Source organism: Campylobacter showae (assembly GCF_900573985.1).
Classification (GTDB): Bacteria; Campylobacterota; Campylobacteria; order Campylobacterales; family Campylobacteraceae; genus Campylobacter_A; species Campylobacter_A showae_E.
This window is the reverse complement of the sequence record NZ_UWOK01000001.1, coordinates 511,826-569,496: the sequence shown is the minus strand read 5'-3', so window position 1 is coordinate 569,496 and position 57,671 is coordinate 511,826. Positions and strand designations below refer to the sequence as shown.

Sequence of the window (57,671 nt, the reverse complement as noted above, 5' to 3'; positions counted from 1 at the left end):
TTTTTATCAAATTTACTTAAATTATCTGCCTTTTTCATAAGGCAATTATATATCTTGCTAGTTTAAAACGTTAGAAATTTAAAAGCGTTTGCGGGGAAATTTTAAAATTTAGAGTGCGGTAAATTTGGCGGCGAAAGCCGCGGGTAAATTTAAACCTTATCAAATTTGACGGCAAAGCCTCAACTCAAATTTACCCGCATTCGCGAAACGACGCAAGCTCCGCGCAAATTTAACTTAGTACCCGTCAAAATGCTTGGTCTTTGGCAATACCAAATTTAGCGTGATGCCGATAATCGCGCCAAGCCCCACGCCGCTAAAGCTCATCGCACCGAAGTCAAGCACCATGCCGCCGATCGCGCAGACGAAGATGAGCGCGACGATGATCATATTGCGCGGCTCGGCTAGATCCACGCTGTTTTTTATGAGCGTTTCCATGCCCACGCTAGCGATGATACCGAAAAGCAGCAGCATGATGCCGCCGATGACGGGGGCGGGGATCGTGGAGAGCGCGGCGCCGAGCTTGCCTACGAAGGCGAGCAGTATCGCCGCAAGCGCGGCAAAGGTCATGATGGCGGGGTTGTAGGCTTTCGTGATGCTAACCGCGCCCGTGACTTCGGAGTAGGTGGTGTTTGGCGGCCCACCGAAGCATCCTGCTAGCGACGTCGCGAGTCCGTCGCCAAGCAGCGTGCTTTTAAGCCCCGGATTTTTGAGGAAATTTTCCTTCGTGACGTTGCTGATCGCGAGCATATCGCCGATGTGCTCGATCGCGGGCGCGATAGCGATAGGCACCATGTAGATCACGGCTTCGAGCTTAAAAACCGGTGCGGTGAAATTTGGCAGCGCAAACCACGGCGCGTTTAGAATCGGCGTAAAATCCACTATCCCTACAAACAGCGACGCGCAGTATCCAGCCGCGATGCCGCAAAGTATCGGCACTAGGCGCAGCATACCGCGGCCAAACATCATAACGACGATAACCGCTGAGAGCGAGATGAGCGCGATAGTAAGCGACTGCCCCTGCGTATAGAGCGCCTCCTTGCCCTTGCCCATGACCATATTTACGGCTGCTGGCGAGAGGATGAGACCGATCGTCATGATGACGGGACCGACGACCACGGGCGGTAAAATTTTATGCAAAAATCCCTCGCCTTTGAGCCTAATGAGCAAGCTCAAAGCCACGTAAAATAGCCCCGCCGCGATCACTCCGCCCATCGTCGCGGCGATTCCCCACTCCTTCACGCCAAAGCTAAGCGGTGCGATAAACGCGAAACTAGATGCGAGAAAGATCGGCGGGACGTGTTTGCGCGTGATGAGCTGAAACAGCAGCGTGCCGATGCCCGCCGTAAACAGCGCCACGGACGTATCAAGCCCCGTCAAAATCGGCACCAGCACGAGCGCGCCAAACGCGACGAATAAAAACTGCACACCGACGAGAGCGTCTTTTGGTCTAAGATTATAGCCTTCGTATTTTTCCATTTTTTCCTCTTTTTATTTTACGGCTTATTTTTGTGACTCTTGAAATTTGCAGCGCTTGTCTTGTTTTGCAGCCAAATTTAAACACAAAGCGATTTAAAATTCGCAAAATTATAACATATTAGCAACGATTACGGCGACGAAAAAGTGTCGTTTTAAGCAAATTTTCGAGCTAATTTTAAATTTACTCGCCGAGACCCGAATCTTGAAAATGCTAAATTTGATTTGGTTGAATTTGGGATTGCGAGTTTGGCTTTCTTGCGTAAAAAACAACCGTTTGAGGTTGTTTTTTACTTTATTGTAAAGGGGGTGGGGGCTTGAATGGCGAAGTCGCTCCCCACCCCCTTTAATCCCCATCCCCCTACGACGCTTTTAATGTGGCGACACTGCTTTGCTCGCGCAAAGCGTCGCAAATATGATTCAAATTTGACGTTTTCAAGGTGCGGGTCTCGGTGGGTAAAATTTTGAAAATTTAACCAAATTTGACTTCAAATTTGAGCGTAAAGAGTCAAGGCGAAGTATTTTTGCTCTAGGCGAGGCGGATTTAAATTTATGGGCGGGAGCTACCTCGTCGGTAGTGACCGAGTAAAATTTAAATCCAACGAAGTATAGAGCAAAAAGACAAGCCGCTACTTCAGCGACTTTTCCGCCCACTTTCTCACTTCAGCATCTACTTCAAAGATCTTACCCTCGCTCTCTATCTTTTCGTTTTCAAACCTCTTTGCCGCAGCTAAAACCGTTCGCGAGATGTCCAAAAATCCGCATTCGCCGCGCAAAAATTTATACACGGCGACTTCGTTTGCGGCGTTGATAGCGACGCCAAGATCAGGGTTTTGCAAAGCCTGATCTTTTAGCGAAAAGATGGGATATTTTTTCAAATTTATCTCGCCGAATTTTATGTTTTTTAGAGTTTTTAGGTCTAAATTCGGCACGATTTGCACATCGGCGGCGCTTAAATTTAGCGCTCCGTTCTCGCCCAAAATCGCATGCGCGATGGCTAAAATCATATCGGTTTTAGATAGATGCGCCGTAGTCGAGCCGTCGGCAAACTCCACCAGCGCGTGCACCGTGGACGTGCGCTCGATGAGTGCCTCGATATCCCGCACGCCGTAGAGCCAAAAAGCCTCCAGTACCTCAAAAAGCTTGTTCGCCATCGTCGCGCTGTCGATCGTGATCTTTGCGCCCATGCTCCAGTTTGGATGCTTTAGCGCGTCCGCGGCGCGGGCGTCTTTTAGGGCTTTTAACGGGGTTTTGTAAAAGGCGCCGCCCGAGGCCGTGATGACGAGCCTAGCGACCGGGGTTTTGTTCGCGAGCAGAAATTTAAGCCCGAAATGCTCGCTATCTATCGGATTTATCGCGCTCGTGTTTAAAAATTTGCCGCCCGCGACGAGGCTTTCTTTATTGGCAAGCGCTAGCTTTTTGCCTAGCTTTTGTGCGCTTAGGCTAGGAGCCAGTCCCGCAAAGCCCACTAGAGAGTTTACGACGCGTTTGCTTTCGCACTCTTTTAGCATATCGCAGATACCCTGCGCGCCCGCAAAAACGCGTTTGTGTTTTACAAATTTAGCAAATTTTGACTCGGCGATGCAGACGAATTTAGGCTTAAATTCGGCGATTTGCTCGTTTAAAAGCTCGTAGTTTGACGCGCAGCTCAGCGCCTCGACGCTAAGGCCGAATTTACGGGCTAGATTTAGGGTATTTGTCCCGATCGAGCCCGTCGAGCCCAGCACTACCACGATAGCGTCCAGAGCATCGCCGCAACGCCGAAAAGATAGCCGTCGACGCGGTCAAGCATCCCGCCGTGGCCCGGCAGTAGCGTGCCACTATCCTTGACGCCCGCGCGGCGCTTTAAGTAGCTCTCGAAAAGATCGCCCCAAACGCCAAAAACCGCAACCAAAAACGCCGTGATGAGGCTATGCCAAAAGCTATCGGTTAGCACCCAGCCAAAGCCCGCGCCAAAGACCGTAGCCACGGCGATACCGCCAGCCACACCCTCCCAGGTTTTGTTCGGCGAAGTCTCGCTAAAGGCGTGCTTGCCGCAAAATTTGCCGACGAAAAACGCCCCGCTATCGCACGCCACGACCGTTAAAATCAGCCACGCCAAGTAGCCGACGCCGTAGAGCGAATAAAGCATCCAGATGAGAAAAATCGGCGTCATCGGATACAAAAACGGCAGCGCAGGCGTTAGATTTTCGCTTTTAAAATGCGCGAGAAAACTAACAACGAGCAAAACTGCTAAAATAGCGATAAACACGGGGTTTGAAAAGGGTGTAAGTAGGTAAAAAATAACCGCTATGAGAGCAAGAGAGCCGCCCTGCAGGCCGTAGAGCTTTTGCGCTTCGCCAAAGGCCGTATAAAGCACGAAGCCTAAAATGGCGAAATTTAACAGATAACTATCAACGAAAAAGATGACCAAAACCGCTGCAAATAGCGCGACGCCGGTGATTATACGCGTTTTCATGATTTTTCCTTTTTTGAGTAATAATTGTATAAAATTTTCGCTTAAAAGCGCTGAAATTTGAGGCGAATTTGCGTTTGCACGCTCGCTTTAGGCGGCGGTTAAATTTAAGGGTTTTGCGTTAAATTTTATTTTTGATTAAAACGTAGCAGTAAATTTGGCGGATTTGGGTTAAATTTTACCGAACGTGGCTTGTAATTTCAGCGCAAATTTGACGATCTGCGGTGAAATTTACTCTCGCTAAAAAAACAGTTGCTTAAATTTGGCGGATAAAAGCTCAAATTTGATCTAAATCGAGCCAAATTTGACCGCCGAGCAGCAAAATGTCCAGCCAAATTTGAGCGAGAAAGATTAAATTTTAAGATCAAGATGCTGAAATACGGGCGATGCCTGCGGGAAGTCGTTAGCCGCGACGCGCTCCTCGGCGCTTTCGTCGTCATCAGAGTTTTCGCCGTTTTGCTCCGAGGCGAGCTCGCCCTGCTCCTGCCTGCCTTTTTGCTTTTCGTGCTCGTTTTGGGGGTCGATTTTGTAGGTTTCCTCGGTCGGGCGCACTTCGGAGACCTCTTGTTTTTCGTCGCTTGCTAGCGATGCGGCGGCGAGATTTTGCAGATCGAATCTATTTTGGACGTCGGCGACCTTGTTTGAGACCATGTTTACGTTTTGATTGATAAAAATCGTATTGCCAAGGGGTGTTACAGCCATTTTCGCCTCCTGTTTTAGTCGTGCTTCGTTACTAACATCGTCTTAAAATTAATATAGTTTACATTTGCGCCGCTCGTAATTTTGACGTTGTTACGTTTGGTAAAATCGACCTCGTACGTCCCGCCGCCTTTGACGCTAAAATTTACGCAAATTTTTGCCGCAAATCTTAAAATTTCCTCACTGGGAGCGCTTTTTGCAGTTTTGATGATGACGTGCGCGGACGGCAGGTCTTTTAGATGCATCCAGACGTCGTCTTTTTTGGAGTTTTTTAGCAGCCAGACGTTGCCTTTTTCGTTGCGTCCGATGCTAATTTTATAGCCTTCGACGTAAAAATCCTCGACATTTTGATTTTGCTCTTTTTGCTTTACGGCGCGGGTTTTTTTAGGCGCTAGGATCTCTAACTCCTCGGCGCTTTTCGCTTCATTTACGAGAGTTTGTAAATTTGATAAAAACTCCAGCTTTTCGGTCAAATTTTGCCGCTCTATCGTTAGACCAGCCGCCTTTTGCTTTAGCCTTTTTGCTTTGGCAAACATCGCGTTTGCGGCGATTTTAGGGCTATCGTCCAGCACGAGCCTCACCTCGCCTCGCTCGAAATCATTTAGCGTTACCTCGCGCTCATAGTCTCTTAATGCGTGTAAATTTGATAAGATCAGCCCCGCGTTTTTGCTTAAAATTTCGCTCTGCGCATTTAGATCCGCTTCGTTTTCAAGCCCCGATAAAATCTCGCTTAAATTTTGCATTTTTCGCTCTATCGCGGCCGATTTTACGGCGCGCAGATTTTCTAGCTTTGCGTTATTTACGCGCTTAAATTCCTCGCTAAAATACCGCTCAAAGTCCGTTATCGGCGGCGTCTCTCGCTCTTTTATCGTAGCCGGCGGCAGCTCGAGTAGCTCGCGCCCCGGTTTTATCACGCGAAAATTATTATCTATATGGCGCAAAGCCTCGACGATGACGCCCTTTTCGTCCGTGATGATAGCGTTGGTAAAACGCCCCGTAAACTCCAAAAACAGGCTCGAGGCTAGACTCTTATACGAGCCTTGAAATTCGCACTCCAGCTTTAAAATTCTATTTCCCTCGGGCACGCTTAAATTTAAAATTTTAGCCCCCCAGAACCTCTTTTTAAGCGCGACGTCAAATGGCGCTTTGTACTCTTTGACGTTTAGAAAATCAGGATTTGCGTAGATCGCGGAGTCAGACTTGCTAAGATCAAAAAATAGCCCGAGCTCGCCGTCAAATTCGATAAATATCGCCATATCGCCCGCGCGTCTGATTGCGGTTATTTTTTTAAATTTGCCTAAAAAAGATTTAATTTGTTTTAAATTTGCGTATTTCATAGCCGAAATTATAGCCTAAAATACGACCAAATTTTAAGCGCAAGAATAATATAATGATAATGCATTTTAAAACGGAGAAAAAAATAAATGAACAAATTTAGCCTAAGTTTAGCGGCCTCGTCGCTGCTTTTAACTCAAATTTTCGCCGCCGACGTAGCATTGCAAGGCGTCGAGATTAGCGAGAGCGCGGACGACGGATACCGTGCCAAAACCAGCGAAGTAGGCAAAACGAATACGCCTATCTTAGAGATCCCGCAGACGGTAAACGTCGTAACCCAGCAGCAGCTAAAGGATAAAAAACCCGAGACTCTAGCCGAGAGCCTTCAAAACGTGAGCGGCGTTAGCTACGGAAATACTACGGGCGGTATCTTTGACTCGATCATAAAAAGGGGATTTGGCGGCGGACGCGACGGCTCGATCATGCGAAACGGAGTGCCGTCTAGCGTCATGCATAGCTTTAATAAAACCGTAGAAAGCGTCGAGGTGCTAAAAGGCCCGGCTAGCCTGCTCTACGGCGCGCAAGAGCCCGGCGGCATCATAAATATGGTCACTAAAAAGCCAAAATACGACTTCTCAAACGAAATTTGGGCCGGTATCGGCAACCGCAACTACTGGAACGCGGGCTTTGACGCCACGGGACCGATCGCTGATAGCGGCTTTGCGTATAGATTTATATTTGATATGATGCAAAAAGACTACTGGAGGGAGTTTGGCGAATATAAAAACGTCCTCTTTGCACCCTCTCTTTCTTATAAAGGCGATGATTACCGCATAAATTTAGCCTATACGCACACGCGCTCGGCCGATCCGATCGACCGCGGTATGTATCTAGTGCCAAGCACAGGCAAGCTACTGCCGATAGATAAGAAAAGGCGCCTTGACGAGCCGTTTAATAAACTAAAAACCAGACTCGACACCGTGGACGTAAATTTTGAAAAAAATATCGGCGAGGACTGGCTACTGCGCGGCGCTTATGCGTATTCGCGCTCCAAGCACGAGTACGGTCACATCAGGCTAATGAACGTAAATTTAAACACGGGCGTTGCGGCTAGACGAAACGAGGCGTATGACGGATTTATCCACCGCACGCACGCGGGGTCGTTAAATTTAAACGGTTACGTGCAAACGGGCGAGATAGAGCATAACTTACTCTTTGGTATCGACGCAAAGGAGTACTACCGCTATAGACCCGGCGCGCTAAACAGCTACAGCTCCGGCACGACGCACAGAAACTTCCCGATAAATATCTACAGTCCAGTCTACGGCACGGTCGCCTATCCGTCCGACCGAGCCTCCGGTATCCAGTATCAAAAGCTAAGAACGATCGGATTTTATGCGCAAGATAGTATAAATTTGACCGAAAATTTGATCTACTCTTTGGGCGTTAGATACGAATACTACAACCAAGTCGCTCGCGGCATGACTAGCGGACCAAACACCACCGATCAGCAAGACGGCAAATTTACGTGGCAGACGGGGCTTTTATATCTGCTAACGCCAGAGTGGTCCGTTTATACCAACTACGCGCAAAGCTTTAGCCCGCAAATGGCGATCAGCGGCGACGACATCGGCGACATAAAGCCCGAAGAAGGCAAAAGTATAGAGCTGGGAACTAAATTTCAAAACGATAGCATAACGGCTAGCGCGGCGGTCTTTAATATCGATAAGAAAAACATCATGCGCACCGTAAATAGCGTAAGTACGCCCGTGGGCGAGGCGCGCTCGAGAGGATTTGAGTTTGACTTTAATGGCCGCGTGACGCAAGGGCTTAGCCTAGGAGCCAGCTACGCATACACAAAGACTCAGGTGCGAAAAGATAGCGGCGCGTTTGCCGTGCTAGTGGGCAAACCGCTAGAAGCCACGCCAAAGCACCAAGCCAGCCTCTTTGCCAACTACGACTTTAGCCATCTAGGCGCAAAAGGCCTAAGGATCGGCGGTGCGGCGAGGTACTTTGGCTCATGGTACACCTACTACATGAGGACGAATTTACCGGCCGTGCCTGCGGGAACGGGCTTTAAAATGGACGACGCGGTCGTTTACGACGCCTTTATCAGCTACGATACCAAGATCGCGGGCTACGAGACGAATTTCTCATTTAACGTCAAAAACTTGACCGACAAGCTCTACTATACGTCCTCGTCGACGGGCACGCAGGCTAATATCATACCGATACAGCCGGGGTATGCGAGGCAGTTTATGCTGACCGCTAGCGTTAAATTTTAAAATTTAGCGGTTCGTCTTTTTGGTTTATACGTTCAAATTTGAAGTCAAATTTGGCTAAATTTGCAAATTTCGGCTTCAAATTTGACTCGCCGAGACCCGCATCTCGACGATGCTAAATTTGGCTTCAGAAAAATTTCACTCGCCTTTCTTTCGTTTTCGCCAGCAAACGGTAAAATTTTCCGTGTTTTGGTTAAAACCGAATTTTTCTAAAAACGACACTGCGCCTTTGTTTTTGCCGATCGGCGTGATAGCCCACGTCGTGGTATGAGCGAATTTTTTATTAAACGCCTCCATCAGGGCCGTGCCGATCCCTTTTTGTTGATAATCTTTGTGCACCATGACGGAGTAAAGATAAGTGGTCGCAAAGCCGTCTCTATCGCTAAATGCATCTAAAACGCCGACAGTTTTTTCGCCGATTTTGGCGATGGCGACATAGTCGAAATTTCGAAACATATCGTAGTGGCTCCAAAAGCGGCGCGGCATCGACGTATTTTTGCTCCGTCCAGCCTATGCTTAGCTGAATCTCGTCGATGTCTCGCGGGTCGAAATTCGCGCTATTTTCCAAAATAACCAAATTTTCCATCCATTCTCCTTTAAAAAATGTCTGCAAATTTTAGTCTAAAAACGCTTGGAGATATCTTACGTCTTGATAAGCGTTATCAATACTAGGCGCCATCGCTGCGACATAATGAAAAATTTTATAAATTTTCGCTAAAATCGCTAAATTTTAAAAACGCGCGACATCCGCAAAAAAGGAAATTTATGCAAAACTCAAAGCAGACCATCACCGAAAAGATTTTCAGCGAGCACGTAGGGCGCGAGGTTTTCGCGGGCGAGATCATCGAGAGCGACATCGACATGGTCATCGGCAACGACATCACGACTCCTATCTCCATCAAGCAGTTTGAGCGAAGCGGCGCGACAAGGCTAGCTAACCCAGACGGCTTTAGCGTCGTGATGGACCACTACATCCCGGCAAAAGACATCCTAAGCGCCAACCAAGCTAAAATCAGCCGCGATTTTGCGTATAAGCACGATTTGAAAAACTATTTCGACGAAAAGGACATGGGCATCGAGCACGCGCTACTTCCTGAAAAAGGCCTCGTGGTGCCTGGCGACGTCATCATCGGCGCCGATAGCCACACCTGTACGCACGGCGCGCTGGGAGCCTTTGCCACGGGCATGGGCAGCACGGACCTAGCCTACGCGATGATAACGGGCAAAAACTGGTTTAAAGTACCGCCGACTATCAAAGTGATCTTTCGCGGCAAGCTAGACCGCCACGTCTACGGCAAGGACCTCATCCTAGAAATCATCCGCCGTATCGGCGTGGACGGCGCGCTGTATAAGGCGCTGGAATTTACGGGTGAAACGATAGATAGCCTCGATATGGACGGGCGTTTTTCGATGTGTAACATGGCGATCGAGGCCGGCGGCAAAAGCGGCATCATCGCGGTCGATGAAACTACGAAAGAGTTTTTAAAAGGTAAAAATTTACGCGCCGAGCCGAAGCTGCACTACTCCGACGATGGCGCGAGCTACGAGCAAATTTTAGAAATCGACGTTAGCAAGCTCGATCCCGTGATCGCCTATCCATTTCTACCTAGCAACGGCAAGAGCGTGCGCGAGGCCGTCAGAGACAATATCGCTATCGATCAGGCCTTTATCGGTAGCTGCACGAACGGCAGGCTAAGCGACCTGCGCATCGCGGCTGAAATCCTAGAAGGCCGCAAAGTAGCTCGCAAAACCCGCCTCATCATCACGCCTGCGACGCAAAAGATCGCCCTGCAAGCGCAAAAAGAGGGGCTGATGGATATATTTGCCGAGGCTGGCGCGGTCGTCTCAAACCCGACCTGCGGCGCGTGCCTGGGCGGATATATGGGGATTTTGGGCGTTGGAGAACGCTGCGTGAGTACGACAAATAGAAACTTCGTCGGCCGCATGGGAGATCGCACGAGCGAGGTGTATCTGGCGAACTCGGCCGTAGCTGCGGCGAGTGCCGTCGCAGGCAAGATCGCCGATCCTCGCGATCTTTAAAATTTGGCGGCTTGTCTCACGAGCGTCTTTAAAGGAGCTAGTAAAAATTTAGCTCGATAGACTACGTGTCTTATCTTCGCTAAATTTTTACGTCGCAACCCTTAAATCCATCTCGCGATACTTCGCCTTGTCGTTTTACGTTCAAATTTAAAAACTTAAATTTAATCAAATTTGAAAATTCAGCCTCAAAATTTTATCCACCGAGACACGCAACTTGACGACGCTAAATTTAACTCTGTCGTAAATTTAAAACGTGCGACGAGACAGCGCCAAATAAACCTGCACGAAGTGCAGCAACCTCTCACGTCGTAGGGGTTGGGGGATCGTTAAGGGGGAAGGGAGCGACTTCGTAATTTAAGCCCCTTCCCCCTTAACATAAAAGCTAGACGCCACCAAACAACGCAGGGTCTCGGTGCGTAAAATTTCGAGTTAAATTTACAAATTTGAGCTACCGAAACTCGCGTCAAAAATACCAAATTTAACTTCGCCGTATCGATAAATTTAGCGGTTTTTATCCTTTAAAACGCCGTTATCGTCGCCAAAAGTCCAAAGATGATGCCGGGTAAATTTGCAGCCGCTAGCGGATAGTCTTTTTTAGCTTTTAGCAAGCCGTAGCTAGTCCAGATCGTACAGTTTATCGCTGCGGCTAGAGGCTGGATAAAAGGCGTCTTGTTGCCCTCAAGATTGCCCATTATCTGCGGGATGTAGGAAATATACATAATGACCGACAGGCACGTGCCTATCCAGCCTAAAATTTGTAAATTTTTCTCGCTCATTTTTTCTCCTTTGAAATAGAGGCGGCATTATATCCTTTTAAGTTGTGATAATCAAGCGCTAAATTTGCCCGCGGCGGGCGCGAATTTGCGCTAAAGCAAAGCTAAATTTAGTAAAATACGCCGATTTAAAGGAGGACGAAATGGCTTACGTAACCTACGACAAGGCAAAATGGCACTGGGGCGCGGAAACTGCGCCGACTGACATCCCGCAGGAAAACGGCGCGACGCATGTCGCGTTTTTCTTCCGCTGGTGCATGGAGCGCAAGCTTTATTCCAAGGAGTTTGCGGCGGATTTCGCGGACGATATAGCGCGGATGGACGATAGTTTTGATTACCGCCGGTATTTTTTGGGCGCCATGGACGGCGTGCTGAGCAGCGACGAGCTAAACACCGCAGGCAAGGCCTTTGCGAAGGCATACTACACCACGGACCGCACGAAATTTGCCAAAACGCACGGCTGGTATTTGCAAGATTACGACGATTTCGTCGCGCGAAAATTCGGCGATAAAAACTTCGACAACGCCTATTTTTACATAGAAAACTCGCCGCAAAATTACGCCGAGATCAAGGCTATCATCGACCGCCGCTACGAGGAGTTTTTAGAAACCAAAAAAGCTAGCAAAAGCGCGGATAAATAAACCAAAATTTGTGCCGAGCAAAGTTAAAAGGCGGGGTAAATTTACGCGCGGACGAGTCTAAACGATTTAGCCCTGGCTGAGCACAGATCGTAAATTTTAGATCGGTTGCGGCGTTTGCGGATTTAGCCGCGCCTTGTTGCAAGGCTAAAACTTAGGCCGTTAAGCCAAATTTGCCGGCAACCCGCCGCGCCTAAGCCGCTACCGCACCGGTAGCAACCTCCGCCGCTTTAGGCAAGCTCCGCTCTATTAAATTTTTCCCCTGACATTTTATCTCCTTTTATCTATTTGCTTTGTAAATTTGAGTTTGAGTCTGATTTGCTTCTGTTGCTATCTATGTAAATTACCTTGGTTGGGTCGTTTTCAAAACTACTTGTAAAACTTGATATAGAACTCATTTTTTTATTATCATTTGCCCAGTCGATAAATTCTCTAATCGTAAAAGTAGAATTTTCGTCTGGACAATATTTTTCATAATGATTAATTCTTAGTTTTTTCCTAAAGTTAAAAAATACGGGATTTACTTTTGTAGGAGTTTCGCCTTGACTTATTGTAATTTCATCTAATCTTTTTTTATTATATTCGTAGTATTTATAGAAATTTTTCTCTATCTGATTTTCTTTATAGCACTCCTCATATGCCTTCTTTAGTTCCTCTTTCGTAGGTTGCCCAGAAACGTTGTTGTCTAGGAGTAAATTTAGCATAGGTTCGTAGTTTGGGATGGTATCTAGCACGGCATAATATGAGTATATGAAAGGCGAACTATCGTCTCTTAGGCCGGGAAACGAGGAGGGTCTATTTCGAAGTTTTGGTCTATACCCGCTAGCAAGGACTATATCGGCCATTTCGACATAGTTATGCCATACTATATACCTCATGGGGTTATTTGCGTCTTTGGATTCCTTGTTAACTTGATAGTTGTCTTCAAATATTATCTTTACGTCGTCTCCGTCTATGATAAGTTTTTCGATATTGTAGTAAAAAGGAGTTTTTCTATACCACTGCACCGCCTTTACTTCATCAAATTTAACCCCGCTATCAAGCAAGAGCTTAGCGGTCTTTGTAGAGTTGTTTTCTATGGCGTAGGCCAGGGGCGAGAGTTTGTAATTATCTTTCGCATGAGCGTTTGCGCCCATATCTATAAGTCTTTTTGCCGTGACTTCGTCGTCGTAAAAGCTAGCGTACATCAAAGGAGTAACGCCGTCTATGACGGGGGAGTCTATGCTAATGTTATTATCTTGCATAAATTTTAAAATTTGATCCGTTTGCTTTGATTTTAAAAGCTTGCGGAAATTTTCCACAAATGCGCCATCTTTTATCTGCTTATCTATATCCCAATATCTAAAAGCAAAGTCGTCTATCTCCTCTTGCGTTACGTATTTGCTTAGCTCGGAACCCGGGATTATTTTAGTATCAGCAGTGACTACAAAGCGAGTAGGGCCGGATAGTTTTTCGTAAATAAAATTTACGAAAACGATGAGGCAAAGAGCGGCGAGGCTAAGTGTGAGTTTGTTCAAATTTATCCCTTAAGTCAAATTCGCGAAATCTTAGCCAAAGGGCAGTTAAATTTGAGTGAAATTGGGGGCAAAATCTGAAAAAGCAGGGAAAATAAATCAAGGCAAATTCGGCTAAATTTTAAAGCCAAATTTAAAAACGCGGCGAAGGCTCAAATTTAGTCCTTGCCGCGAGAAATTATCGGTGCAAATTTACACGCCGAAAGCTCGGCGCGTAAAAATCAAATTTATCTAGATAGCTTTAGCAGATACCCGTCCTGCGTCTTTTCGATCTCGTGCTTATAACTGCCGTCGAGATCAAAAACTACGCGGTAAAATTTACCGTGCGAGCCAAAAAGCGCCGTTTTAAACGCGCCGCAGTCAAGCTCGTCTTTTCTCGTGTTTACGTCCGTTTGCGAGGCGAAGTCTATCACGACCTTGGTGCCTTTGTCGATCGAGTAGTCCTTTAGCTTCTCGTCGGTCGTGAGGATCTTGATCTGCATCGGATAGATCTCAAATTTCGTCTGCTTATAGACGATCTGCTTTTGCGGTTGCGGCTTTTCAAGCGGCTTTATGACGACGTCTTTTAGCGGCTCCTGCACGGTCATGTTGCGCTCGGTAGGCTTTGGCGCGACGTCTATCGCGGCGGCTTTTGGCTCCTCTTTAGTGACCGAGACGTCGGGCTTTTCTACGACGACTGGTACTGCGATCTTGCTTAGCAAAAACTCATCCTGCCACGAGATGCTTTTGTTTATGTCGACGGTTTTTTCCTTGATGCTGCCGTCGAGGCTTTTGTATTTTAGCGTGACGGAGATGAAGTTTCTAGCGTCGGCGGGAAATTTGAAATTTTGCTTCTCAAAAGGCGGCAAATTTTCCACGACGTTGCTGCTAGCCATGCTCGCGTTTACATCGCCCGAGGGCGCAAAAGGATTTTCTCTGCCAAAAGCCAGCCCGCAGGCCAGCGCCAAAAGCCAAATTTTACCGATTTTCATAACTCCCCCGTTTTTAAATTTATAAAGCTAAATTTACCCGCCGCTGCTAGGCTCAAGCTCTTTTAGCTCGAAATACGCCTTTTGCAGCTGGGCGTTTTGTTTTTTTAGCGTTTCGACGTCGCGTTCTAGCTGCGTTTTTTGCTCTTGCAGGCTTAGCATCACGTCTAGCGAGCGCTTGCCAAAGATTATGTTGCCCACGTAGATACCAAAACATATCACGCAAAACGCTATAAGCGTAAATCTGAGAAAAAGCCTGAAATCAAAAGGCTTTTTCTCGACGTATTCGTCTAGGACTTCGCTCAAATTTGATTTCCCAAAAACTCGTCCGTCTCGCGCTCAATCTCAAGCAGGCGGTTGTATTTTGCGTTGCGTTCGCTTCTTGAGGTCGCGCCCGTTTTAATTTGGCCCGTATTCATCGCGACGGCGAAGTCCGCGATAAAGCTATCTTCGCTCTCGCCGCTTCTGTGGCTCATCACGCAACGGTAGCCTTTGCGCTGTGCTAGGCGGATCGTCTGCATAGTTTGGCTGACGGTACCGATTTGATTTGGTTTGATTAGGATCGCGTTGCCTACGCCTTTGGCGATGCCTTCGCGCAAAATTTTCTCGTTCGTTACAAATAGATCGTCGCCGACAAGCTGCACTTTAGCGCCAAGCTTGCTAGTTAGCTTCGCCCAGCCCGCCCAGTCGTCCTCGCTTAGGCCGTCTTCGATCGAAAATATCGGATACTTCTCGCAAAGCTGCGCGTATCTCTCTATCAGCTCTTCGCTGCTAAATTCCTTGCCCTCTAGCTTATATTTACCGTTTTCGTACAGCTCGCTAGCTGCGACGTCAAGAGCTAGTTTGATCTGCTCGCCAGCTTTGTAGCCTGCTTTTTCGATGGCTTGCATGATTAGTTTGATCGGCTCTTCGTTATCGTTTAAATTCGGCGCAAATCCGCCCTCGTCGCCCACAGCCGTGCTGTGACCGGCCGCGTTTAGAAGGCCTTTTAGCGTGTGGTAAATTTCAGTCGCCGCTCTCAGCGCGTCGCTAAATTTATCAAATCCAAACGGCATAATCATAAATTCTTGAAAATCCACGCTGTTGTTCGCGTGCGCGCCGCCGTTAATGATATTAAACATCGGCACCGGCAGTACGCTAGCGTTTGCGCCGCCTAGATAGCGGTACAAAGGCACGTCAAGGCTCTTTGCCGCCGCGCGCGCTACCGCCATAGATACGCCAAGCACCGCATTTGCGCCTAAATTTGAGTAGTTATCGGTGCCGTCAAGCTCTCTCATCTCGTCATCAAGCGCCTTTTGATCAAACACATCCAGCCCGATCACGGCCTCCGCGATCTGCGAATTTACGTTTTCTACCGCCTTTAGCACGCCCTTGCCGCAGTATCTTTCGTCTTTATCGCGAAGCTCTAGCGCCTCGCGTTTGCCCGTGCTTGCGCCGCTTGGGACTATTGCGCTTGCTACGGTGCCGTCGCTTAGAGCTACGGTCGCCTTCACGGTCGGGTTGCCGCGGCTATCTAGCACCTCTATCGCAGTTACGTCTTCTATAAATACCATTATTTTATTCCTCCGTATTTTCTTCTATGCTTTCGCTTTCGTCGTCGCTATCTTTGCCGCCCGCGCCGCTTATTAGCTTATCTAGGCCGATCGAGCTTTTTATCGTAGCTACGATCTCGTCTGATATCTCGGGGTGCTCTTTGAGATAGGCTTTTGCGTTTTCGCGGCCTTGGCCGATTTTAGCGGCTTTGTAGCTAAACCATGCGCCGCTTTTATCGATGATATCAAGCTTCACGCCGTAGTCGATGATCTCGCCGTCGCGGCTGATACCCTCGCCGAACATTATGTCGAATTCCGCCGTTTTAAACGGAGGTGCGACCTTGTTTTTCACGACTTTTACCTTCGTGCGGTTGCCGATAGGCTCTTCGTTTTGTTTTAGCGTGGCGATTTTTCGCACGTCTAGGCGCACGGATGCGTAAAATTTAAGCGCGTTACCGCCCGTAGTGGTCTCAGGCGTACCGTAACCCATAGCGCCGATTTTCATACGAATTTGGTTGATAAATATCACGGTCGTGTTCATCTTGTGTACGACGCCCGCGAGTTTGCGTAGCGCCTGGCTCATTAGACGAGCTTGCAGACCTACGTGCTGATCGCCCATATCTCCCTCGATCTCGCTTTTTGGCGTTAGAGCCGCGACGCTATCGACTACGATAAGCTCGACCGCGCCGCTTCTAGCGAGGTTTTCTACGATCTCAAGCGCCTGCTCGCCAAAATCGGGCTGGCTGACGTAGAGATTTTCGGTATCTACGCCCAAATTTGCCGCGTATTTCACGTCTAGCGCGTGCTCGGCGTCGATAAAGGCGCACGTGGCTCCCGCTTTTTGCGCTTCGGCGATGATGTGTAGGGTTAGAGTCGTTTTGCCCGAGCTCTCAGGTCCGTAAACCTCGATGATACGACCCTTTGGGATACCGCCGATACCAAGGGCTAGGTCAAGTCCTAGCGAACCCGTCGAGATGCTGTCTATGGCCTCTACTTGCTTATCGCCCAGGCGGATCAGCGTACCCTTGCCAAATGCTTTATCTATCTGCTTTAAAGCCGCGTCTAAAGCCTTTTTCTTGTCCGAATCGTTTGTCGGCGGGACTATCTTTTTCTCTTCTTTTTCTTTTGCCATCGGCTTCCTTAAATTTAAAATAATCGGGCTGATTTTATCAAATTTGAGATGAATTTTTGATTATTCGCGCAAATTTGAGACGGGTTTGGGCGCGGTCAAATTTAGACTAAATTTACGCCTTTTTTAAAACGTAAAGCAGCTCGTTAACGTGCGTCGGACGGCTGGCTAGATTTCTACTACCGCGAAAGGCGTTGTATTTTTGCTCCAAAATTTGCACTTCGCCAAGCCTTGCTAAATTTTGGCTAAATTCCTCGCGCGCGATGAAGCCCTCGGAGTTAAACGAGATGAGTACGAATTTAGCTTTTAGCTTTGAGATTAACTCGAAAAATGCCGGCGCGGCGGCTGATTTTTGATTAAACACCGAGCGGTTCCAGCCCCGAGCGATACCAGAAACCCGCGATATTTCGCTCGGGCGCTCGTAGCTAGCGATCAAATTTAGCATAAAGTAGTTCGAGCCGTAGGGGTGCTGGTTATAAGGCGGATCAAGATAGACCAGATCAAGCGGCGGAAGCTCGGCGGCAAGCCCCTCGGCGCCTCGTCTTTGCACTTCAAATTCGACGTTAAAATTTGAAAAAACGGGCTTAAGCAGGCCGATGTCTGCCGTGATGCGAGATAGCGCGTGCTTGCCGCGTCCGCCAAACTGCCCAAGGCCGTCCTTGTTTTTATGAAACCCCTTGAAAATGCCGCTGGTGTTAGCGTGCACGCTAGCCGAATACAGCAGCGGAGCGACGAAAAAAACGCGCAGCTCCTGCGGCACGAGCGCATCTATCATCCGGCGCGCGGTGTCTATGTAGGCGGCGTTTTTTCTCGTGTAAAAGACGCGGTCAGCAGGCGAAATATTTGCCTCGTCTTTTGGTGCGTAAAGCTCGCAGATAAAGCCCTCACGCAAATTTGCGCCGATTTGGCGCGTTAGTTTTTCATGCCAAAAATCAAGCTCCTTTTTAAATTTCGCGTCCGCGTTTGCGAGATAGCACTCGTTTGTGACGAGGCTATAAAGCTCCAGGTCGTTTGCGACGATGAAATTTGCGTGGGATTTTAAAAACCGCGACACGATGCCGCTGCCGCTAAAAAGGTCGCAGCAGCTTAGTTTTTCTTTGTCAAGCGCCTCTTTTGCGATATTTACGCCTTGTTCGATGAAGCCTAAAAGCGAGCGTTTGTTGCCAAGATAAGTTAAAATTTGCTCTTTTAAATACGCCTGATTTTCCATATTTTTCTTTATAAATTCCGCATTTTTATGGCGATTGTAGCAAAAATTTACTATAATTTTGCAATCTAGCCGCGCGCGAAATTTAAAGCGGAGCAAAAAGGATAAAATTTGAAGATTTTTAAGCATATAAACGTCGCTCACTCGCCCGACGCCGACGATATTTTTATGTATAAGGCGATTGATTTTGGCTGGGTAAGCTCCAAAAATCTAAAATTTAGCGCCACGGCGCTTGACATCCAGACGCTAAACGACGAGGCGCTAAAGGGCACCTATGAGGCCACGGCGATTAGCTTCGCGCTGTATCCGCTCATCTGCGAGGAGTACGCGCTTTTGCGCACGGCGGTGAGCTTTGGCGAGGGCTACGGACCAAAGCTCGTTAAGAAAAAAGGCGCGGTTTTAAAGCGAAATTTCAAAGTCGCGCTCAGCGGCAAACACACGACCAATGCCCTGCTTTTTCGCATGGCATACCCGCAGGCGCGCGTGATTTATAAAAATTTTCTTGAGATCGAAGGCGCGGTCTTAAGCGGCGAGGTGGATGCGGGCGTGCTGATACACGAAAGTATTTTGGATTTTTCGGACGAGCTTTGCGTGGAGCGCGAGATCTGGGATATCTGGAGCGAGCTAGCTGGCGAAAATCTACCGCTGCCGCTAGGAGGCATGGCGGTTCGCCGCAGCCTGCCGATAACGGACGCCGTCGAGTGCGAGCGCGTGCTAACGGAGGGCGTACGTATCGCCACCGCGCATAAGCCCTTTTTGTCGAACATGCTTCTCGAGCGAAATCTCATCCGCGTCGATAAAGAAAAGCTAAAAACCTACCTAAATCTCTACGCAAACGATAGCTCCGTATCTATGAACGAAACGCAGCTAAAGGCGGTAGATAGGCTCTTTGCGCTTGGTTATGAGCGCGGATTTTACCCACTACCGATCAAGGCCGAAAACTATCTCGTGCCGACCGAGTACAACGATATAAGGTTTAGCTGATGCAATCAACACTCATAGAACTCGGTATCGAAACATTCAAGATCGCGCTATATCTGAGCTTTCCGATGTTGCTTGCTGGCCTATCGGCGGGCCTTATCATCAGTATATTTCAGGCTACGACGCAGATAAATGAGATGACGCTAAGCTTCGTGCCAAAGATCATTTTAGTCGTCGTCGTGATTATATTTTTGATGCCGTGGATGGTCTCGATGATGGTCGATTTTACTACGCGCATGATAGAGTTTATCCCAAATTTCGTGCAATGACGCAGCTTATAGATTTTTCCAAATTTAGCTCGGTGCGAGTGGGCGGCGTGCACGAGGTGGCGGTGCTAGAAAGCATTGAGGACGCTCTAAAACCGGAATTTGCCGGGCGCGTGATGATAGGCGGCGCGAACAACCTACTAGTCTCGCCAAACCCGCCCCCGATGATGATGCTAGGCGGCGCGTTTGATTATATAAACTTAAACGGCGACGTGCTTAGTATCGGTGCTGCGACGAAGTCGGGCAAAATTTACAACTTCGCCAAAAAGCAGGGTATCGGCGGATTTGAGTTTTTGCAAAATATACCTGGTACGCTTGGCGGACTAATAAAAATGAACGCAGGGCTTTGCGGCGTTAGTATCAGCAATAGCCTGCTAGCCGTGCGGCTAGGACGCGGCTGGGTAGAGCGCGAGAGGATAAGCTTTAGCTACCGAAAAAGCGGGATAGATGAGCCGATTTTCGGCGCCGAGTTTAAAATTTTGCGCGAATTTGACGCAGCGCTCGCCGCCGATTTTGCCGCTAAGCGCGCAAATCAACCAAAGGGCGCTAGCTTTGGCAGCTGTTTTGTTAATCCGCCCGGCGACTACGCGGGCAGGCTAATCGAAGCGGCAGGGCTAAAAGGCTACGCGATAGGCGGGGCTAAATTTAGCCAGCAGCACGCAAATTTCATCATAAATTTTAACGCCGCGAGCTTTGCGGACGTGACCGGACTCATAAATTTAGCCCGCGAGCGCGTTTTGGAGCAGTTTGGCGTCGAGCTAAAAACCGAAGTGGTCGTGATTTAGGTTAAAACATAGCAAAGAGGCTATAATGCATAAGATTACTCGCAAGGAGGGTCTTATGAAAAAGCTAGCTTTAGCCATGTTTTTAGCATTTTGTTGCCTGTCGGTAGCACAGGCCGGGCCAAATCACAACAACGGACTAGCGGCAAAATCCAAAGGCCAGTGGAAGGACGCGGAGAACTACTTTAAGCTAGGTTGCTATACGGAAAAGGTCGATTCTTCTTGCAAGGAGCTCGGGCAGCTTTATGAGTTTGGCAAGGGTTCTGACGTCAAAAAAGACTCCGGACGCGCAAAGCAGGCCTATGAAAAGTGTTGCGAGATATCGTTCGGCAAGAGAAGCGACTGCTGCGACAAAGTAAAAGATAAAACCGCCGTAAGCGCCTAAAAAGGCTGCAAAAACAACGATGCGGCGGCCTGCATAGACTACGCTTATGAAAAACAAGACGTCAAATACTACCAAAAAGCTTGCGATCTAGGCTCAAATTTAGGTTGCCTATGGACGGGCTACTCGTACACCGAGGGCAAAAACGGCGCCGAGCACGATCCTAAAAAAGGCTTTGAGATATTTTCAAAACTTTGCAGTAGCGGCTACGACGACGGTTGTAAATTTGTAGCGATGGGCTATAGAGACGGCAAAGGCGTAGAGAAAAATATAGACAAAGCCGTCGAAATCCTAAGCGAAATTTGCCAAGGCGAAAGATTTGACGGATGCGCGAAGCTAGGCGAAATCTACCAAGACGACGCCTACGGCAAAAAAGACGAAGCAAAAGCGTACGAGTACTATCTCCTAGCCTTTACGAAAAAAGAGCACGAAGCCTCAGGAAAATACAGACAACGCCGCAAAAGCCTGCGAAGCAAATATCGCGCTAGGATGCGAGTACGCGGGCTCTGCGTACTACCAAGAAAAGCAGTTCGCTAAAGCCACGGAGTATTTTGACAAGGGCTGCGAGCACGGCCTGGTCGAGTCATGTTTGTTTGCGGGCTACACATACTACATGCCACCAGCCCAAAGCGGAGTCGAAAAAGATCTTGAAAAGGCTAAAATTTACTTCAAAAAAGGTTGCGATCTAGGCTCGGCTCAGAGCTGCAGCACGCTAGAAAATATCAAATAAACCTACGGGCGCAAATTTAACCGTTTGCGCCTAAATTTATCTTTCAAACCATAAAATCATACGATCGCGGAAGTCAAATTTTAAGCTCAAATTTGGCTCCCAAACTCTAGCCCAGATAATAACCCGCCAAAGCTGCGGCAGCAACGAGGATAGTAAGCGCGGCGGTTAGTTTATACAGCCGCAAAGCTCCGGCGCAGCGACTTTTCATATCACGGATTTTTGGCGGCTTGCTAGTTAAATTTAGCTCTAAAAGCGCCGCGTCAAATTCGCCCTGCCTCAGCCCCTCATCCGCAAAATCCTTAAATATAAGCGCATCAAAATGCAGCCTAACGTGCAGATAAAATAGAGCCGCAAAAGCCGCCAAAAAGCCCGCAATAACGGCAAAATTTGCAAAAATGCGAAGGCAGACAGCTAGCTGAAGTAAATTTAACAAGAAAAATAGCCTATGCGTCGCTAAAAATCTAGCCGCAACCAGCGCTAAGACTCTATCGTCCGTCCTTTGGCGGCATTCGCGCTCCCCGTCTTGCGCCGCTTTTTCGTTTTGCTCCGCATTCGTCATTTTCCCTCCTCATTTTGGGCGTTTGCCTTTGGTTAAATTCCCGTTCGTTTTCACCGAGAATTTTGCAATGCCGCTTGTTTCTAGCTTGCAGATTTTTTAAATTTGATCCCTTAAACCGGACTTGATCAAATTTAGCATGCGCCTATTTCGCGCTTAAATTTGCCGCACTTGCTTTTGCGAATTTAGCCGTCTTTAATCCGCTTTCGAATTCGCGGGCTTCTGCGGCTAGCTGCATTATCCGCTCCCGTAGCGAGCTAGCGACGGCGATCTTTTCGCGGTGAGATTTTAGTAAATTTAGCGCCTCGTCAAATCCTAGCCCCGCGTAAATCACCATCCAAGCAAGCAGCACCGACGCGCTCCTACCGTAGCCCAGCGCGCAGCAGACCAGCACCTTTTTGCCGTTCTCGGCGGCTCGTTCGTTTGAGTTAGCGAAAATTTGTCCCGCCTCGGCGATCTTACTTTCGTTTGCCGCGCCGCGCGTTTGCAAATTTGCCCGCGCGTCTGTTTGCTTGTCAAATTTCAAATTTCGCTCGTTCGCGTAGCCGTTTGCTTCGGCGCTAAAAGCCATTTTCACGAGTCGCTCAAGCTCGTCTGCGCCTAGTTTTAACTCGTCTGCGCTCGGCGTTATCATATCTAGCATAGGTAGGCTTGCGTAAATTTGCGCGCCGCCGGGCCCCTCAAACTCGGCCGCGAGATCTAGAATCGCGTCAAATTTGCCCGCCTGCTTAACCGAGCCCAGATAAAGTCCTGGCAAAATCTCGTCTGAAAGCCGTCGTCCACGTAGCCAAAAAAGAGCATTTAACCGCGCGACGCAAAGATACGGGAAGAGTAAAGCTTTAGCCGTAGCGGCGTGACGTCCTTGCCCGTTTTTAGCAAAAACACCCGCGCCCAAAAACGCGTAACAGCAGGCGACTAGCGCGAAACTAAGGCTCGCCCAAGATAGCCACAGCGCCCACGAGCTCCAAATTTTAGCCCCAAAAATCGCCATAAAAAGCGTCAGAAATGCAAGCCCCAGATATAGCGCCGCCCATTTGTAGCGCGCAATCTCTGCGGCCATGGCAAACCTAAGCGGCTTGCCATCCATCGGACGAACGAGCAGCACAAAACAGCCAGCGGCCAACCCCGTCGGAATGTCGATAAAATGGTGCTGATACGTGGTCAGCACGCTAAGACCGATGAGCGCGAACCACGCTACAAGCGCCGCCTTAAGCCAAACTGTGCGCGCCTTGCGAAGGTAAAATGCGCCCACCACGACGCAAAGTATGATGTGTAGCGACGGGGCTTGATTAAACGGGAGGTCAAAGGCGGCGAGGCTAGAGAACAAAAAGCCGCTAAAGCCTGAAACTGCGGGCTTTTCCCACGACATTTGCAAAGGAAAAACGATAAAAAATAGCGTCGCGATAATCTGCGCGGCGAGCAGCTGCGTGACGTAACGCGCGAGCTCACGGCTGTCGCGGCAGAGGAAAAATCCAAGCGCGTAGAGCAAATTTAGCGACCAATACGGCACAATGCTCCACGCCCAAAACGGCACCGCGCGCTCCCATGCAAAATAGATCTCGGGTACGTTTGCGCGAGCGCTCGCGAGGGCATTTGTAGCGCCGTAGCTAGCGTAAAATATCGCGGCAACTACGACGAGCGCAGCCAACTGCGATAAAAACAATTTCGTTTTCATTTTTGCCTTTTTTGCTAATTCTATCAAATTTTAGCGGATTTGCACTTTTACGGCTTAATCAGTTCCAAGATCGCCCGCTTGACGTAAAAACGTAAAATTTAACTGCAAATTTTACTCGCCGAGACTCGCACCTTGAAAATGCTAAATTTGGCATTGCAAATTAAGTTCTTTGAGTAAAAAACAACCGTTTGAGGTTGTTTTTTACTTTATTGTAAAGGGGGTGGGGGCTTGAATGGCGAAGTCGCTCCCCACCCCCTTAATCCCCCTCCCCCTACGACGCTTTTAAGGTGGCGACATAGCTTTGCTGACGCAAAGCGTCGCAAATTTAAATTTAGTGTTTTCAGGGCACAGGTCTCGGCGACTCAAATTTGCAAATTTGAACGTAAAACGATAAGGCGAAGTATCGCGAGATGATTTTAAATGTTTTGAAGTAAATTTCGTCCCAAGACTAGACATATAGTCTGTCGCAGGGCGAAATTTACGAAATCATTTAAAAGCGCTCGCGAGACAAGCCGCTAAATTTTAACAGCCAAGCTAACGCTAAATATCCCATCCCCATCTATCCACTCTTTTACTTTTTTAAATCCCGCCTTTGCCACGAGCTGATCCATCTCGGCCTGGCTGCGGCGGCGCATGATCCACGCAGCGCCCTGCCTGTGGCTCGATAGAGCGCGCGCGATCATCTCGAGCTGCGGGTGCCACGGCTGGTTGGTGTAGATGAGGTAGCCACCGCTTCTTACGCTGCTTGCAAAGCCTTGTAGCGCAGTGCGCACGACCGAGTTATCCGGAAAGAGCTCAAACAGCCCCGATACGACGCCTAGCGTATATGTGCCCTGCAAACCCTCGTAGCTAGCGGCTTCGAACGCGTTTGCCTGCGTAAAGCTCGCGACGTCCTGCAGCCCGCGCTCTTTTATCATTTCGCTGCCGGCTTTTACGTTTATGTCGCTGTAGTCGCGTAGCGTTATGCGCTCAAATTTATGCCCTTGCGCGGCGTCTAGTATGTATCTGCCGTGCCCCGAGGCGATGTCTAGCAGTCGTAGCGGCTCGCCTCGCTCCTGCAGCTTTGCTACGGCCTGATCGATGGCTAGTTTGATATTTCGCTTGCGCTCCCTGATGCCGCGCCAGCCGATAGCGTTTAGGTAAAATTTGTCGATAAATTTAAAAAATTTATTCGCCCCTTGCGGCTCGTTTCGGTAAACGTAGTCAAGCGTACTGCCGCTATCGTAGCCCGTATTTTCGCCGATCTTTAGCCCGCCGACCCACGGCGAAACCGCCTGCATAAATACCCGCTGAAATTTAAACTGTAAATTTTTCGGGCTAAATCTCGGCAGCGGCGTAGCCAGCCTATCGGCCTCCTCGCGGCTAAATCCGTATTCGTCCGCATGCGTGCAGTCCACCTCGCTAAAAGGCGCGCTAAACCTCTCGCCGACGAACTCGCGCACTATCTCAAACGCCCTCTCCCGCTCGCTCTCGCCCAGCGTATCGTGGTAAAATCCATCTAAAACCTCGCGCCTCTTTACGCGCGCGCCAAGAGCGTTGTAAAACTCGTACTGCGGGGCGTGCTCCACGACCCAATCATCGCCCGAGATCAGCAGTAGCGTAGGCGTCGTGATCGCGGCGGCGTCCGAAACCACGCGCTGCGCCGCTTCGTAAAGTCCCAGCAGTATGCGCACTGAGATCGCGCGAGTGATGAGCGAGTCGGCGTCGTAGCTAGCCTGGCGCTGTTTGTCGTGCGTGAGATAGTGCGCCTTGACGTAGCTGTTTACGAAAAAATTTCCGCGCGAGGAGTAGAGAGCCTTTAGCCCGGCTCTAGCAAACGGTACGTAAAGCTTCACGCTAAACGCGGGACTTGCCAGCACCGCGCAGCGAACGCGCGGAGCGTAGTCGTGCAGCCACGCAGAGACCAGCACGGCGCCCACGCTTTGAGCTATCACGGCTAGATTTTGCGTATCAAAGCCAAATCTCTGCTCGATGTGTGCCACAAACTCGTCCACGTCGGCGATGAGACGACCGATACTCGGCGCGTCGCCCCGCTCGCCCTCGCTTTTGCCGTGTCCGCGCTGATCCCACGCAAAATAGCTAAAACTCTCATCCGCCAAGCCGTCCGCCACGTGCGTCGTCCTGCCCGAGTGCTCGTGTCCGCGGTGAAATATCGCTACGGCTTTGGCATTCGGCGCGGCTTTAAATTTGAGATTTTGCTCGGCGTTTTCGCTCAAATTTGACGTGCCGCATTTGCTAGTTTCGTTTAAATTTGAGTCCGAGTTTTCGCTGCCGTTTGGTAAATCTGGTCCCTCAAATTTGCCTTCGCCGCTTGAGCCTAGCTCCGCATTTTCATCCGCGCCGCGCGCTTGCTCGCTAGTCAAATTTAACGTTTCGTTTGCGGCCTCGGCGCCCAAATTTGATCCGTCAAATTTATCGTCCTCGCACAAATTTACTTCGCTTGCGCCCGGATTTTCGCACGCCACGTCCGCAGCCAAGCGGTATCTGTAAAATATCCTCGCCCCGTCGCTCGTTATAAAATAGCTCTCTTTAAACTCCATTTTTCGCCTTTCTTGCTTAAATTTATCGGTTTTTACGCTTATTTTATCCTAAAATGCCCCGTTATCTCGTAAACATTTAGCACGTCCTCTTCCTGCGCGCCAAGCCCGATATTGTGGATCACGAGCGGGGTTTTGTCGCCGGCAAATTTATCCGAAACTATGCCGATATGAGGCCTGCCGTTATCCAGCCGCCACGTCACGATATCGCCCGCTTTAAACTCGCCCTTCGCCTCGTAGCCTTTGCGTTTTAGATAGGTGGCGATATTTGGCACTCGGCGATGATCGATGTTTTTGTCGGTCTTTTTCGCGCCCCAGTTTTTTGGATAGGCGCTAAAATTTGCGCTCATATCCTCGTGGATGAGCCGCTGCAGATCGATGTCCTGCCCGCGCAGCGCCCTAACGACGACGTCGGTGCAAACGCCTTTTATCATATCCACGTCGCCCATCGGATAGGCTAGCCTCTCGTACGAAGGATCGTAAAACAGCGTCTGCCCGACCTGCGCTCTAGCGTCTTGTACTAGCTTCCCAGCCGAAAACGCAAAGGCTAAATTTGCCGCGAGCGCTAAAAGTAAAATTTTGCTCCAAATTTTCATCAAAACCTCACGCGTAAAAATATCTAACTATGTGAAAAAATATCGGCGCCGCAAAGCACAGCGAGTCCATGCGGTCAAGCATCCCGCCGTGGCCGCTGATCATGTAGCCCCAGTCTTTGACGCCAAGATCGCGCTTGATCGCAGACATAACGAGCCCTCCTAAAAAGCCCATCATGCAAACGGCAAGCCCGATGAAAAACGCCCCCACCGCGCCAAAAGGCGTGAGATGATGCAGACACGCGGCCAGCGCGCTAGCGCTAAGAACCCCTCCCGCAAAGCCGACCACGGTCTTAGACGGACTGATGCTAGGCGCGATCTTGCGTTTGCCAAAAAGCTTGCCCCAGACGTACTGCAGCACGTCGCTAGACTGCACGACCAGGATCAAAAACAGCATCAGCTCCATGCCGCTGCCTTGCTTAAGATCCAGCAAAAGAAGCGCGGGAATGTGCGAGATACAAAACACGCAGATCATCAGCGCCCACTGGATCTTCGTCGAACGCTCCAAAAAATATGCCGCATCGCCGCAAATAGCCGCCAAAATCGGTAAAAACAAAAATCCGTAAACCGGGATAAATATCATCGCCATCGCGTACCAATCGGCATAAATAAAAATATACTGCGCGGGCAAAATCACGTAAAAGCACGCCACGAGCGCGATATGATCGCCCCTGCGGATGTAGATGAGCGACAAAAACTCGCGCAAAGCGGCAAAAGAGATAAGCAAAAACAAAAATATCACGGCGTTTTTGCCCATATACGTAAACGCAAAAATCACCAAAATCATCGCCCACCAGGCGTTTATGCGCGAGGTCAAATTTGCAATGGTTTTGTTCTCGGCGCCGAATTTCGCCTTTAGGATAAAGGCAACGGCGCTAGAGACGACTAGCACCGCGATGAGTCCTAAAAATAGATTTAATATATGATTTTGCGGGTTCATTTTAGTGCCTTTTGGTTAAATTTAAAGCTAAATTTGACGTCTGTTTCGCATGCCGCCGAACGAGTCAAATTTACGCGCATTTGGTTTGCTCTGCGGGCGGTTTGATCGGTTAAATTTGTTAGCGATAAAAGCTCGCGCCTTGGGCTCGCACTTGGGTCAAATTTGATTTGCGGCGAGGCGAGCGTTTTAGCCTGGGTTTTGTTTTTAAATTTGACGCTTTTAGCCGCCGCTCTCAAAGACTCGCCGTCAAATTTGCCGTAAAAATCGGTCGCAAATTTTCCCGTCTTGCGTGGCGGATTTACGGGGCTTAAATTTACTGCTCTGGCCAAAGCCGCCTCGCTAAGCTTTCGTTCTATCATTTTGCGTATCGCTCATCGCTAGCAGCGCGTCCTGCGCCTTTTGTAAAAACTCGCCCTTGCCCTCGCCGCCGTAGGTTATCTCCTCGCCAACTATCAGCTCGCAAAGCAGCGGAATAGGCACGAAAAAGCCCTTGGGCAGGACGTTTCTCGCATTTTTGATCCATACGGGCACGAACGAGACGGCGGGACACTGCTGCGCCAGGCGAAATATCCCGCTTTTAAACGGCTGCAGCGCGAGGTCGTCGTCCGTCTTGCGCGTGCCTTCGGGAAAGATAATGAGAGAGTGGGTCTGCAGCGCCTCGCTCATTTGCGCTAGCGCCTCCAGCGGCTCCTTGTGACGGCTGATTAGAACCATATTAAACACGTTTTTAGCAAGAAACCTGCGCACGGGCCCGCCCTGCCAATACTCCGCCGCCGCAACGGGACGCACGCGCTTTCTCACGCGGTAAGGCAGCGAGACGAAAATCAGCAAAAAATCGCCGTGGCTAGCGTGATTTGCATAGTAAATTTTAGTGCCGTCGCCGATGTTTAAAAGCTCCTGCGGCGGCCGTACGCCAGTGATAAATATCGTGATGCGGCAAAGGATAAAATCAAGTGCGGCCGCTAAAAACTCTTTCATATTTCGTCCTTTTTGTTAAATTTGCCCTATCGGTGCGTCAAATTTTAACGAGTAGCACGGATTTACGGCGACAATTGCCTGCGAACGAAGCGGGTTTAAAGCTCGGAATTTTAACTCGCAAACGCTCATGATACTCCAAATGATTAGACTTAGCGCAACCTGGGGCGATCTTGCCTGCGACTCTATCTTACCGCCCATAAAACCGCTTTGCTGGTTTTAGTAAAATATAATGAAATTCTTTTATATATTTGCCGTTATTATACCTAAATTCGCTTTTTTTAAGCGCGGCAAGAGACTTGCTCTCTTTGCCCTCTGCGGCCGCTTAAATCTTTAGCTAGATTGTTTTGAGCAGCAGTGAGCCTTAACTCCATAACGCACTAATCCGCCGAGCTTTAGTTAAGAATTAAAACTTAGTCAAATTTGAGTAGCGACCGCGCTGTTGCGAAAATTTAAATTCTCATTTTGTAAATAAATTTGATAAAATTTAGCCGTTTCTTGACGGCGATCAAGTCGTTATTATAAATAAAATCTTAAAATCTGTAACTAATTTTTTATAAAGGATTTTTTATGAGTTACAATCAAGAGATGTTCTGTCATCAGTGCCAAATGAGCGCGCCAGAGGGCTGCGGCGCCAAGGGACAAGACCGCGGCACCTGCGGTAAAACCTCGACGCTAGCATTACTTCAGGACACTATGGTTTTCGGACTTAAAGGCCTTAGCGCCTACCGCCACCACGCGCACGAGCTCGGCGCCGATACCAGTGCGGTCGATACCGTGATGGCGGATACGCTGTATTTTACGCTGACGAACTCAAATTTTAACTTCGACGAGCATATCGCGCAGCTGATGGCCGTCGGAAGCGCGGGCGTACAGATGATGGATATCTTAAGCGAGGCTCATACCGCAAAATTCGGCGTACCGACCCCGGTTAAAGTTAGCCAAAACAAGGTCGAGGGCAAGGCGATTTTGGTTAGCGGTCACAACCTGCACGCTCTTGAGGCGCTGCTAAAAGCAACCGAGGGCAAAGGCATCAATATCTACACCCACTCCGAGATGCTTCCTGCGCACGGCTATCCGCAGCTTCGCAAATATCCGCACCTAAAGGGCAACGTCGGCAAGGCGTGGTTCGATCAGACCAAGCTTTTTAACGAATTTAAGGGCGCTATTTTGATGACTACTAACTGCATCGTGCCGCTTCGCTCGTCCTGTAGCTACGCAGACAGGCTGTTTGGCTACTCTATCGCGGGCACCGACGGCATCAAACATATCCAAAACGACGATTTTACGCCGCTCATCGAGTGCGCGCTTGCGTGCGGCGACGTGAGCATGGACAGCGACGAGAGCTTGGTGACGGGCGGACACTACAAGACGATTTTAAGCCTCGCGCCGCAAATTTTAGACGCGATCAAATCGGGCAAAATCCGCCGCTTTTTCGTCATCGCAGGCTGCGACGCGCCGGGCAAAGGACGCGAGTATTACCGCGAGCTAGCGCTTAGCCTGCCGAAAGACTGCGTGATTTTGACCTCCAGCTGCGGCAAATTCCGCTTCAACGACGTGGATTTTGGAACCGTCCCCGGCACCGAGCTTCCGCGCTATATCGATCTAGGTCAGTGCAACGACAGCAACGGCGCGGTCAAGATCGCTCTGGCGCTTAGCGAGGCTACGGGCATCGCGGTAAACGATCTGCCGGTCTCGATCGTGCTGATGTGGATGGAGCAAAAGGCGGTCATCATCCTGCTTGCGCTGTTTAGTCTGGGCGTTAAAAATATCAACGTGGGCCCTACGGTACCTGAGTTTTTCAACGACGAAATTTTGGGCTTTTTGGTGCAAAATTTCGGCCTTCGCCTAATCAGCGGCGACGCGCAGGCGGATATGAAATACTTCCTGGGCGAATAACCGTCGCTCGGGCAATCTTTGCAGGCGCGCGAACGACGCATAAAACGGCGCGCGGAATTTCTTGCGATTTCTCGCGCGCCCGTAAATCCGCTTCCGCCCGCTAAATTTTAAAATTTCGGCGGGCGACAAATTTCGTTTTACAACACGAGTATTACATAGTCTTTGCTTAATAAAAGCGATCTTAACCACCAAACATACACTCAAATGAAAATACCCGCTCGCCTTGGCAATGAGATAACTTTAGTAAAAACTGAATTTATAAATTTGACATGCTCGTCAAATTTAGTTTTTTGTACGGTTATCGTAATCCTTATTTTTTAAATTTGACTAGCTTGCGTCATCCGTAAATTTGGCTATCTTTTTGATAAAGTTTCCCCACGACCATGCTATATTTTTCGGCTATTTTTAAAGAATTCATCTGAGTACGGATTGAAATTTATTGCTTACCCGCTAACCCCACGCTAGCGCTTTATAAACCTTTTAAACCAAATTTGGCCGTACCGTAAACTACGCCAAATGTTATAGCATTGCAGTTGGATATTGTTTTGGGATTTATATCGTTTGATTTATGGGAGTCTAGGCATAAATTTACAAAAATACGTCATCCTATTTTTGCTTCATTCCTTAAATTTATGCCACGTATTTTTATTAAACTAGCTTTTCAACCCAATTCTAACGCGATTTATGCAGGTAAGCACAAGCAAAAGCGCCACCGCGTAAAGCGTCCAACTAAACCATGAGGGCAGCTGACCAAATACCGCATATATAGTGCCTATAAGCCCGAATACGAATGCGCGATCGCTCTTACCCATAGGTCCATCGTAACGCCTACCGCTACCGTGCACCTGGCCCAGAACACCTAAAAACTCGCTCATAAAGGCCAGAAAAATAACGAGCGAGATAACACCCCAGCCAAAAGGCGCAACAAAAGCAAACGGAATATAAAGAGCGGCATCAGAGATGACGTCAGCAGCTTCATTTAGATAGCCTCCTAGCGGCGTTTTTTGATTAAATTCGCGGGCCAGCATGCCGTCGATAGCGTTTAACGCCATACGCAAAAACATCCAAATAGGCAGCAGAAAAAATAGAGTAGATATATCAGCAAATTTGATGAGTAGCGCGCCTAGTAAAATAGACACAGCACATGCTGATAATGTAACTTGATTTGCCGTGACACCCGCACTGTAAAGAAGTTTTACTATGGGACGAAGCAGGTTTTGAAATTTGGGTTTTAGCTCGTAAATACTCATGATGCTCCAAATAATTTTAATTTAGTATTTTCCCTAAAAAATACTTGGATAAAGTTTAATAAAGGAGAGCAGCCCATCAATTTACAAAAAATATACAATATATTACAAGAGAACTAAATCAAAGAATAAAGAATGTAATGTAAAAAGTATAAAGGAATAAAAGCATAAAAAAACAAAGCCCGCAACGACCTACTTTCCCGACATCCCAGTAAGGGAGAGTATCATCAGCCAGGACGAGCTTAGCTTCTTGGTTCGAGATGGAGCAAGGCGTTTCCTCGTCTGTATAGTCACGGGCAGTGTTAAAGAAATAAACTATATTAATTTACTTCTTTAACACTGCTATTTAATTGTTAAAAATCAAATCTCATTTTAACTAAAACAAGATCTTGATAAGGTATAGATTAGATATTTTATTTCGAATTTTCGAAATAAAATTACCCTTAACAAGGAAGTGATGCTTATTAAAAGATAAGCAGACGAGCTATTAGTACTGGTCAGCTAAAGGACTTTCATCCATTACACACCCAGCCTATCAAACTTATAGTCTATAAGAGCTCTTAAAAGAAGATTCATCTTGGAGTTGGCTTCCTGCTTAGATGCTTTCAGCGGTTATCACATCCCGACATAGCTACCCAGCGCTACCCTTGGCAGGATAACTGGTACACCAGTGGTCGGTTCAACCCGGTCCTCTCGTACTAGGGTCAACTCTCCTCAATCTTCTTGCGCCCACGGCAGATAGGGACCGAACTGTCTCACGACGTTCTGAACCCAGCTCGCGTACCGCTTTAAATGGCGAACAGCCATACCCTTGGGACCTGCTCCAGCCCCAGGATGCGATGAGCCGACATCGAGGTGCCAAACCTCCCCGTCGATGTGAGCTCTTGGGGGAGATCAGCCTGTTATCCCCGGGGTACCTTTTATCCTTTGAGCGATGGCCCTTCCACACAGAACCACCGGATCACTAAGACCGACTTTCGTCCCTGCTTGACGTGTATGTCTCGCAGTTAAGCTGGCTTTTGCCTTTATACTCTGCGAACGATTTCCAACCGTTCTGAGCCAACCTTTGTAAGCCTCCGTTACATTTTGGGAGGCGACCGCCCCAGTCAAACTACCCACCAGACATTGTCCTACTTGAGGATAACTCAAGCTAGTTAGCTATCAGAATAAAAAAGAGTGGTATCTCAACAACGGCTCACCATAAACTGGCGTCTATGGATCAAAGCCTCCCACCTATCCTGCACATTTTTATCCCAATAGCAGTGTCAAGCTGTAGTAAAGGTCCACGGGGTCTTTCCGTCTTGCCGCGGGTAGGAGGAATTTTCACCTCCACTACAATTTCACTGGATCCCTCTTCGAGACAGCTCCCATCTCGTTACGCCATTCATGCAGGTCGATATTTAATCGACAAGGAATTTCGCTACCTTAGGACCGTTATAGTTACGGCCGCCGTTTACTCGGGCTTCGATCAAACGCTTCGCAGAGCTAACGTCATCAATTAACCTTCGAGCACCGGGCAGGCGTCACACCCTATACATCCTCTTACGAGTTAGCAGAGTGCTGTGTTTTTGGTAAACAGTCGGGAGGGACTCTTTGTTGTAACCTTCAATGCTTACGGAGTAAATCCTTCACAAAGTTAGGCACACCTTATACCGAAGATACGGTGCTATTTTGCAGAGTTCCTTGAAGAGAGTTCTTCCACGCGCCTTAGAATACTCATCCCACCCACCTGTGTCGGTTTACGGTACGGGCAACTATAACTAAACTTAGAAACTTTTCTTGGCTCGACAGTATCAGCAATTCGCTATCCATTCCGAAGAACTTCAAACGCCTGTGGGGTCTCGGCTTAAAAAGATCCGGATTTGCCTGGATCTTAACCTACACCTTTCGACTAGCACTACCATCCGCTAGCTTGCTTAACTCTAAGCGTCCTTCCATCGCACATTATAGTTGGCATTGGAATATTAACCAATTTTCCATCGCATACCCCTTTCGGACTTTGCTTAGGACCCGGCTAACCCTACGATGACGAGCATCGCGTAGGAAACCTTGGGTTTACGGCGTTGGGGATTCTCACCCCAATTATCGCTACTCATGCCTGCATGCTCACTTGCATTCGCTCCAGCGCTCCTTACCGGTACACCTTCGACGCTGAATGCAACGCTCTCCTACCACTTAGTAAAACTAAGTCTAAAGCTTCGGTACTCATTTTAGCCCCGTTATATTTTCCGCGCAGAATCACTAGACCAGTGAGCTATTACGCTTTCTTTAAAGGATGGCTGCTTCTAAGCCAACCTCCTGGTTGTTTAAGTAACTCCACATCGTTTTCCACTTAAATGAGATTTAGGGACCTTAGCTGTTAGTCTGGGTTGTTCCCCTCTCGACGACGGATTTTATCACTCGCCGCCTGACTGCCATGATTACACACTAGGTATTCGGAGTTTGATAGGGTTTGGTACATTGGTGTATGCCCTAGCCCATTCAGTGCTCTACCCCCCAGTGTTACTACATGACGCTATACCTAAATATATTTCGGAGAGAACCAGCTATCACGATGTTTGATTGACCTTTCACCCCTATCCACAAGTCATCCCAAGGCTTTTCAACGCCAGCGGGTTGGGTCCTCCACCGGCTCTTACACCGGCTTCAACCTGCTCATGGATAGATCACATCGTTTCGGGTCTGCAGCATCTGACTAAACGCCCTATTAAGACTCGCTTTCGCTACGGCTCCGGGTTTCCTTAACCTCGCCAGACACCACAACTCGCAGGCTCATTATGCAAAAGGCAGTCCATAACACGTCATAAAGAATCGTGCTCTGAATGATTGTAAGTAAATGGTTTCAGGTTCTATTTCACTCTGATCACCTCAGTTCTTTTCACCTTTCCCTCACGGTACTTGTGCGCTATCGGTCTAGTAGTAGTATTTAGGGTTGGATCGTGGTCGACCCGGCTTCAGACAGAATATCACGTGTTCCGCCCTACTCAGGATACTGCTAAGTAAAACAAAGCTTTCATATACGGGAGTATCACCCTCTATGCTTAATCTTTCCAGATTATTCTATTAGCTAAGTTTAGTCTATATCGCAGTCCTACAACCCCGTTAGTAAACTAACGGTTTGCCCTCTTACGCGTTCGCTCGCCGCTACTAGCGTAATCTCTTTTGATTTCTTTTCCTGAGGGTACTAAGATGTTTCAATTCCCCTCGTTCGCTCCATATTAGGTAGTTAAGCTCACGCTTAACTGGGTTGCCCCATTCAGAAATTCCCGGATCAAAGCCCCTTGACGGCTCCCCGAGACTTATCGCAGCCTGGCACGTCTTTCATCGCCTCTACTAGCCAAGGCATCCACCACTTACTCTTAGTAGCTTACCTTTTATTAGTATATAATATATTCTAATTCGCATCACTTCCTTGTTAAAGGTAACTCATAAATTTAAGATTTCATAACTAAGCCTCAAATTTAAGATCTATTACTAAATTTAAATCTCTAGCTTTTAAGACGGAAAGCATTGACTAATATCTAGGTAAGTTTTAAATCCTGTGATATCTTGTGACGTCAAACTTCTGCATTAAGCAAATAAGCAAGATCTTTAAATCTTTAACAAGTCCTGTAAAATTGTTTTATTTATTAAAACTTGATTGTGACTTTTAACAATGATAAACTAAATAACGTTTAGACTTCGCAGACTAGCAAAGCTAGTCTTTGCGACCAAGGGCTAAAAAGCCCTTTGGAAACCCCTAAAGCACACCGCTTCTTTCGAAAGCGCCGTAAAAATAAAGAGTCTATTTCGACAAAGTCTAAACTAAATATTTAATAAAAATACTTAGTTTAGACTTTTTTGATGTTAAACTAATCATGGTGGAGAATAGCGGGATCGAACCGCTGACCTCCTGCGTGCAAAGCAGGCGCTCTCCCAGCTGAGCTAATTCCCCAATTAAATTCTCTGGTGGGCCTAACAAGACTTGAACTTGTGACCTCACCCTTATCAGGGGTGCACTCTAACCAGCTGAGCTATAGGCCCCTATAGGTTTGCGTCAATCTTTCAAAACTAAACAAGGTCGATTGAGTAGATTATCTATAGCGATAACCTAAATTTTCCTTTGACGAATATCTTGTGAGAGAATATTCGTTGTACTCTAGAAAGGAGGTGATCCAACCGCAGGTTCTCCTACGGTTACCTTGTTACGACTTCACCCCAGTCGCTGATTCCACTGTGGACCATAACCAGTTTGGTATTTGGGCTTCGAGTGAAATCAACTCCCATGGTGTGACGGGCGGTGAGTACAAGACCCGGGAACGTATTCACCGTAGCATGGCTGATCTACGATTACTAGCGATTCCGGCTTCATGGAGTCGAGTTGCAGACTCCAATCCGAACTGGGACATATTTTATAGATTTGCTCCATCTCGCGATATTGCGTCTCATTGTATATGCCATTGTAGCACGTGTGTCGCCCCGGACATAAGGGCCATGATGACTTGACGTCGTCCACACCTTCCTCCTCCTTGCGAAGGCAGTCTCATTAGAGTGCTCGGCCGAACCGTTAGCAACTAATGACGTGGGTTGCGCTCGTTGCGGGACTTAACCCAACATCTCACGACACGAGCTGACGACAGCCGTGCAGCACCTGTCTTAACATTTCTGCAAGCAGATACTCTTCCATCTCTGGATGATTTGTTAGATATCAAGTCCGGGTAAGGTTCTTCGCGTATCTTCGAATTAAACCACATGCTCCACCGCTTGTGCGGGTCCCCGTCTATTCCTTTGAGTTTTAATCTTGCGACCGTACTCCCCAGGCGGTATACTTAATCCGTTAGGTGCATTACTGCCTCGACTAGCGAAGCAACAACTAGTATACATCGTTTAGGGCGTGGACTACCAGGGTATCTAATCCTGTTTGCTCCCCACGCTTTCACGCATTAGCGTCAGTTAAGTTCCAGCAGATCGCTTTCGCAATGGGTATTCTTCTTGATCTCTACGGATTTTACCCCTACACCAAGAATTCCATCTGCCTCTCCCTTACTCTAGATTATCAGTTTCCCAAGCAGTTTAACGGTTAAGCCGTTAGATTTCACAAGAGACTTGATAATCCGCCTACGCGTCCTTTACGCCCAGTGATTCCGAGTAACGCTTGCACCCTCCGTATTACCGCGGCTGCTGGCACGGAGTTAGCCGGTGCTTATTCCTTGGGTACCGTCATAATTCTTTCCCAAGAAAAGGAGTTTACGCTCCGAAAAGTGTCATCCTCCACGCGGCGTTGCTGCTTCAGGGTTTCCCCCATTGAGCAATATTCCCTACTGCTGCCTCCCGTAGGAGTCTGGACCGTGTCTCAGTTCCAGTGTGACTGATCATCCTCTCAGACCAGTTACGCGTCATAGCCTTGGTAAGCCATTACCTTACCAACTAGCTGATACGATATAGCCCTATCCATTACCGAAAAACTTTCCCGTATCTACTTATATAGATACGGAGTATAAGGTATTAGCAGTCGTTTCCAACTGTTGTCCCTTAGTAATGGGCAAGTTAGCTATATATTACTCACCCGTGCGCCACTAAGATTAAATAGCAAGCTACTTAATCTCCGTTCGACTTGCATGTATTAGGCACGCCGCCAGCGTTCACTCTGAGCCAGGATCAAACTCTCCATATTAACCTTCTTTAGCGCAAAGCAAAGCTTTGCTAAGAAGCAACGCTAAAGACTAAGATTGCTCACGCAATCTAAATTAGCGTTTAGCTAAATCAAATTTAATTGATTTAGAATTTATATGAAGTTTTAATCAAAAAACTTTAATTTTATTAATTAGTTTTATCTCTTATCTACTTTCCAAGGAAAGCCTGATAAAAGATTGGCTCAATCGATCACTTGTTTAGATTTCAAAGATTGACTAATTAGTTTAACAGTGTTAATTTAAAAAACATAATTTAAGAGCTAGTTTCAAAAACTCTCAAAAATTAGAGAGTTGTTTATTTAACTCAAAATTAAAACTTACGATATTAAAAGAAAAGGCTTTATTAACGTGAAAGTTAAAGGTGGTTTCTCAATTCGTGAGCTCGAATTATACAAGCAATATACTTAAAAGAAGCTGAAGAAAAGGAGGGGTGTAAAAATTTTAGAGATTTTTTGTTGTGGGTTTTATCAAAGTTTTATTTTGCATAAATTTACCTTAATATATAGGCAAAAACAAAATTCATTTAGCGGACGAATCAGTAAATTTAGCGCTATCGTCCGCTAAAAATAAGGCAAATTTAGTTCGCCATCAGGCTCATTATAAATTCTTTGAGCGAAATTTTATCGTTTACTAGCAGATCGTCACTACCGACGTCGTGCTTAAATTTCGCGCTCATATACTCGCCTTCTTTGGCAAAAAGCGAATTTAGGCGCTCCTCAAAAGGCTTGATGCCGTCCATCATTTGGTTAAAGTCGCTATCGGCCATTAGCCCCTTATACGCGCTTAAAAACTCCGTTATAGACGCGGCTTGCACCTTTATCTCGCCGTCAAATTTGATCGCTTTTAGCGCCGTTTGGATATCCGAGTCCTCATCTAGCGCTTTACTTTCCGCGCCAATGCCCGACGCGTCGGCTATGGCATTAAATTTTAGCTCTTTGCCGTTTGGATTTTTAAAGCTAAAATTTTTAATCTCCATCACGTAGTTTTTGCTCATCAAAATTTTATAAAGAGTCGACTCTTTCGGGTCGGTGACGTACATCGCCATCGCTTCTTTGTTTACGTTTTTCTCGTTTAGGCTCAAATTTAGCTGCGTGAGTACCTTTTTGCCGTCTACGTCAAGCGCTCCTAGACTCGCGTCGGTAAGCGTGTCGAGGAGATTTGCGTCTGCGTTTTGCTTTACCTGCGCTAAAAACGACATACCCGTAATGCCGACCGATTTTGGAAAATCATAACCCTTAGCGCTGTTAAAGCTCATTTTCTCGGCCTTTAGCCCGATTTTAGCTATATTTTCGTAGGCGGTTTGTATATTTATAAACGAGATGAGATCGTCAAAGCTCTTAAAGTCGTTAAGTTCGATGAGCGCGGAGGCGTTTTCTATATCGACCTTATCTATGCCGTCCGTATCGCCGCCACCGATTTTACCGACGCCGATTTCTAGGGATTTTATCTTATTTTCTTTTATTTGCGCCTTCGCAAACGGCTTTGAGATTACGAAGCTAGAGTCATCCTCATTTGTTTTGATATCGGCCAAATTTAGCGTCACGTCGCGGGTTTTATCAAATTTTATCAGCGCATCGATGCTTAAAAACTCGTCCGTACCGAAAATTTTCTTTAGATAGAGTGCGGCTTCGGGCGTTAGCGCTTTGACGTCGCTATGAGCCTTAAACCCGCTAAACAGCTCGGCAAATCCGTGCTTTAGCGTCGTTTTGGCTTCAAATTTGACCGGATCGTTGCCGTCGGTGAGCTCGAGTTTTAGCACCGCGCGCGAGCTAAACAGCCCTTTGTCGTAGTCGTTTTCTACCGCGTTTGCTTTTATATTAAAAAATCCAAGCTTGAGTGTCTCGCTAGTTAGCCTCGCCACGCCCCTGTCGTAGGACTCTTTGGCCTTAGACGAGCCGTAAAACGCGGCTCCAAAAACCGCGATCAAAACGACCGCGAGCGCAAATATAATCTTTTTCATTTTTTCCCTTGATTTTAAATTTTACTTCGTCGCCGCGATGAGCTCGATCTCGACTAGGCCGCCTTTTGGCAGCGTTTTAACGGCGATCGTACTTCTGGCAGGATACGGCTCGTTAAAAAATTTAGCGTAGATTTCGTTTACGGCCGCAAAGTCCTCGATGTCGGCTAGAAAAATCGTCGTTTTTACCGCGTTTTCAAAGCTAAGTCCCGCCTGCGCCAAAATCGCTTTTAAATTTAGCATCGATTGCTCGGCTTGAGCCTTCACGTCCTCGCCGGCAAATTTGCCGTCAGGCGTAACGCCCAGCTGCCCTGAAATAAACAAAAATCCATTTGCCTCGATCGCCTGCGAATACGGTCCGATCGCCTGCGGAGCGTCTTTTGTAGAGATAACCTTTTTCATTTTCGTCCTTTGTAAAATTTGGGCGCATATTATCTAATTTACGGCTAAAAAAGCAAATTTCGCTATAATTTCCCGTAAAAAGGCACGAAAAATATGAAAATCACCCTTGCACCAAACGAGTTTTTAGACGATTACGTTCTGGGCTGCGAATTTGCGCGAAATGCCGAAATTTCGGGCAATGCGTATCTGTTTTGGAGCGGCGCGATCTGCGCTAAATTTGAAAACTCGCGCATCGTTTTTCTACACAAAAAAAGCATTCCCGCACGATTTCGCGAGGCGGCCGCGCGCTGCAGCGATCTAGCCGGACTCGTGCTCACGTCGGCATTTTGCTCGTTTACGACTCTAGCGCCCTCGCATCTAGTCGCCAAAAACGGCTCCAAACTCTACCCGCTTTTTGATCTACGCGAAATTTGCGGGATCAAATTTATAAATTTAAAGAAATTTTACGACGACTTCGGACTTGACTACGACTACCGAATTTACATCGAAAAGTGCTCGTTTTTCTCGCCTGCGCCGCTTGAAAAGCGCATAAAGCTAACCGAGACGATGTGTCTTGGGTATTATTAGTCTAGCCAAAAAATCCGCTCAAATTTAACTCTCAAAACGCTATAGTAAATTCGGATCGCAAATTTAATCGTCACAACATAAAAATTAATTTTCGTAACATTTTATAAATTTATTTACGTTTTTACTCATGTGTAATAAATTTTTACAGCTTAAATTTTAAAATTAATCAAAAAGTATAATACAAAACTCTATAATCGGTAAATTTAAAACCGAAAGGAGAAAAAATGAAACTATTTTCAGCTCTAGCTCTATGCGCTGCGATGATGATCAGCGCGCAGGCTGCGGAAAAATACAAAATCAAGCTCGCCTCCACCTACGAGAGCAACGTGCCCGTACTAGGCGACGCTCCGAAGAAATTTAAAGAGCTCGTGGAAAAGATGAGCGACGGCCGTATCGATGTTCGCGTTGACTATCCGTCAAAGCACAAGGCGGCGTTTGCGCTGCTTGATATGGTCAAAAGCGCCCAGTACGACGCAGCTTTCACCGCGAGCTACTTTTATAAGGGCAAGGACGCCAAGCTCATGCTCTTTACGACCGTGCCTTTTGGTATGAACAAGGCCGAGCAGGACGCATGGTACGCGTACGGCGGAGGCAAGGAGCTCGCGCAAAAGGTCTTTAACGAGCAGGGCATCGTGACATTTCACGGCGGAAATTTCGGCATGCAGATGGGCGGCTGGTTTAAAAAAGAGATCAAGAGCACGGACGATCTCAAGGGGCTAAAACTGCGCATGACCGGACTTGGCGGCGAGATAATGGCAAAACTGGGAGTCAATATAAACACGATCCCGATCGGCGAGCTATACATGGCGATGGAGATGAACACGATCGACGCCGTCGAGTGGGTGTGCCCAGCGATCGATATAAATTTCGGCTTTCAAAAGGTGGCTAAATTTTACTACACGGGTTGGCAGGAGCCCGCGAGCGAAAATGAATTTTACATCAACAAAAAGCTCTGGGACAAGCTACCGGCCGACCTCCAAGCTATCATAGAAACCGCGACCAAGGCCGTAGCGGCGGACGTATACGAGTCGGCGGTCTATCAAAACTCGCTGGTCCTTGATAAAATCAAAAGCGAGCATCCGGACGTGAAAATCGCCTCGTTTCCGCCCGGGGTCATTGCTGCGCTACGCAAAGCCACGGACGAGATCCTAGACGAGCTTTCGGCAAAGGACGCGACGTTTAAGGAAATTTTGGACTCGCAAAAAGCCTTTATGAAAAAGGCTAGAGCCTGGACGCAGATCTCCGAAAACAGCTACATAAACAGCACTACGGAGTGATCCCGCTAAATTTAACGAGCCGTCCGAGTAAATTTGACGGCTCGAAGGCTAGTGCAAATTTGAGATTAACGCCGGTTTGCTCAAATTTGACTCGCAACTTATTACGCCAAACCTAGTCTCGAAAAAACGAGTAAATTTTAACCCAATAACGCCAAAATCACGCAACCGCCAAATTTAAAAGGAAGGTCATGAAAGTATCTAAATTTTGCCTTTTGGCGATAATTTTTTGCGGACTCGGCGGCGCAAATCTAAGCGCTCAAACGACGAAAGCCGAGCTAATGGAAAAAACGGTAATCGATTTTTACCAAACAAACTACGGCAATGCTAGATACGGCCTAGCGTCTCGGAGTGGCTAACGCCCGAGCTCGACGAGCTGATTTACGATCAGTTCGGCTCTGCGCTCGGACGTCTGAGCGGCGTAGAACACGTATCGTCGGATCTAGATCTCGATCCTTTTATAGGCTCGCACGAGATTGAAGAGCTCAAAAACTTTAGCGCAAAAGCAGTCTCAGAGAACGAGGTACGAGTAAAATTTGAGCTGTTCGGCGAAAAACGGGATATAACTTTGCGCCTAATTTGCGACAAAGATTGCCTGATCGACGACGTAAAGCTTAGCGACGCAGGCTCGTTAAAGGCTAAGATCAAGAAGTCTTTAAAAGCGGCGTATCCGAGTAATTACGGCAAAATTTTTAAAGACTAAGCATAAAATTTGAGAATTTTCGCGCCGTTTGGTTTCAAATTTGCCTGCTTTCAAACGGCACGCAAACCAAGAGCGGCGGGGAGATCGAGGCGCGAGCTAGCGATAACCCGCGCCGATAAATTTATATTTTTTTATACGGAGCTTGTCCGACTTCGTAGAAGTTATTGCCCTCGCTATCGATCGCTACGATAGCTGGGAAATCCTCGACCGTAAGCCTCGCGACCGCCTCGGGTCCTAGCTCTGGATAGGCTAACACTTCGTACTTTTTGATGCTTTGGCTGATTAGCGCACCGGCGCCCCCGATAGCGACCATGTAGACGCAGCCTGATTTTTTCATCGCTTCGACGACGGCGTCGCTACGATATCCTTTGCCGATCATGCCGTTGATGCCTACTTCGTTTATCATCGTCGGAGTGTATTTATCCATGCGTCCGCTAGTAGTCGGTCCCGCAGCTCCTATGACGTCGCCGGGTTTTGCGGGGCTCGGTCCTAGGTAGTAGATCGTCTCGCCGGCTAAATTTACGGGCAAGGCCTCGCCGCGAGCCAAAGTCTCGGTTAGCGCCTTGTGCGCGGCGTCGCGAGCCGCGATGATGGTGCCGCTTATTAGTACGTTATCGCCTGCTTTTAGGCTTTTTACGACCTCTTTATCAAATGGCGCGGTTATCTTTTTTACTTCTGACATCTTTTCTCCTTAAATTTCAGCTTCGGCGTGGCGAGCGGCATGGCAGTTGATGTTGATAGCGACCGGCAGGCCCGCGATGTGGGTCGGATACCACTCGATGTTTACTTTTACCGCGGTCGTGTCGCCGCCTAGACCTTGCGGTCCGACGCCCGTTTTGCAGGCGAGCTCTAGTAGCTCCTCCTCTAGTTTGGCGTATCTAGGATCGGGGTTTTTGCTATCTGCGTCGCGAGCGGCGGCGTATTTTGCCATTAGCGCGGCCTTATCCATCGTGCCGCCTATGCCTACGCCGATCACCATCGGAGGACAGGCGTTTGGACCCGCTAGCTTAACTGTGTCTAAAAATACCTTTTTCACGCCCTCTAGGCCGTCTGCGGGTACTAGCATTTTTAGAGCCGATTTGTTCTCGCTACCAAAGCCTTTTGGAGCCACTTTTATATGGATTTTATCGCCTCTTACTATCCTTACGTTTATGACGGCGGGGGTGTTGTTCGTCGTATTTTTGCGCTCAAAGATCGGGTCATTTACGACTGATTTGCGCAGATAGCCGCCCACGTAGCCGTCTTTTACGCCCTCGTTTATCGCGTCTTCTAAAAATCCGCCCTCGATATGCACATCCTGTCCGAGATCGACGAACACGACCGCCATGCCCGTGTCTTGGCAGATCGGCGCGATGCCCTTTTGGGCTAGATCGGCATTTTGGAGTACCTTGCCTAGGATGTCTTTGCCTATCGGCGAGCTCTCGTTTTCTCTAGCTTTTTCAAAAGCTGCTCTCATATCGGGCGTTACGACGTAACAGGCCTGCTTGCAAAGCTCGCTGACGGTTTTGGAGATTAATTCCGCTTGAACTACTCTCATCTGTCCTCCTGTGTTAAATTTGTTTTATAAATTTCAAAATATAAAATTTAATTTTTATCTCTTATTAAATTTCGCGAAGTTTATCAAAATAAGCTAAAAAGTTAGATTAAATTTGTGGATTTTGAAAGTCCGAGAGAAAAATCGGTGTAAATTTAGCAAGACGAATTTAAATTTATGCTTCGTGCAAATTTAACGGCAATCCCGCAAGACTCGGTCAAACGGCGATAAATTTAGCACAAATGCCGCAAACTCAAATTTGACGAAACGGCTTAAATTTGAGCCGATTTCGCGAGTGAGATGGCGTTTTTAAATTTTAGACCGGCTTAAATTTGAAAATCCCTTTCTGCGCCTCAAATTTAAAACCAAATTTACGCCCCGCCCGCAAAGGCAAAGCGCAAATTTGCCTAGTCCTCGTCCTCTTTTTGCTCAAATTTTCTGCGCACTTTGACGCTAGAGATGCTAGCGCCGTCCATCTTGCGCACTTCGTAGTAGCAGTTTTCGTCCTCGATCTTGTCGCCCACGACCGGCAAGCGACCGATGAGATTAAAGACATACCCGCCGATCGTTAGCTCCTCGGTCTCATCAGCAAAGCTTATCCCCATCAGCTCCTCGACGCTCTCTAAGTCAAAGCGCCCCTGAAACTCGTAGATATTTTCGTTGATCTTTTTGTAGTGCGGGTCGGCGTCGTCGTGCTCGTCGTTAAAGTCGCCCAAAATCTCTTCCATGATGTCTTCCATCGTGAGCAGCCCCGCCGTGCCGCCGTATTCGTCCACAACCAGAGCGGCGGAGATTTGCTGCTTGTTCATCATCACGAGGATTTTAGATATCGAGAGGTTTTCGGGTACGATGACGAATTTACGCACGATGCTGTCAAATTCGCGCTTTTTGTTACCCAGGTCGATTTGCAAGATATCCCTGATATGGATCATACCTAGTATCGCATCCTTGCTGCCGTCGATGTAGGGGTAGCGCGTATATTTGGAGTCAAAGATCACTTTGATGTTTTCTTCGTAGCTTTTTTGCTTATTTATGCAGACCATATCGCGGCGCGGAGTCATGATCTCTTTAGCGACCGTGTCGGAGAAATCGACCGCATTTTTGATGATCTCGGTCTCAAAGCTATCAAGAACGCCTCCTTTTAGGCTCTCGCCGACGATGATTTTTATCTCCTCTTCCGAGTGGGCCAGCTCGCTATCTTTGGCGGGCTTGATGCCTAAAATTTTAAGAGAAACGCCCGCTAGAAAATCAAAAGTTTTGATCAAAGGCGAGAAAACAACCCAAAATACGTGCAATGGACGCGCGATGGCGAGGACTGCTTTTTCAGATTTTGCGATGGCGACGGACTTTGGTACTAGCTCGCCTAGCACCACGTGCATGAGCGTGATCAGCGTAAACGCGATCGCAAAAGCGACGGTGTGGACTAATATATCGCTTAGATTAAAGTATGTTTTTAGCGGTTCTTCTATCAGCCTAGCGACCGCAGGCTCGCCGATCCAGCCAAGAGCTAGCGAGCTTAACGTGATGCCTAGCTGCGTGGCAGAGAGGTATGTGTCGAGATTGTTTGACATATCAAGCGCGGTTTTCGCGTTTGGCACTTTGTCCTTTGCAAGCTCCTCTAGGCGGCTCTTACGGACTTTGACGATGGAAAATTCTGATAAGACGAAAAAAGCGTTTAGAAATACGAAGAAAAACGCGAGAGCGATCATAAAAAGCGAGTCGGCGCTACTGGGGTGCAATTAAAATCCTTAAAAAATTAAAATGAAATGCGGCGATTATAGCAGAAAATCTGGAATTTTAAACTGAAAGCGCATTTTTGCCGCCGTCAGAGCTAGCGAGAGCTGCGGAGGCTATTTCACCGCGTTTTGACGCTTTTGGCGGCGTGCGCGCCATGCTTACCATTTAAATTTGAGCGTAAATTTGACATCCGCGCTAAACTTGTAATACAAATATTGCTTATTTTATGCGGCTTTCGGTCTAAATTTGCAAAATTATTTAAATTTGAGTCCAAATTTGACGCGCCTAGACCCGCATCGTAAAAATGCTAGCGGTTAAATTTATAAAATTTGAACCAAGCTTACGCAGTCAAATTTAGCGGCAAATTTGACGGATCAAATCCTAAAACTGCGGTTTGCCGCCGTTTGCTTTAGTGCCGTTTACGAAGTCGATCGCTATTTTTTGGCAGGCCTTTTTGTCCTTTTTATCAAGACACAAAGCCTCAAGCTCCTCGCGGCTCATACCTTTGTAATCAGCCACCGTTTTGGTCGTGCCGCCCATATAAAGCCACGTAAGAAAGCCCAAAATAAACATGATAAAAATCACTCTCGCCACGCCCGCTCCTTTGTAAATTTATTTTTAATGATACAGCGGCGGGGGTTAAATTTAGCTTGATTTTGCGCTAAATTTGACGAGATGCGGCACTCAAATTTAAAAAACAGTCTCGCGGTAAAAATCGCCGCGAAACCCGGTAAAACGATGGCCGCGGCGTTGGTAAATTTTACGCCGAACTCGCTAAATTATTTTACCTTCTTGCCGTTTTTATAGCTTGCGAAAATTTCGCTCGTACCGTCCTTTTTAAACGCGATCACATCATAGTCCTCGACGATGCCGCCCTGCTCCATGCCGTGGCTTCCCAGCGGCATGCCGGGTACCGAGATACCTACGACGTCAGCCGGTTTGGCGGCTAAAAGCGCCTTTATCTCTTCGGCCGGCACGTGCCCCTCGATAGCGTAACCTCCGACTATACCGGTGTGGCAGCTAGATAGCTCCAGCGGAACGCCGTATTTGTTTTTCGTTTCGATTATCGCGTTTGTTTTGTGTTCTACGATCTCAAAGCCGTTTTTTTTCATTATCTCGCCCCACTTTCCGCAACAACCGCAGTCCGGGCTTTTATAAACTTCGATCGTCTCGCCTCCCAGAGCCGCCGACGCAAGCGCCGAAAATAGCGCAAATCCCAAAATAGTCTTTTTCATTTTCATCCTTTGTAAAAAATTCGCCGGATTTTAACGTAATACGTATAACAGTAATCTAACGCGCGTAAATTTAGCCGGTTTTTGCTATACTTTGCGACTAAATCTCAAATTTAAAGGCAAATAGATGTTTTCGTCGTTTTTCGCGAATAAAAAATGGGCCGCGTGGGCGTATTTCGGACTCGCGGCACTGCTAATCTCGACCTACGCGCAAGTACAGATGATCGTGCTTCTAAACAACTGGTATAAGGACTTTTACGATATCTTGCAAAACGTCAAAGATCACACGATAGACGATTTTTGGACTTGCGTGCTTAAATTTGCCAAGATCGCCTTCCCATACGTTCTGCTTGCGACGATGACGAACTATTTCACGCGCCTTTGGACATTCAAGTGGCGCGAGGCGATGACGTTTGACTACATAAAATACTGGCGTAACGTCAAAACCGATATCGAAGGCAGCTCGCAACGCATCCAAGAGGACATCTACCGCTTTGCCAAAGTGGTGGAAAATTTAGGCTCGCAAGTAGCCGACGCCGTGATGACGCTCATCGCCTTTATACCGATACTTTGGGCGCTTAGCGGGCAGGTCGATATCCCGGTGCTCGGCAAAAGCGAAGGCTCGCTCGTGTGGATCGCGCTAACGGTTAGCATCGGCGGGCTAGCGATCTCGTGGTTTGTGGGCATCAAACTGCCGGGGCTTGAGTACAACAACCAAAAAGTAGAAGCCGCGTTTAGAAAAGAGCTCGTTTACGCCGAGGACGACAAGGCAAACTACGGCGCGCCCGAGAAACTCGAAGGGCTATTTCACGATCTAAAACGAAATTATTACAGGCTATTTTTACACTACGGATACTTTGATATCTGGAGATATATGTTTGGCCAAAGCATGGTCATCGTCCCGCTCATCGCGATGGGTCCTAGCGTGCTCGCAGGCACTATAACTCTGGGCGTGATGATGCAAGTCGTAAATGCCTTTAGCCAAGTGCGCGGATCGCTCGCAGTGTTTATGAACAACTGGACGGTCATCACGGAACTGCGCTCTATACATAAAAGGCTTAAGGAATTTGAGAAAAATATCGAGTACAAACGCGTTAGACTGGATGAAAATTTACAAAGCGAGCCGGCGTAAATCAGGCTCTTTTAAATTTAGCTTTTGATTACGCAGCAACTTGCTTTATTTGACTCGCGCCCATACCGCGGACCGCTCAAATTTAGCTTTGACTCGTACGCAAATTTGACGGCTCGCTCGGTTGCAAATTCGGCAAATTTAACGAACTCGCGGTTTTTAAATTTGACGGCTTGCGAGCGGCGATCAAATTTGAGTTTGCGCAGTCGCATCCAAGCCGACCAAACCGAGCCACTAAAATTTGCCGAATTTGACCCGAATACTCAAAATGCGGATCCGTTTAAACCAGCCCAAACGGAGCAATTTACGCCGCCAAATTTACAAAACTCAAATTTACCAGCCGTTTCTTTACAAATTTGCCGCCGTTAAGCCAAATTTAAACGCCTATTTACGAATTTATAGCTGTTTTAGAGGTATAATCGCCAAAATCTCGCAAAGGATGAAAAATGACGATAAGAAAAATTATTTTACTCGCCGTATTTACCGCGACGATGCTGACGGGCTGCTTCACTAGCTCGACTAGCGGCGGCGCGCTAGGCGAAAACAGACGCCAAATGTTTCTAGTCAGCGAACAGGAGATGAACGAGGCCGCAGCCAAAGCCTACGTGCAGACGCTCAGCGGCGCGCGCAAAAAGGGGGCGCTAAATATCGATCCCGTGATGACCAAAAGAGTACAAGACATCGCCAAACGCCTGATCGCGCAGGTTGGGGCATTTAGGGAGGACGCGCTCAAGTGGAAATGGGAAGTAAACGTGATCGACGAAAATACGATAAACGCGTGGTGTATGCCTGGCGGCCGCATCGTCGTTTATAGCGGCATAATCAAAAATCTCTCGCTCACAAACGGCGAGCTAGCCGCAGTCATGGGACACGAGATCGCGCACGCGCTACGGGAGCATAGCCGCGAGCAAGCCAGTACGGATATGCTCAAAAACGTAGGCATTTTCGCCGTTTCGCAGGCTGCGGGACTAGGCGATCTAGCTACCGGCGCCATAAATATGGCCGCGCAGTACACCATCTCGTTGCCGTTTTCTCGCTCGCACGAGCGCGAGGCCGACCACATCGGCACGGAGCTGATGGCGCGCGCGGGCTACGATCCTAAGGAGGCGGTAAACGTCTGGGTCAAAATGTCGCAAAAAAGCGGCGGTAGCGTGCCTGAGATACTGAGCACCCACCCGTCCAGCCAAAGCCGCATCGCCGATCTGCGCGAGGTCGCAGCCAAGCTCGAATCGGTGTATCTGCAAGCTAAAAAGTAAAATTTAGCTTGCTTAGCGGCTCTTTTAAAACGCTTGCGGCCAGCTATTTGAGACGGCCGTGCTGGCGTTTTATATATTTTGCAAGGCGGATAGAGGAGTGCAACAAGCTCAGATAATGTCCGCCACATGTTAAAAATTTAAACTCTTATTTTAAATTTGCCGCCAAGTTTTTGATTTGCTCCAAAGGCGGCAAATTTATTTTTACTTATGATTTTTGCTTGAGTCTTTTTTGGTCATCAAATTTGCTAGTAAATTTGCAAATTTGCATTAAATTTACACGAGTGTGCCGATAAATCGGCGTTAAATTTAACATCGCTGTCTATATTAAATTTACTTGCTTTGTATGCGTTTTGATTTTTTAAAACCTTGCACCCGAGCCGCTACGCCTATGCGAAATTTTGCCGCGATCTTCTTATTTGGCCGTGTTGCTTTTGATTGCCGTCGTATGGACGCTTTTTGCTCATGAGCCTTTGTCGTTTTTATCAAATTTAGCAACCTGCACCAAATTTGATAAAACGGCACGCCGTAAATATATCGCTAATCAATCTCTCGCATCGCATCGAGCCGTTTTAAAAATATCTCCACCTTGCGTAACTGCTCCGCATCTAGCGCCCTGCCCGAGTAAAAATACTCCACGCTGTTGTCGTTTGGATAGTAAATTTTACCACCGTCTCCGTCGTACTCTTCTGCACCCTGCTCGCCGCCACAGCTTTCATCGCTCCCCTCGCACTGCCTGCTCTTACCTCTTGCGTTCTGTCCACCGCTTACGTCTAGCCCGTCCACGTTAAATTTAACCTTCCGCGAGAGCAAATCCTCGCCGCGCGCAAGCTTTAGCCCTCCGCCCAGCTCGCTTGCTAGGCGATTTAGCGTGCCGCCTATGCCGTCGATGATGCGCACATGCGGGGGTAAAATTTCGCGCAAAACGTCCTTAAAATAGTTAAAATGTGTGCAACCAAGCACCAGCGAACCGAGGCGCGCGAGCTCAAATTTGCCCAGTTCCCCCTGCAGATACGCCCGAACCGCAGGGGAATCAAACTCCAAATCCTGCGCAAACTCCACGAGGCGAGGCAGCGGCAGGCTCCACGTCTCGCACTCCAGCCGCCCCACGAGGCGCGCTAGCTTTTCGCCCGCGATCGTTAGCGGCGTGGCGATGAGTAGCGTCGGGCGCGCGCCGAAGCTGTCCGCAGCGAGCTTGACGGCGGGCTCCATGCCGATCACAGGCACGCTAAATGCGCCGCGAAGCTCCGAGATGGCCGCGCTTGTGGCGGTGTTGCAAGCAACGACGATAGCCTCTGCGCCGCGCGCGACCAGAAACCCCACAGCATCGAGGCTTAGCCGCACAATCTCGGTCCTGCTTTTCGTGCCGTATGGGACGTGATCCTCGTCGGCAAAATACAAAAACTCCGCCCCGCTAAACCGCTGTAGAGCCTCGGCCAGCACGCTAAGCCCGCCGATACCCGAGTCAAAAAACGCTATTTTCAAATCTTTATCCAAGGTTAAATTTTATTCGCGATTATAGCTCAAATTTACGGCGATTTCGCCTTTGGACGCAAATTTTACCTTTTTGCGATTGCTAGACCCGCGCCTTTATCGACGTTCAAATTTGATGTTTTCGTTGCAGTTTTTAATCAAATTTGGCGTAAAATCGGTTAAATTTAACAAAAGGCTCAAAATGCAAGAAAATCTCGCCGACGCAAAATACGAAATCTCGCGCGCACTCAATGCTGATCTAGCCGCTATTGCGCGCATTTATAACGCAAGCGTTTTAGAGTAAAACGCCACTGTCACGGCTACATCCAGTCGGCATAGAGGAGCGCGAAGCGTGGTTTGACGCGCACGAGGCGGCAAATCGCCCTATATACGTGCTACGGAGATCTGCGAGGAAAATTTGGCAGGCAAAGACGGCGAAGCTAATTGCGGGAGAAAATTTGGCTCAAACGGCGAAAATTTCGGCGCGCAAAAGATAGGCGCCGCAAACCAAAAAGGCGAAATCTTAGCCTGGGGCAGCCTTAGCGACTATCATCCGCGCGAGGGCTACCGCATCACCGCCGAGATCAGTGTCTACGTCGCACCTGAGGCTCGCGGCAAGCGGCTTGGCGGACGGCTCGTAAATTTTATACTCGAAAACGTACCAAAATTTGGCGTCAAAAATGTCGCCGCGCTGATATTTTCCAGCAACGCAGCAAGCCTAAATTTATTTGCAAAATTTGGCTTTACGCGCTGGGGCGAACTACCCGAAGTCTGCGATATGGGCGGCAAAATCGAGAGTCTAACGATACTGGGCAAGAAACTTGGTTAAAATCTGCTCTGCCACAATAGGGCAAGCAGAAGCGCTTCTTTGATACGCTAAAATTTAGTCCTGCGAGACAAATGACGGAATTCAGTAAGAGTCTAATTGTCCATATAAAACCTATGAGTTTTCAAGCTACCCCCCCCAATCAAAGCACAGAGGAAAAACAAAGCGTGGCGCTATCTGCACGACGGATACAAAAATTTTACGCTTGATTTCAAGGACCGCTACTCCACTGTGCGCGCCAAACAGCAGTTCATCCTCTTTGTGGGATCACTCGGATTTCTACGGCGAGTTTTTCATCGCCAGCGTGCCCGACGACATCAAAGCGAGCTGAAGCGCGGCAAGCTTTAGCGATGCCGACAATCTGCTTTCGACCGAGTTCGTGCCGAGCTTCGACGAGTCTCTAGGTGTAAAAGATGGCAGAGACGTAAGCGACTACTACGTCACGGGCATGGATGCGCAAGGCGGGTTTGTTTATCTACTCTCGAAGCAATACTCAAGCATCCTAAAGCTCGATCCGCGCAGCAGAGAGATCGTGGAAGTTTATGGCTTTAAAGGCACAAACGACGCGCATACGCTAGCTATCAAGGATGGAAAATTTTACGTCGCGACGAGAGAAAACGGAGCAAATAAAGTTTTCGTTTTTGAGAGATAAAATTTAAGCCGTCTTTTGGGCGGCTTTTATTTCTTTAATTTCTGTAAAAAATCAATATCTTTATTGCTGTTTCTTTTTTTAAAGCTTTCTAAAATTTTCTTTTCGACTTCAGGCGACCAATATATTTGTAGATTTTCCTTCGCTCTAGTTATTGCTGTATAAAAAATATTATGCGTTATCATTTCATCAACTTCGCTACTTATTACTACTTTTACAGTTTTGTACTACAAACCTTGTGCTTTATGAATTGAAATAGCGTATGCCACATGGAACGGTACGATAGTTTCTTCATCATTATTTTCAGGATTCCCCTCCTCATCAGCCGTTCCGTATTGATTAACATAAAATTTTATCACCGATTTATCGCTGTTCTCCAATAACTCAAAATCATACTTTTGTGCATCTAGTCCAGTTATTGATTTTTCAAGTTCGATGCTAAACCAAATTTGTTTTTCTTCAGGCTCGATATTAATAATTTTTCCTTTCATATTATTGTAAATAAGCGGTTTAAATCTTTCTACCTCATTAAACAAAATGGGATCGCCGATCTTATATCTATGAAGACCCCATTCTACAGCTTTTGCTTTATTGTTTTCTTGCAAAATAGTATTTAGGTTATTAATACCATATAATCCATCGTAATTAAGACATAAAACAATCTCATCATCACTAGCTTCAAAACTTAAATCTTCTAATTTTTGCGAATAGCTTTCTCTTTGTAAAATTTCACTAATACAATCACCAAAACTTCTTACTTCATCCCAAAGTTTTAAAAGTTTTTTGTCTTTTGTTCTATATGTTTTTTCTAATGTAAAAGTTGCTTTATCAAGAAAACTCTGAGCGATTTTAAACCAATTGCCAAATGATATCGCTTCTATCTGATATATGTCTCCTACTAAAAGAATGAGCTTAAATTTTACTTTATTGAGTACTTTTTGCATATCATCATTACTTATTGTACTACATTCATCGATAATTAGAACATCGCATTTTGTGTCTGTACCCGCTATTAATTTAGCGACTGTTTTAAATTCACTATTTAGGCTCGCAGTAATACGTCTTTTTAAATTATCTACAGCAGTATTTGTATTGGCTAAAAATATTTTACTATGATCTTTAAAAAAGCGCGAGACATAATCAATTAAAGTTGTTTTGCCTGTGCCAGCTGCGCCATAAATCAAGGCGACTTTTGATTTCTCAAATAGATTAATAACAATATTTTCTTTTTCTTTATCATCAATTAGCGTCGAATTTTTCTTTATCCACTCTTTTGCAGAATTTGAGTAGTTTTGAATACCACCCTGCGTCAATTTGTCAAGCCCATCAATAATTTCGATAGATTTTTCGACATATTCTTTGATATAAAAGTGACTTTGAAATTCCTCAATTCTCCTACCAGTATGTCCTTTTAGATTCTTTTCGTTTCCTGTCCATAATTTTGAGTTAAAATGAGATCTTAGACCATCTATATTGTTGAAATTAAATTCCTTTTTATCAATAAATAGGCTTCCGCCATCTTCAATCCTGCTTTTGACCGCTCTAGCAAATAATTCATGCTCTCTTCCGCTTGTATATATGCATTCTAACAAATCATAAAAGCTAGGGTTGTGATTTATCAAAGATGTAGCAAACGGCATTTCCTCAAAGGGAAAGCATTTTGAATTTAGCTTTAAATCTGATAGGCATCTATCTTCATTATTTGGAAGTTGCTTTTTTATTACTTGATTACGTAAGTTATGCAGTAAATACCTAATTGTATTTCTACCATCTTTGGTAACTGCCTTTGCCTTATCTAAAATATCAAAAATATGCGAAACTTGTCCTTTAGAAATAATGTTTCTTTTTATATCTTGGTAATCATAACTATCAATCAAATCGACTAGGCTAATTTTCTTATGTGTCAAAAATCGCATTATTTCTTTATATTCATTTGTTTTATATATTTTTTGACTAAGCCCAAATATCTTACCAAAATTTTCCAATTCAGCCGGCCTAATGGCGACCTCCCAAGAATCAATTATTTTTACTTGCATTAATTTATCTAAAATTTCTATATTTTCATTATGAATCCATAGATTAACGGCATAATTATCAAAAACTCTAAATTTACAAAATGCAATTAATTTATCAAATTTACTAAAATTATCTACTGCATTAACAAAAGTTACTTCATAATAAATTTGTCCTTTTACAATAAATGGCTTTATTTTTGTTATGTAGTAAACGCCGTTTTCTTTATGATAATTATTTAAAATACCCTGATTTTCTAGTTTATCTGCAATCTTTTCATAATATTCCATAAATTTCTTATCTAAATTAAGCGGAAATTTGTCAAGATTTCTAAGTACTTCAATATTGTATCGCTCTCCTAAAAAATTTTTACACTCGACCAAATACATAAAATACTTAAGCATTAAACGTTCAGATGAATTTTCACTAAGTGTGTAATGCGAGACAGATTTATCTAAAAAATTATGGAAACGAATTAAAAAAGTAAAATTTCCGCCCTTTGATTTGATGTATTTAATAGCATTTTCATTAATTGTCTGCTGATACTCATTAGTATCTATTTTTTCTTCGCCGGAGTGAATTTTTTGAAAAATATACTCTACTAAATTTCTAAGCTGAGATAAGATAACTTGACTAACGAATCCTCGTTCATCACACAAGTTATTATTCGCAAGATTTTTATCTATAATTTCACAAGTTCTTAAAATTTGATCGTCAAAATCCATTTCTATCCTTAACAAAAATACTATTATTCTATAAAAGATTGTTCTTTGCAAAACAATAAGTCGGATTCTTGTATGGGGCTAAAATATACCAAAAGCCAAACACAATAAACACCATTGGGCAAAACCCAGCTTCGCCGCTCAAATTTAGCCTACTTTACGCTATTTTCAGCCTTAAATTTAGCCAAAAGTTCCTCGTCGCATTTTGGGCAGTATTCGTGCTCTCCGCTGATGTAGCCGTGCTTAGCGCAGACGCTAAAGACCGGCGTTATCGTGATGTATGGCAGCTTGTAGTTATTTATCACGCCGCGCACGAGGTCTTTGCACGCTTCAGCCGAGCTGATGCGCTCCTTCATATACAGGTGCAGCACCGTGCCGCCCGTGTAGGAGCTTTGCAGTTCGTCTTGCAAATCAAGCGCCTCGAACGCGTCGTCGGTGAAATTTGCCGGCAGCTGCGTGGAGTTGGTGTAGTAGATATTTTCGCCAAAACCGGCCTGTATGATATCCGGATAGCGCTTTTTGTCCTCTTTAGCAAAGCGATACGTCGTGCCCTCGGCAGGCGTGGCTTCGAGGTTGTAAAGGTTACCGGTGCCCTCTTGAAACTCGCGAATTTTACCGCGTAAAAACTCGATCATCTCGATCGCAAATTCTCGCCCAAAATCAGTTGCGATATTTTCCTTGTCGTTCGTGAAATTTCTCAAAAGCTCGTTCATGCCGTTGATTCCGATGGTGCTAAAGTGGTTGTTAAAGTGCTTTAGATAGCGCGCGGTGTACGGATACAGCCCTCGATCATACATCTCTTGGATAAATTTGCGCTTTTTTTCGAGCGTAGATTTGGCTAAATTTAGTAGATACTCAAGGCGAGTATAGAGCCCCTTTTTATCGCCTTTATATAAATAGCCCAGGCGAGCTAAATTTAGCGTCACGACGCCGATACTGCCCGTCATCTCCGCACTACCAAACAGCCCTCCGCCGCGCTTTAGCAGCTCGCGTAAATCTAGTTGCAAGCGGCAGCACATCGAGCGTACGTGCCCCGGTTTATAGGCTTTATCGTTTGCGACGCGGTTGCCGTTTTCATCGATCGTGTACTGGCTGCCGACGAAATTTTGAAAATAGCTCGAGCCCATTTTCGCGGTGTTTTCAAAAAGCACCTTCGCCACCTCGCTGTCCCAGTCGAAGTCCTCGGTGATATTTACGGTAGGGATCGGGAAAGTAAATGGCTGCGAGCACTTGTCGCCCTCGGTCATGATCTCGTAAAAGGCCTTATCTATGCGGTTCATCTCGGGCTCAAAGGCGCGGTAAGTCATATCCGTTAGCTTGCCAAAGCCGCGTTTTTGTGCCTCCTCAGTAAGCTCCGTATCCTCCAGATCGCTAAATATATGCCTATCCTCGCGCGTCGGAATTTGATCGCGCAGATCACTCGGGCAGGTGATGTCGATCGTTACGTTGGTAAACGGACTCTGGCCCCAGCGAGCGGGCACGTTTAGGTTAAAGATAAAGCTCGTTATTGCCTTTTTGATCTCTTTATCGCTTGGCTTGTCGCGGAAAACGTAAGGCGCAAGATATGTGTCAAAGCTGCTAAACGCCTGCGCGCCAGCCCACTCGCTTTGTAAAATTCCTAGGAAATTGGCCATCTGATACAGTGCCTCTCTAAAGTGCTTTGGCGCCTTGCTCTCGACCCTGCCGCGCACGCCGTTAAAGCCCTCGTTTAGTAGCGCCCTCAAACTCCAGCCCGCACAGTAGCCCGTGAGGCAGTCAAGATCGTGGATGTGATAGTCGCCGTTTCGGTGCGCGAGGCCTTCTTCCTTGCTATATACTTTATCTAGCCAGTAGTTGGCGATGACCTTGCCCGCGGTGTTGTTGATGAGGCCGGCGTTTGAGTAGCTGGTATTTGAGTTTGCCAGGATGCGCCAGTCGGTGCCGTTGATGTACTCGCTGATGGTTTGGGTGGAGTTGATGTAGGTGGTGTCTTCGTTTAGTCCTAAAATTTGCTCGCGCTGAAGCTTGTGCGTGTGGCGGTAGAGCATAAAGCTCTTCATCACATCGAAGTGTCCCGCGTTAAAAAGCGCCTTTTCGATGTAGTCTTGCACGTCCTCGACGCTCAAAACTTCGCTGTCAAACACGTGCCCCATCACGTCTAAAAAGACCTTGTCGTCGTACTCTTTGGACTCGCTTTCAAAGGCTTTTTTGATCGCATCTTGGATTTTATACGGGAGGTATTCTTGCTTCGTGCCGTCGCGTTTTAGGATAAATTTCATTTCATTCCTTACGTTAAATTTTGATGATAAATTTGACGAAAGTATAGGCAAAGTTGGCTTAAAATTTAGTGACCGAAATTTGCTCTCCGGGCATTTTAAAAATGTCATTTTTAAGTTTAAAATCGCTTTGAAAGCGCGTATATTTAGGTGTTTTATAGGGAGCTAATAAATTTTAAGACAAAGCCATTTTTGATAAGAGATATTAAATTTGAGCAAATTTGAAAGCAAGCTAAAAAACAAGCGAAAGTTCAGATTTGACGAGATTTTGCGGGAGTTAAATTTGGTAAATTTGAAGGGGTAAAAGTCCCGCCGTAAAATTCGGCGGGAAAGTTTTTATTCGTCGTATCTTAAGAAAATATCCTCGCCGCCTTTTGCAAGGTTTAGGATACCTTCGCCGCGTTTAAACGTTATCTCTGTACCGATATCGTCGTTCGCTAGTCTTACGCCGCTTGCCGTAACTGCGTTTTTAAGGTTGATTTTGTGACCTTTGCTGTCTACTAGCAGGGCTGTGTTAAATTTATCGGTAGAGCTTAGTCTTACGACATATTTCGGGTCGTTTACGCCCGTAAATTTAATAACTTCAGCTTCTGATTTGGTGATTTGTGCTTTGTTTGCACTCTCGCTTTTGTGCGCGTGGCAACCGCTAAGCATAGCAACTGCAGCAAAAGCCGCCAAAGATGAAACTAAAAACTTCTTCATTTTCGTCCTTTTTTGTGAAATGA

At 47.0% G+C, this 57,671-nt stretch carries 53 protein-coding genes, 2 tRNA genes and 3 rRNA genes (1 of these 58 cut by a window edge); 19 read left to right on the top strand and 39 right to left on the bottom strand.

Annotation, left to right across the window (positions count from 1 at the left end; translation table 11 throughout):
- The 6 genes from EE116_RS02995 to EE116_RS02965 form a co-directional block, all read right to left on the bottom strand.
- Positions 1 to 38: the beginning of a hypothetical protein gene (locus EE116_RS02995; RefSeq protein WP_122873160.1), read on the bottom strand. 865 nt of this gene lie to the left of the window's left edge; only the first 38 of its 903 coding nucleotides appear in the window; its start codon is at positions 36 to 38; its stop codon lies beyond the left edge, outside the window.
- Between the two features lie 196 nt (positions 39 to 234).
- Positions 235 to 1,476 carry a uracil-xanthine permease family protein gene (locus EE116_RS02990; RefSeq protein ID WP_122873159.1) on the bottom strand — a complete coding sequence of 414 codons (1,242 nt, stop codon included), beginning with the start codon at positions 1,474 to 1,476 and terminating at the stop codon, positions 235 to 237.
- 626 nt (positions 1,477 to 2,102) lie between these two features.
- Positions 2,103 to 3,206, bottom strand: coding sequence for a 1-deoxy-D-xylulose-5-phosphate reductoisomerase (gene dxr, locus EE116_RS02980; RefSeq protein WP_122873157.1), 1,104 nt, complete (start codon positions 3,204 to 3,206; stop codon positions 2,103 to 2,105).
- Positions 3,200 to 3,931, bottom strand: coding sequence for a phosphatidate cytidylyltransferase (locus EE116_RS02975; protein WP_122873156.1), 732 nt, complete (start codon positions 3,929 to 3,931; stop codon positions 3,200 to 3,202). Before EE116_RS02975 ends, dxr begins: the two co-directional genes overlap by 7 nt.
- 348 nt (positions 3,932 to 4,279) lie before the next feature.
- Entirely contained in the window at positions 4,280 to 4,630 is a 351-nt protein-coding gene (locus tag EE116_RS02970; RefSeq protein ID WP_122873155.1) for a hypothetical protein, read from the bottom strand.
- A 14-nt stretch (positions 4,631 to 4,644) separates the two neighbouring features.
- Complete coding sequence (locus EE116_RS02965; RefSeq protein ID WP_122873154.1) at positions 4,645 to 5,964, bottom strand: NFACT RNA binding domain-containing protein; 1,320 nt, start codon at positions 5,962 to 5,964, stop codon at positions 4,645 to 4,647.
- A gap of 87 nt (positions 5,965 to 6,051) precedes the next feature.
- Between EE116_RS02965 and EE116_RS02960 the strand changes: the two genes are divergently transcribed.
- Positions 6,052 to 8,187, top strand: coding sequence for a TonB-dependent siderophore receptor (locus EE116_RS02960; protein ID WP_122873153.1), 2,136 nt, complete (start codon positions 6,052 to 6,054; stop codon positions 8,185 to 8,187).
- Between the two features lie 135 nt (positions 8,188 to 8,322).
- Here the strand turns inward: EE116_RS02960 and EE116_RS02955 are convergent, their stop codons facing one another.
- Entirely contained in the window at positions 8,323 to 8,670 is a 348-nt protein-coding gene (locus EE116_RS02955; protein ID WP_122873152.1) for a GNAT family N-acetyltransferase, read from the bottom strand.
- Between the two features lie 279 nt (positions 8,671 to 8,949).
- On the opposite strand from EE116_RS02955, the gene leuC reads away from it, so the two are divergent.
- Positions 8,950 to 10,224, top strand: coding sequence for a 3-isopropylmalate dehydratase large subunit (gene leuC / locus EE116_RS02950; protein ID WP_122873151.1), 1,275 nt, complete (start codon positions 8,950 to 8,952; stop codon positions 10,222 to 10,224).
- A gap of 518 nt (positions 10,225 to 10,742) precedes the next feature.
- Here leuC and EE116_RS02945 read toward each other — a convergent pair.
- The gene (locus EE116_RS02945) at positions 10,743 to 11,000 is read right to left on the bottom strand and encodes a SemiSWEET family transporter (protein WP_034964861.1); all 258 of its coding nucleotides are present in this window, start codon (positions 10,998 to 11,000) and stop codon (positions 10,743 to 10,745) included.
- 140 nt (positions 11,001 to 11,140) lie between these two features.
- On the opposite strand from EE116_RS02945, the gene EE116_RS02940 reads away from it, so the two are divergent.
- On the top strand, positions 11,141 to 11,638 hold the full coding sequence (locus tag EE116_RS02940; protein WP_122873150.1) for a DUF7832 domain-containing protein: 498 nt from the start codon (positions 11,141 to 11,143) through the stop codon (positions 11,636 to 11,638).
- A gap of 281 nt (positions 11,639 to 11,919) precedes the next feature.
- On the opposite strand, the gene EE116_RS02935 is transcribed toward EE116_RS02940, so the two are convergent.
- The 6 genes from EE116_RS02935 to EE116_RS02910 form a co-directional block, all read right to left on the bottom strand.
- The gene (locus EE116_RS02935; RefSeq protein ID WP_122873149.1) at positions 11,920 to 13,152 is read right to left on the bottom strand and encodes an ankyrin repeat domain-containing protein; all 1,233 of its coding nucleotides are present in this window, start codon (positions 13,150 to 13,152) and stop codon (positions 11,920 to 11,922) included.
- Between the two features lie 224 nt (positions 13,153 to 13,376).
- Entirely contained in the window at positions 13,377 to 14,120 is a 744-nt protein-coding gene (locus EE116_RS02930; RefSeq protein WP_122873148.1) for an AMIN domain-containing protein, read from the bottom strand.
- Between the two features lie 33 nt (positions 14,121 to 14,153).
- On the bottom strand, positions 14,154 to 14,423 hold the full coding sequence (locus tag EE116_RS02925) for an FtsB family cell division protein (RefSeq protein ID WP_002953583.1): 270 nt from the start codon (positions 14,421 to 14,423) through the stop codon (positions 14,154 to 14,156).
- A complete protein-coding gene (gene eno / locus EE116_RS02920; protein ID WP_122862406.1) occupies positions 14,420 to 15,670 on the bottom strand; it encodes a phosphopyruvate hydratase in 1,251 nt (416 codons plus the stop codon). Before eno ends, EE116_RS02925 begins: the two co-directional genes overlap by 4 nt.
- Positions 15,671 to 15,674: 4 nt before the next feature.
- Positions 15,675 to 16,781, bottom strand: a complete 1,107-nt coding sequence (recA, locus tag EE116_RS02915; protein ID WP_122862405.1) for a recombinase RecA — start codon at positions 16,779 to 16,781, stop codon at positions 15,675 to 15,677.
- A 112-nt stretch (positions 16,782 to 16,893) separates the two neighbouring features.
- The gene (locus EE116_RS02910; protein WP_122874427.1) at positions 16,894 to 17,988 is read right to left on the bottom strand and encodes a DNA adenine methylase; all 1,095 of its coding nucleotides are present in this window, start codon (positions 17,986 to 17,988) and stop codon (positions 16,894 to 16,896) included.
- A gap of 114 nt (positions 17,989 to 18,102) precedes the next feature.
- Here EE116_RS02910 and EE116_RS02905 point away from each other — a divergent pair, with 114 nt between their 5' ends.
- The 6 genes from EE116_RS02905 (at position 18,103) to EE116_RS12420 (ending at position 21,126) form a co-directional block, all read left to right on the top strand.
- Entirely contained in the window at positions 18,103 to 18,969 is an 867-nt protein-coding gene (locus EE116_RS02905) for a menaquinone biosynthesis family protein (protein ID WP_206159257.1), read from the top strand.
- Positions 18,966 to 19,235, top strand: coding sequence for a flagellar biosynthesis protein FliQ (fliQ, locus tag EE116_RS02900; RefSeq protein ID WP_232037885.1), 270 nt, complete (start codon positions 18,966 to 18,968; stop codon positions 19,233 to 19,235). The genes EE116_RS02905 and fliQ overlap by 4 nt, the downstream gene beginning before the upstream one ends.
- The gene (locus EE116_RS02895; RefSeq protein ID WP_122862403.1) at positions 19,232 to 20,017 is read left to right on the top strand and encodes a UDP-N-acetylmuramate dehydrogenase; all 786 of its coding nucleotides are present in this window, start codon (positions 19,232 to 19,234) and stop codon (positions 20,015 to 20,017) included. The genes fliQ and EE116_RS02895 overlap by 4 nt, the downstream gene beginning before the upstream one ends.
- 55 nt (positions 20,018 to 20,072) lie before the next feature.
- The gene (locus tag EE116_RS02890; RefSeq protein WP_122862402.1) at positions 20,073 to 20,399 is read left to right on the top strand and encodes a hypothetical protein; all 327 of its coding nucleotides are present in this window, start codon (positions 20,073 to 20,075) and stop codon (positions 20,397 to 20,399) included.
- 231 nt (positions 20,400 to 20,630) lie between these two features.
- Complete coding sequence (locus EE116_RS02880; protein ID WP_122862401.1) at positions 20,631 to 20,933, top strand: SEL1-like repeat protein; 303 nt, start codon at positions 20,631 to 20,633, stop codon at positions 20,931 to 20,933.
- A 52-nt stretch (positions 20,934 to 20,985) separates the two neighbouring features.
- The gene (locus tag EE116_RS12420; RefSeq protein WP_163026449.1) at positions 20,986 to 21,126 is read left to right on the top strand and encodes a hypothetical protein; all 141 of its coding nucleotides are present in this window, start codon (positions 20,986 to 20,988) and stop codon (positions 21,124 to 21,126) included.
- A 106-nt stretch (positions 21,127 to 21,232) separates the two neighbouring features.
- On the opposite strand, the gene EE116_RS02875 is transcribed toward EE116_RS12420, so the two are convergent.
- The 8 genes from EE116_RS02875 to EE116_RS02840 all read right to left on the bottom strand — a co-directional run bounded on the left by EE116_RS02875 (position 21,233) and on the right by EE116_RS02840 (position 28,603).
- Positions 21,233 to 21,685 (bottom strand): hypothetical protein, encoded by a 453-nt coding sequence (locus EE116_RS02875; RefSeq protein WP_122862400.1) that lies wholly within the window; start codon positions 21,683 to 21,685, stop codon positions 21,233 to 21,235.
- Between the two features lie 142 nt (positions 21,686 to 21,827).
- The gene (locus EE116_RS02870; RefSeq protein WP_232037836.1) at positions 21,828 to 23,357 is read right to left on the bottom strand and encodes a phosphatase PAP2/dual specificity phosphatase family protein; all 1,530 of its coding nucleotides are present in this window, start codon (positions 23,355 to 23,357) and stop codon (positions 21,828 to 21,830) included.
- Positions 23,358 to 23,872: 515 nt separating this feature from the next.
- Positions 23,873 to 25,897, bottom strand: coding sequence for a bifunctional alpha/beta hydrolase/class I SAM-dependent methyltransferase (locus EE116_RS02865; protein ID WP_206159232.1), 2,025 nt, complete (start codon positions 25,895 to 25,897; stop codon positions 23,873 to 23,875).
- 38 nt (positions 25,898 to 25,935) lie between these two features.
- A complete protein-coding gene (locus EE116_RS02860) occupies positions 25,936 to 26,490 on the bottom strand; it encodes a DUF1287 domain-containing protein (protein WP_122873146.1) in 555 nt (184 codons plus the stop codon).
- 7 nt (positions 26,491 to 26,497) lie between these two features.
- On the bottom strand, positions 26,498 to 27,427 hold the full coding sequence (locus EE116_RS02855; RefSeq protein ID WP_122873145.1) for a phosphatidate cytidylyltransferase: 930 nt from the start codon (positions 27,425 to 27,427) through the stop codon (positions 26,498 to 26,500).
- Positions 27,424 to 27,786 carry a hypothetical protein gene (locus tag EE116_RS02850; RefSeq protein WP_122873144.1) on the bottom strand — a complete coding sequence of 121 codons (363 nt, stop codon included), beginning with the start codon at positions 27,784 to 27,786 and terminating at the stop codon, positions 27,424 to 27,426. Before EE116_RS02850 ends, EE116_RS02855 begins: the two co-directional genes overlap by 4 nt.
- The gene (locus EE116_RS02845) at positions 27,767 to 28,405 is read right to left on the bottom strand and encodes a lysophospholipid acyltransferase family protein (protein ID WP_122873143.1); all 639 of its coding nucleotides are present in this window, start codon (positions 28,403 to 28,405) and stop codon (positions 27,767 to 27,769) included. Before EE116_RS02845 ends, EE116_RS02850 begins: the two co-directional genes overlap by 20 nt.
- Positions 28,406 to 28,420: 15 nt before the next feature.
- Positions 28,421 to 28,603, bottom strand: a complete 183-nt coding sequence (locus EE116_RS02840; protein ID WP_122873142.1) for a hypothetical protein — start codon at positions 28,601 to 28,603, stop codon at positions 28,421 to 28,423.
- Positions 28,604 to 28,972: 369 nt separating this feature from the next.
- Here EE116_RS02840 and hcp point away from each other — a divergent pair, with 369 nt between their 5' ends.
- Positions 28,973 to 30,301 (top strand): hydroxylamine reductase, encoded by a 1,329-nt coding sequence (gene hcp / locus EE116_RS02835; RefSeq protein WP_122873141.1) that lies wholly within the window; start codon positions 28,973 to 28,975, stop codon positions 30,299 to 30,301.
- Between the two features lie 653 nt (positions 30,302 to 30,954).
- On the opposite strand, the gene EE116_RS02830 is transcribed toward hcp, so the two are convergent.
- The 8 genes from EE116_RS02830 to EE116_RS02795 all read right to left on the bottom strand — a co-directional run bounded on the left by EE116_RS02830 (position 30,955) and on the right by EE116_RS02795 (position 39,579).
- The gene (locus EE116_RS02830; protein ID WP_122873140.1) at positions 30,955 to 31,551 is read right to left on the bottom strand and encodes a CDP-alcohol phosphatidyltransferase family protein; all 597 of its coding nucleotides are present in this window, start codon (positions 31,549 to 31,551) and stop codon (positions 30,955 to 30,957) included.
- Between the two features lie 176 nt (positions 31,552 to 31,727).
- Positions 31,728 to 31,846: ribosomal RNA gene (gene rrf, locus EE116_RS02825) — 5S ribosomal RNA — on the bottom strand.
- Between the two features lie 169 nt (positions 31,847 to 32,015).
- Positions 32,016 to 34,921 (bottom strand): 23S ribosomal RNA (locus tag EE116_RS02820).
- Positions 34,922 to 35,406: 485 nt separating this feature from the next.
- Positions 35,407 to 35,482: transfer RNA gene (locus EE116_RS02815), tRNA-Ala, on the bottom strand.
- 12 nt (positions 35,483 to 35,494) lie between these two features.
- A tRNA-Ile gene (locus tag EE116_RS02810) sits at positions 35,495 to 35,571 on the bottom strand.
- Between the two features lie 119 nt (positions 35,572 to 35,690).
- A 16S ribosomal RNA gene (locus EE116_RS02805) occupies positions 35,691 to 37,201 on the bottom strand.
- Together the 16S, 23S and 5S rRNA genes with 2 tRNA genes alongside form the textbook arrangement of a ribosomal RNA operon.
- Positions 37,202 to 37,797: 596 nt before the next feature.
- Entirely contained in the window at positions 37,798 to 39,180 is a 1,383-nt protein-coding gene (locus EE116_RS02800) for a DUF945 family protein (RefSeq protein ID WP_122873139.1), read from the bottom strand.
- A gap of 21 nt (positions 39,181 to 39,201) precedes the next feature.
- Positions 39,202 to 39,579, bottom strand: coding sequence for a RidA family protein (locus EE116_RS02795; RefSeq protein ID WP_122873138.1), 378 nt, complete (start codon positions 39,577 to 39,579; stop codon positions 39,202 to 39,204).
- A gap of 93 nt (positions 39,580 to 39,672) precedes the next feature.
- Here EE116_RS02795 and cheQ point away from each other — a divergent pair, with 93 nt between their 5' ends.
- From cheQ to EE116_RS12985, 4 genes are all read left to right on the top strand, one after another.
- A complete protein-coding gene (gene cheQ / locus EE116_RS02790) occupies positions 39,673 to 40,146 on the top strand; it encodes a cheVAW transcriptional regulator CheQ (protein ID WP_122873137.1) in 474 nt (157 codons plus the stop codon).
- A 224-nt stretch (positions 40,147 to 40,370) separates the two neighbouring features.
- Positions 40,371 to 41,423 carry a TRAP transporter substrate-binding protein gene (locus EE116_RS02785; protein ID WP_122873136.1) on the top strand — a complete coding sequence of 351 codons (1,053 nt, stop codon included), beginning with the start codon at positions 40,371 to 40,373 and terminating at the stop codon, positions 41,421 to 41,423.
- A 188-nt stretch (positions 41,424 to 41,611) separates the two neighbouring features.
- Positions 41,612 to 41,779 carry a hypothetical protein gene (locus EE116_RS12415; protein ID WP_163028018.1) on the top strand — a complete coding sequence of 56 codons (168 nt, stop codon included), beginning with the start codon at positions 41,612 to 41,614 and terminating at the stop codon, positions 41,777 to 41,779.
- Positions 41,780 to 41,988: 209 nt separating this feature from the next.
- Complete coding sequence (locus EE116_RS12985; protein ID WP_277418938.1) at positions 41,989 to 42,123, top strand: hypothetical protein; 135 nt, start codon at positions 41,989 to 41,991, stop codon at positions 42,121 to 42,123.
- Between the two features lie 121 nt (positions 42,124 to 42,244).
- On the opposite strand, the gene EE116_RS02780 is transcribed toward EE116_RS12985, so the two are convergent.
- The 5 genes from EE116_RS02780 to EE116_RS02760 all read right to left on the bottom strand — a co-directional run bounded on the left by EE116_RS02780 (position 42,245) and on the right by EE116_RS02760 (position 46,629).
- On the bottom strand, positions 42,245 to 42,805 hold the full coding sequence (locus tag EE116_RS02780; RefSeq protein ID WP_122862386.1) for a Fe-S-containing hydro-lyase: 561 nt from the start codon (positions 42,803 to 42,805) through the stop codon (positions 42,245 to 42,247).
- Between the two features lie 9 nt (positions 42,806 to 42,814).
- Entirely contained in the window at positions 42,815 to 43,660 is an 846-nt protein-coding gene (locus EE116_RS02775; protein WP_122873135.1) for a fumarate hydratase, read from the bottom strand.
- 404 nt (positions 43,661 to 44,064) lie between these two features.
- Positions 44,065 to 45,396, bottom strand: a complete 1,332-nt coding sequence (locus EE116_RS02770; protein ID WP_122873134.1) for a hemolysin family protein — start codon at positions 45,394 to 45,396, stop codon at positions 44,065 to 44,067.
- Positions 45,397 to 45,775: 379 nt separating this feature from the next.
- On the bottom strand, positions 45,776 to 45,988 hold the full coding sequence (locus tag EE116_RS02765; protein ID WP_122873133.1) for a hypothetical protein: 213 nt from the start codon (positions 45,986 to 45,988) through the stop codon (positions 45,776 to 45,778).
- A 185-nt stretch (positions 45,989 to 46,173) separates the two neighbouring features.
- Positions 46,174 to 46,629: a DUF411 domain-containing protein gene (locus tag EE116_RS02760; protein WP_122873132.1), complete on the bottom strand. Its 456-nt coding sequence runs from the start codon at positions 46,627 to 46,629 to the stop codon at positions 46,174 to 46,176.
- Positions 46,630 to 46,753: 124 nt separating this feature from the next.
- Here EE116_RS02760 and EE116_RS02755 point away from each other — a divergent pair, with 124 nt between their 5' ends.
- From EE116_RS02755 to EE116_RS02745, 3 genes are all read left to right on the top strand, one after another.
- Positions 46,754 to 47,758 carry a putative transporter gene (locus EE116_RS02755; protein WP_122873131.1) on the top strand — a complete coding sequence of 335 codons (1,005 nt, stop codon included), beginning with the start codon at positions 46,754 to 46,756 and terminating at the stop codon, positions 47,756 to 47,758.
- Positions 47,759 to 47,782: 24 nt separating this feature from the next.
- Positions 47,783 to 48,124, top strand: coding sequence for a hypothetical protein (locus EE116_RS12410; RefSeq protein ID WP_163026380.1), 342 nt, complete (start codon positions 47,783 to 47,785; stop codon positions 48,122 to 48,124).
- A gap of 77 nt (positions 48,125 to 48,201) precedes the next feature.
- Positions 48,202 to 49,011 carry a M48 family metallopeptidase gene (locus tag EE116_RS02745; RefSeq protein ID WP_122873130.1) on the top strand — a complete coding sequence of 270 codons (810 nt, stop codon included), beginning with the start codon at positions 48,202 to 48,204 and terminating at the stop codon, positions 49,009 to 49,011.
- A 537-nt stretch (positions 49,012 to 49,548) separates the two neighbouring features.
- Here the strand turns inward: EE116_RS02745 and murI are convergent.
- Positions 49,549 to 50,493: a glutamate racemase gene (gene murI / locus EE116_RS02740; protein ID WP_122873129.1), complete on the bottom strand. Its 945-nt coding sequence runs from the start codon at positions 50,491 to 50,493 to the stop codon at positions 49,549 to 49,551.
- A 406-nt stretch (positions 50,494 to 50,899) separates the two neighbouring features.
- On the opposite strand from murI, the gene EE116_RS12690 reads away from it, so the two are divergent.
- Both EE116_RS12690 and EE116_RS02730 read left to right on the top strand, forming a co-directional pair.
- Entirely contained in the window at positions 50,900 to 51,310 is a 411-nt protein-coding gene (locus EE116_RS12690; protein ID WP_241091618.1) for a GNAT family N-acetyltransferase, read from the top strand.
- A gap of 376 nt (positions 51,311 to 51,686) precedes the next feature.
- Positions 51,687 to 51,959: a hypothetical protein gene (locus EE116_RS02730; RefSeq protein WP_009494895.1), complete on the top strand. Its 273-nt coding sequence runs from the start codon at positions 51,687 to 51,689 to the stop codon at positions 51,957 to 51,959.
- Between the two features lie 224 nt (positions 51,960 to 52,183).
- Here EE116_RS02730 and EE116_RS02725 read toward each other — a convergent pair whose 3' ends face one another.
- The 3 genes from EE116_RS02725 to EE116_RS02710 form a co-directional block, all read right to left on the bottom strand.
- A complete protein-coding gene (locus EE116_RS02725) occupies positions 52,184 to 54,694 on the bottom strand; it encodes an AAA family ATPase (RefSeq protein ID WP_206159231.1) in 2,511 nt (836 codons plus the stop codon).
- 149 nt (positions 54,695 to 54,843) lie between these two features.
- Entirely contained in the window at positions 54,844 to 56,949 is a 2,106-nt protein-coding gene (locus EE116_RS02720) for a ribonucleoside triphosphate reductase (RefSeq protein WP_122873128.1), read from the bottom strand.
- Positions 56,950 to 57,282: 333 nt separating this feature from the next.
- Complete coding sequence (locus EE116_RS02710; RefSeq protein WP_122873126.1) at positions 57,283 to 57,648, bottom strand: hypothetical protein; 366 nt, start codon at positions 57,646 to 57,648, stop codon at positions 57,283 to 57,285.
- Positions 57,649 to 57,671 lie beyond the last annotated feature (23 nt).

Excerpts from the sequence above, each read along its gene's own strand:
- EE116_RS02990 (WP_122873159.1), bottom strand. The coding sequence starts at position 1,476 with ATGGAAAAATACGAAGGCTATAATCTTAGACCAAAAGACGCTCTCGTC.
- EE116_RS02975 (WP_122873156.1), bottom strand. The coding sequence starts at position 3,931 with ATGAAAACGCGTATAATCACCGGCGTCGCGCTATTTGCAGCGGTTTTG.
- EE116_RS02970 (WP_122873155.1), bottom strand. The coding sequence starts at position 4,630 with ATGGCTGTAACACCCCTTGGCAATACGATTTTTATCAATCAAAACGTA.
- EE116_RS02965 (WP_122873154.1), bottom strand. The coding sequence starts at position 5,964 with ATGAAATACGCAAATTTAAAACAAATTAAATCTTTTTTAGGCAAATTT.
- EE116_RS02960 (WP_122873153.1), top strand. The coding sequence starts at position 6,052 with ATGAACAAATTTAGCCTAAGTTTAGCGGCCTCGTCGCTGCTTTTAACT.
- EE116_RS02955 (WP_122873152.1), bottom strand. The coding sequence starts at position 8,670 with ATGCCGCGCCGCTTTTGGAGCCACTACGATATGTTTCGAAATTTCGAC.
- leuC (WP_122873151.1), top strand. The coding sequence starts at position 8,950 with ATGCAAAACTCAAAGCAGACCATCACCGAAAAGATTTTCAGCGAGCAC.
- EE116_RS02945 (WP_034964861.1), bottom strand. The coding sequence starts at position 11,000 with ATGAGCGAGAAAAATTTACAAATTTTAGGCTGGATAGGCACGTGCCTG.
- EE116_RS02940 (WP_122873150.1), top strand. The coding sequence starts at position 11,141 with ATGGCTTACGTAACCTACGACAAGGCAAAATGGCACTGGGGCGCGGAA.
- EE116_RS02930 (WP_122873148.1), bottom strand. The coding sequence starts at position 14,120 with ATGAAAATCGGTAAAATTTGGCTTTTGGCGCTGGCCTGCGGGCTGGCT.
- eno (WP_122862406.1), bottom strand. The coding sequence starts at position 15,670 with ATGGTATTTATAGAAGACGTAACTGCGATAGAGGTGCTAGATAGCCGC.
- recA (WP_122862405.1), bottom strand. The coding sequence starts at position 16,781 with ATGGCAAAAGAAAAAGAAGAGAAAAAGATAGTCCCGCCGACAAACGAT.
- EE116_RS02910 (WP_122874427.1), bottom strand. The coding sequence starts at position 17,988 with ATGGAAAATCAGGCGTATTTAAAAGAGCAAATTTTAACTTATCTTGGC.
- EE116_RS02895 (WP_122862403.1), top strand. The coding sequence starts at position 19,232 with ATGACGCAGCTTATAGATTTTTCCAAATTTAGCTCGGTGCGAGTGGGC.
- EE116_RS02890 (WP_122862402.1), top strand. The coding sequence starts at position 20,073 with ATGAAAAAGCTAGCTTTAGCCATGTTTTTAGCATTTTGTTGCCTGTCG.
- EE116_RS02880 (WP_122862401.1), top strand. The coding sequence starts at position 20,631 with ATGGGCTATAGAGACGGCAAAGGCGTAGAGAAAAATATAGACAAAGCC.
- EE116_RS02875 (WP_122862400.1), bottom strand. The coding sequence starts at position 21,685 with ATGACGAATGCGGAGCAAAACGAAAAAGCGGCGCAAGACGGGGAGCGC.
- EE116_RS02870 (WP_232037836.1), bottom strand. The coding sequence starts at position 23,357 with ATGAAAACGAAATTGTTTTTATCGCAGTTGGCTGCGCTCGTCGTAGTT.
- EE116_RS02865 (WP_206159232.1), bottom strand. The coding sequence starts at position 25,897 with ATGGAGTTTAAAGAGAGCTATTTTATAACGAGCGACGGGGCGAGGATA.
- EE116_RS02860 (WP_122873146.1), bottom strand. The coding sequence starts at position 26,490 with ATGAAAATTTGGAGCAAAATTTTACTTTTAGCGCTCGCGGCAAATTTA.
- EE116_RS02855 (WP_122873145.1), bottom strand. The coding sequence starts at position 27,427 with ATGAACCCGCAAAATCATATATTAAATCTATTTTTAGGACTCATCGCG.
- EE116_RS02850 (WP_122873144.1), bottom strand. The coding sequence starts at position 27,786 with ATGATAGAACGAAAGCTTAGCGAGGCGGCTTTGGCCAGAGCAGTAAAT.
- EE116_RS02845 (WP_122873143.1), bottom strand. The coding sequence starts at position 28,405 with ATGAAAGAGTTTTTAGCGGCCGCACTTGATTTTATCCTTTGCCGCATC.
- EE116_RS02840 (WP_122873142.1), bottom strand. The coding sequence starts at position 28,603 with ATGGGCGGTAAGATAGAGTCGCAGGCAAGATCGCCCCAGGTTGCGCTA.
- hcp (WP_122873141.1), top strand. The coding sequence starts at position 28,973 with ATGAGTTACAATCAAGAGATGTTCTGTCATCAGTGCCAAATGAGCGCG.
- EE116_RS02830 (WP_122873140.1), bottom strand. The coding sequence starts at position 31,551 with ATGAGTATTTACGAGCTAAAACCCAAATTTCAAAACCTGCTTCGTCCC.
- EE116_RS02800 (WP_122873139.1), bottom strand. The coding sequence starts at position 39,180 with ATGAAAAAGATTATATTTGCGCTCGCGGTCGTTTTGATCGCGGTTTTT.
- EE116_RS02795 (WP_122873138.1), bottom strand. The coding sequence starts at position 39,579 with ATGAAAAAGGTTATCTCTACAAAAGACGCTCCGCAGGCGATCGGACCG.
- cheQ (WP_122873137.1), top strand. The coding sequence starts at position 39,673 with ATGAAAATCACCCTTGCACCAAACGAGTTTTTAGACGATTACGTTCTG.
- EE116_RS02785 (WP_122873136.1), top strand. The coding sequence starts at position 40,371 with ATGAAACTATTTTCAGCTCTAGCTCTATGCGCTGCGATGATGATCAGC.
- EE116_RS12415 (WP_163028018.1), top strand. The coding sequence starts at position 41,612 with ATGAAAGTATCTAAATTTTGCCTTTTGGCGATAATTTTTTGCGGACTC.
- EE116_RS02780 (WP_122862386.1), bottom strand. The coding sequence starts at position 42,805 with ATGTCAGAAGTAAAAAAGATAACCGCGCCATTTGATAAAGAGGTCGTA.
- EE116_RS02775 (WP_122873135.1), bottom strand. The coding sequence starts at position 43,660 with ATGAGAGTAGTTCAAGCGGAATTAATCTCCAAAACCGTCAGCGAGCTT.
- EE116_RS02760 (WP_122873132.1), bottom strand. The coding sequence starts at position 46,629 with ATGAAAAAGACTATTTTGGGATTTGCGCTATTTTCGGCGCTTGCGTCG.
- EE116_RS02755 (WP_122873131.1), top strand. The coding sequence starts at position 46,754 with ATGTTTTCGTCGTTTTTCGCGAATAAAAAATGGGCCGCGTGGGCGTAT.
- EE116_RS02745 (WP_122873130.1), top strand. The coding sequence starts at position 48,202 with ATGACGATAAGAAAAATTATTTTACTCGCCGTATTTACCGCGACGATG.
- EE116_RS02725 (WP_206159231.1), bottom strand. The coding sequence starts at position 54,694 with ATGGATTTTGACGATCAAATTTTAAGAACTTGTGAAATTATAGATAAA.
- EE116_RS02720 (WP_122873128.1), bottom strand. The coding sequence starts at position 56,949 with ATGAAATTTATCCTAAAACGCGACGGCACGAAGCAAGAATACCTCCCG.
- EE116_RS02710 (WP_122873126.1), bottom strand. The coding sequence starts at position 57,648 with ATGAAGAAGTTTTTAGTTTCATCTTTGGCGGCTTTTGCTGCAGTTGCT.